General features: G+C 72.5%; 49 protein-coding genes, 1 pseudogene and 1 riboswitch (1 of these 51 cut by a window edge). Of the genes and pseudogenes, 21 read left to right on the plus strand and 29 right to left on the minus strand.

Features of this window, described 5'->3' with window-relative positions:
• Positions 1–285: 285 nt before the first annotated feature.
• Positions 286–924, plus strand: coding sequence for a class I SAM-dependent methyltransferase (locus tag DTL70_RS29630; protein WP_114025087.1), 639 nt, complete (start codon positions 286–288; stop codon positions 922–924).
• A 68-nt stretch (positions 925–992) separates the two neighbouring features.
• Here DTL70_RS29630 and DTL70_RS29635 read toward each other — a convergent pair whose 3' ends face one another.
• The 5 genes from DTL70_RS29635 to DTL70_RS29655 all read right to left on the minus strand — a co-directional run bounded on the left by DTL70_RS29635 (position 993) and on the right by DTL70_RS29655 (position 6,939).
• A complete protein-coding gene (locus DTL70_RS29635; RefSeq protein WP_114025088.1) occupies positions 993–1,655 on the minus strand; it encodes a class I SAM-dependent methyltransferase in 663 nt (220 codons plus the stop codon).
• Between the two features lie 144 nt (positions 1,656–1,799).
• Positions 1,800–3,632, minus strand: coding sequence for a glycoside hydrolase family 35 protein (locus tag DTL70_RS29640; RefSeq protein WP_114025089.1), 1,833 nt, complete (start codon positions 3,630–3,632; stop codon positions 1,800–1,802).
• Positions 3,629–4,504 carry a carbohydrate ABC transporter permease gene (locus DTL70_RS29645; protein ID WP_114025090.1) on the minus strand — a complete coding sequence of 292 codons (876 nt, stop codon included), beginning with the start codon at positions 4,502–4,504 and terminating at the stop codon, positions 3,629–3,631. The genes DTL70_RS29640 and DTL70_RS29645 overlap by 4 nt, the downstream gene beginning before the upstream one ends.
• A complete protein-coding gene (locus DTL70_RS29650; RefSeq protein ID WP_342776522.1) occupies positions 4,501–5,481 on the minus strand; it encodes a carbohydrate ABC transporter permease in 981 nt (326 codons plus the stop codon). Before DTL70_RS29650 ends, DTL70_RS29645 begins: the two co-directional genes overlap by 4 nt.
• 174 nt (positions 5,482–5,655) lie before the next feature.
• Positions 5,656–6,939: an ABC transporter substrate-binding protein gene (locus DTL70_RS29655; protein WP_114025091.1), complete on the minus strand. Its 1,284-nt coding sequence runs from the start codon at positions 6,937–6,939 to the stop codon at positions 5,656–5,658.
• Between the two features lie 231 nt (positions 6,940–7,170).
• Here DTL70_RS29655 and DTL70_RS29660 point away from each other — a divergent pair, with 231 nt between their 5' ends.
• Positions 7,171–8,235 (plus strand): LacI family DNA-binding transcriptional regulator, encoded by a 1,065-nt coding sequence (locus DTL70_RS29660; protein WP_114025269.1) that lies wholly within the window; start codon positions 7,171–7,173, stop codon positions 8,233–8,235.
• 209 nt (positions 8,236–8,444) lie between these two features.
• Positions 8,445–9,314 (plus strand): alpha/beta fold hydrolase, encoded by an 870-nt coding sequence (locus tag DTL70_RS29665; protein WP_114025092.1) that lies wholly within the window; start codon positions 8,445–8,447, stop codon positions 9,312–9,314.
• Here the strand turns inward: DTL70_RS29665 and DTL70_RS29670 are convergent.
• Genes DTL70_RS29670 through DTL70_RS29685 form a run of 4 tightly spaced genes read right to left on the minus strand, consistent with a single transcriptional unit; the run spans position 9,311 to position 14,265 of the window.
• Complete coding sequence (locus DTL70_RS29670; protein ID WP_220183674.1) at positions 9,311–10,855, minus strand: ABC transporter ATP-binding protein; 1,545 nt, start codon at positions 10,853–10,855, stop codon at positions 9,311–9,313. The two genes, DTL70_RS29665 and DTL70_RS29670, sit on opposite strands and share 4 nt — an antisense overlap.
• A 23-nt stretch (positions 10,856–10,878) precedes the next feature.
• A complete protein-coding gene (locus tag DTL70_RS29675; protein WP_114025093.1) occupies positions 10,879–11,730 on the minus strand; it encodes an ABC transporter permease in 852 nt (283 codons plus the stop codon).
• A complete protein-coding gene (locus DTL70_RS29680) occupies positions 11,727–12,674 on the minus strand; it encodes an ABC transporter permease (RefSeq protein WP_114025094.1) in 948 nt (315 codons plus the stop codon). Before DTL70_RS29680 ends, DTL70_RS29675 begins: the two co-directional genes overlap by 4 nt.
• 43 nt (positions 12,675–12,717) lie before the next feature.
• Entirely contained in the window at positions 12,718–14,265 is a 1,548-nt protein-coding gene (locus DTL70_RS29685) for an ABC transporter substrate-binding protein (protein ID WP_245980023.1), read from the minus strand.
• Between the two features lie 39 nt (positions 14,266–14,304).
• Positions 14,305–14,427, minus strand: a riboswitch (cobalamin riboswitch).
• A 285-nt stretch (positions 14,428–14,712) separates the two neighbouring features.
• Between DTL70_RS29685 and DTL70_RS29690 the strand changes: the two genes are divergently transcribed.
• Both DTL70_RS29690 and DTL70_RS29695 read left to right on the plus strand, forming a co-directional pair.
• On the plus strand, positions 14,713–15,567 hold the full coding sequence (locus DTL70_RS29690) for a lysozyme (RefSeq protein ID WP_114025095.1): 855 nt from the start codon (positions 14,713–14,715) through the stop codon (positions 15,565–15,567).
• A 509-nt stretch (positions 15,568–16,076) separates the two neighbouring features.
• Complete coding sequence (locus DTL70_RS29695) at positions 16,077–17,030, plus strand: NAD-dependent epimerase/dehydratase family protein (RefSeq protein WP_114025096.1); 954 nt, start codon at positions 16,077–16,079, stop codon at positions 17,028–17,030.
• Between the two features lie 94 nt (positions 17,031–17,124).
• Here the strand turns inward: DTL70_RS29695 and DTL70_RS29700 are convergent, their stop codons facing one another.
• Complete coding sequence (locus DTL70_RS29700) at positions 17,125–17,772, minus strand: TetR/AcrR family transcriptional regulator (protein WP_114025097.1); 648 nt, start codon at positions 17,770–17,772, stop codon at positions 17,125–17,127.
• A 379-nt stretch (positions 17,773–18,151) separates the two neighbouring features.
• Here DTL70_RS29700 and DTL70_RS29705 point away from each other — a divergent pair, with 379 nt between their 5' ends.
• Both DTL70_RS29705 and DTL70_RS29710 read left to right on the plus strand, forming a co-directional pair.
• A complete protein-coding gene (locus tag DTL70_RS29705; protein ID WP_245980110.1) occupies positions 18,152–19,351 on the plus strand; it encodes a DUF2330 domain-containing protein in 1,200 nt (399 codons plus the stop codon).
• A 285-nt stretch (positions 19,352–19,636) separates the two neighbouring features.
• Complete coding sequence (locus DTL70_RS29710) at positions 19,637–21,535, plus strand: polysaccharide lyase family 7 protein (protein WP_245980026.1); 1,899 nt, start codon at positions 19,637–19,639, stop codon at positions 21,533–21,535.
• Positions 21,536–21,670: 135 nt separating this feature from the next.
• Here the strand turns inward: DTL70_RS29710 and DTL70_RS29715 are convergent, their stop codons facing one another.
• Entirely contained in the window at positions 21,671–22,357 is a 687-nt protein-coding gene (locus DTL70_RS29715) for a TetR/AcrR family transcriptional regulator (protein WP_114025098.1), read from the minus strand.
• A gap of 99 nt (positions 22,358–22,456) precedes the next feature.
• Between DTL70_RS29715 and DTL70_RS29720 the strand changes: the two genes are divergently transcribed.
• Together DTL70_RS29720 and DTL70_RS29725 are read left to right on the plus strand one after the other, a co-directional pair.
• Positions 22,457–23,248 (plus strand): alpha/beta fold hydrolase, encoded by a 792-nt coding sequence (locus tag DTL70_RS29720; protein WP_114025099.1) that lies wholly within the window; start codon positions 22,457–22,459, stop codon positions 23,246–23,248.
• 233 nt (positions 23,249–23,481) lie between these two features.
• On the plus strand, positions 23,482–25,053 hold the full coding sequence (locus tag DTL70_RS29725) for a glycosyl hydrolase (RefSeq protein WP_245980028.1): 1,572 nt from the start codon (positions 23,482–23,484) through the stop codon (positions 25,051–25,053).
• A 202-nt stretch (positions 25,054–25,255) separates the two neighbouring features.
• On the opposite strand, the gene DTL70_RS29730 is transcribed toward DTL70_RS29725, so the two are convergent.
• Positions 25,256–26,299: an NAD(P)-dependent alcohol dehydrogenase gene (locus tag DTL70_RS29730; protein ID WP_114025101.1), complete on the minus strand. Its 1,044-nt coding sequence runs from the start codon at positions 26,297–26,299 to the stop codon at positions 25,256–25,258.
• A gap of 99 nt (positions 26,300–26,398) precedes the next feature.
• Here DTL70_RS29730 and DTL70_RS29735 point away from each other — a divergent pair, with 99 nt between their 5' ends.
• The 3 genes from DTL70_RS29735 to DTL70_RS29745 all read left to right on the plus strand — a co-directional run bounded on the left by DTL70_RS29735 (position 26,399) and on the right by DTL70_RS29745 (position 28,590).
• Complete coding sequence (locus tag DTL70_RS29735; protein ID WP_114025102.1) at positions 26,399–26,986, plus strand: TetR/AcrR family transcriptional regulator; 588 nt, start codon at positions 26,399–26,401, stop codon at positions 26,984–26,986.
• Positions 26,987–27,233: 247 nt separating this feature from the next.
• Positions 27,234–28,031, plus strand: coding sequence for a helix-turn-helix domain-containing protein (locus DTL70_RS29740; RefSeq protein ID WP_114025103.1), 798 nt, complete (start codon positions 27,234–27,236; stop codon positions 28,029–28,031).
• 169 nt (positions 28,032–28,200) lie between these two features.
• The gene (locus DTL70_RS29745) at positions 28,201–28,590 is read left to right on the plus strand and encodes a VOC family protein (RefSeq protein ID WP_114025104.1); all 390 of its coding nucleotides are present in this window, start codon (positions 28,201–28,203) and stop codon (positions 28,588–28,590) included.
• A 70-nt stretch (positions 28,591–28,660) separates the two neighbouring features.
• Here the strand turns inward: DTL70_RS29745 and DTL70_RS29750 are convergent, their stop codons facing one another.
• From DTL70_RS29750 to DTL70_RS29760, 3 genes and pseudogenes are all read right to left on the minus strand, one after another.
• Entirely contained in the window at positions 28,661–29,125 is a 465-nt protein-coding gene (locus tag DTL70_RS29750) for a DUF6314 family protein (protein ID WP_114025105.1), read from the minus strand.
• 99 nt (positions 29,126–29,224) lie between these two features.
• Positions 29,225–29,854 carry a TetR/AcrR family transcriptional regulator gene (locus DTL70_RS29755; protein ID WP_114025106.1) on the minus strand — a complete coding sequence of 210 codons (630 nt, stop codon included), beginning with the start codon at positions 29,852–29,854 and terminating at the stop codon, positions 29,225–29,227.
• 77 nt (positions 29,855–29,931) lie between these two features.
• A pseudogene (locus DTL70_RS29760) lies at positions 29,932–30,085 on the minus strand (MFS transporter); the annotation flags it as partial.
• A 66-nt stretch (positions 30,086–30,151) separates the two neighbouring features.
• Between DTL70_RS29760 and DTL70_RS29765 the strand changes: the two are divergent.
• The gene (locus tag DTL70_RS29765) at positions 30,152–31,279 is read left to right on the plus strand and encodes an ABC transporter permease (RefSeq protein ID WP_114025107.1); all 1,128 of its coding nucleotides are present in this window, start codon (positions 30,152–30,154) and stop codon (positions 31,277–31,279) included.
• Positions 31,276–31,950 (plus strand): ABC transporter ATP-binding protein, encoded by a 675-nt coding sequence (locus DTL70_RS29770; protein WP_114025108.1) that lies wholly within the window; start codon positions 31,276–31,278, stop codon positions 31,948–31,950. The genes DTL70_RS29765 and DTL70_RS29770 overlap by 4 nt, the downstream gene beginning before the upstream one ends.
• 60 nt (positions 31,951–32,010) lie before the next feature.
• Here DTL70_RS29770 and DTL70_RS29775 read toward each other — a convergent pair whose 3' ends face one another.
• Positions 32,011–32,895, minus strand: a complete 885-nt coding sequence (locus DTL70_RS29775) for a diacylglycerol kinase (RefSeq protein WP_114025109.1) — start codon at positions 32,893–32,895, stop codon at positions 32,011–32,013.
• Positions 32,892–34,520, minus strand: a complete 1,629-nt coding sequence (locus DTL70_RS29780) for an FAD-binding oxidoreductase (protein ID WP_245980031.1) — start codon at positions 34,518–34,520, stop codon at positions 32,892–32,894. Before DTL70_RS29780 ends, DTL70_RS29775 begins: the two co-directional genes overlap by 4 nt.
• A 17-nt stretch (positions 34,521–34,537) precedes the next feature.
• Here DTL70_RS29780 and DTL70_RS29785 point away from each other — a divergent pair, with 17 nt between their 5' ends.
• The 3 genes from DTL70_RS29785 to DTL70_RS29795 all read left to right on the plus strand — a co-directional run bounded on the left by DTL70_RS29785 (position 34,538) and on the right by DTL70_RS29795 (position 37,601).
• A complete protein-coding gene (locus tag DTL70_RS29785) occupies positions 34,538–35,143 on the plus strand; it encodes a TetR/AcrR family transcriptional regulator (protein WP_245980035.1) in 606 nt (201 codons plus the stop codon).
• Positions 35,140–36,693 carry a glycerol-3-phosphate dehydrogenase/oxidase gene (locus DTL70_RS29790; RefSeq protein WP_114025111.1) on the plus strand — a complete coding sequence of 518 codons (1,554 nt, stop codon included), beginning with the start codon at positions 35,140–35,142 and terminating at the stop codon, positions 36,691–36,693. The genes DTL70_RS29785 and DTL70_RS29790 overlap by 4 nt, the downstream gene beginning before the upstream one ends.
• 71 nt (positions 36,694–36,764) lie before the next feature.
• Positions 36,765–37,601: a hypothetical protein gene (locus DTL70_RS29795; RefSeq protein WP_245980039.1), complete on the plus strand. Its 837-nt coding sequence runs from the start codon at positions 36,765–36,767 to the stop codon at positions 37,599–37,601.
• 126 nt (positions 37,602–37,727) lie between these two features.
• Here DTL70_RS29795 and DTL70_RS29800 read toward each other — a convergent pair whose 3' ends face one another.
• Positions 37,728–39,779 carry a collagenase gene (locus DTL70_RS29800; RefSeq protein ID WP_114025112.1) on the minus strand — a complete coding sequence of 684 codons (2,052 nt, stop codon included), beginning with the start codon at positions 39,777–39,779 and terminating at the stop codon, positions 37,728–37,730.
• Positions 39,780–40,012: 233 nt separating this feature from the next.
• Here DTL70_RS29800 and DTL70_RS29805 point away from each other — a divergent pair, with 233 nt between their 5' ends.
• On the plus strand, positions 40,013–40,801 hold the full coding sequence (locus DTL70_RS29805; RefSeq protein WP_114025113.1) for a GntR family transcriptional regulator: 789 nt from the start codon (positions 40,013–40,015) through the stop codon (positions 40,799–40,801).
• Positions 40,802–40,964: 163 nt separating this feature from the next.
• On the opposite strand, the gene DTL70_RS29810 is transcribed toward DTL70_RS29805, so the two are convergent.
• The 5 genes from DTL70_RS29810 to DTL70_RS29830 all read right to left on the minus strand — a co-directional run bounded on the left by DTL70_RS29810 (position 40,965) and on the right by DTL70_RS29830 (position 47,564).
• A complete protein-coding gene (locus DTL70_RS29810) occupies positions 40,965–43,223 on the minus strand; it encodes a 2-dehydropantoate 2-reductase (RefSeq protein WP_114025114.1) in 2,259 nt (752 codons plus the stop codon).
• Positions 43,220–44,044 (minus strand): SDR family NAD(P)-dependent oxidoreductase, encoded by an 825-nt coding sequence (locus DTL70_RS29815; RefSeq protein WP_114025115.1) that lies wholly within the window; start codon positions 44,042–44,044, stop codon positions 43,220–43,222. The genes DTL70_RS29810 and DTL70_RS29815 overlap by 4 nt, the downstream gene beginning before the upstream one ends.
• Positions 44,044–45,372, minus strand: coding sequence for an MFS transporter (locus DTL70_RS29820; RefSeq protein WP_114025116.1), 1,329 nt, complete (start codon positions 45,370–45,372; stop codon positions 44,044–44,046). The genes DTL70_RS29815 and DTL70_RS29820 overlap by 1 nt, the downstream gene beginning before the upstream one ends.
• The gene (locus tag DTL70_RS29825) at positions 45,369–46,337 is read right to left on the minus strand and encodes a polysaccharide deacetylase family protein (protein WP_114025117.1); all 969 of its coding nucleotides are present in this window, start codon (positions 46,335–46,337) and stop codon (positions 45,369–45,371) included. Before DTL70_RS29825 ends, DTL70_RS29820 begins: the two co-directional genes overlap by 4 nt.
• 219 nt (positions 46,338–46,556) lie before the next feature.
• Entirely contained in the window at positions 46,557–47,564 is a 1,008-nt protein-coding gene (locus DTL70_RS29830) for an Lrp/AsnC family transcriptional regulator (RefSeq protein ID WP_114025118.1), read from the minus strand.
• 366 nt (positions 47,565–47,930) lie between these two features.
• On the opposite strand from DTL70_RS29830, the gene DTL70_RS29835 reads away from it, so the two are divergent.
• Positions 47,931–48,515 carry a TerD family protein gene (locus DTL70_RS29835; RefSeq protein ID WP_114025119.1) on the plus strand — a complete coding sequence of 195 codons (585 nt, stop codon included), beginning with the start codon at positions 47,931–47,933 and terminating at the stop codon, positions 48,513–48,515.
• 136 nt (positions 48,516–48,651) lie between these two features.
• Here DTL70_RS29835 and DTL70_RS29840 read toward each other — a convergent pair whose 3' ends face one another.
• The 5 genes from DTL70_RS29840 to DTL70_RS29860 all read right to left on the minus strand — a co-directional run bounded on the left by DTL70_RS29840 (position 48,652) and on the right by DTL70_RS29860 (position 53,591).
• Positions 48,652–49,926 (minus strand): acyl-CoA dehydrogenase family protein, encoded by a 1,275-nt coding sequence (locus DTL70_RS29840; RefSeq protein ID WP_147266838.1) that lies wholly within the window; start codon positions 49,924–49,926, stop codon positions 48,652–48,654.
• A 199-nt stretch (positions 49,927–50,125) separates the two neighbouring features.
• Complete coding sequence (locus DTL70_RS29845) at positions 50,126–51,043, minus strand: sulfite exporter TauE/SafE family protein (RefSeq protein ID WP_114025121.1); 918 nt, start codon at positions 51,041–51,043, stop codon at positions 50,126–50,128.
• A 165-nt stretch (positions 51,044–51,208) separates the two neighbouring features.
• Positions 51,209–51,667 carry an RrF2 family transcriptional regulator gene (locus tag DTL70_RS29850; protein ID WP_114025122.1) on the minus strand — a complete coding sequence of 153 codons (459 nt, stop codon included), beginning with the start codon at positions 51,665–51,667 and terminating at the stop codon, positions 51,209–51,211.
• Between the two features lie 32 nt (positions 51,668–51,699).
• Entirely contained in the window at positions 51,700–52,356 is a 657-nt protein-coding gene (locus DTL70_RS29855; protein ID WP_114025123.1) for a response regulator, read from the minus strand.
• Positions 52,353–53,591, minus strand: a complete 1,239-nt coding sequence (locus tag DTL70_RS29860; protein WP_114025124.1) for a sensor histidine kinase — start codon at positions 53,589–53,591, stop codon at positions 52,353–52,355. Before DTL70_RS29860 ends, DTL70_RS29855 begins: the two co-directional genes overlap by 4 nt.
• A gap of 192 nt (positions 53,592–53,783) precedes the next feature.
• Between DTL70_RS29860 and DTL70_RS29865 the strand changes: the two genes are divergently transcribed.
• Both DTL70_RS29865 and DTL70_RS29870 read left to right on the plus strand, forming a co-directional pair.
• Positions 53,784–54,587: a class I SAM-dependent methyltransferase gene (locus DTL70_RS29865; RefSeq protein ID WP_114025125.1), complete on the plus strand. Its 804-nt coding sequence runs from the start codon at positions 53,784–53,786 to the stop codon at positions 54,585–54,587.
• A gap of 67 nt (positions 54,588–54,654) precedes the next feature.
• Positions 54,655–55,272: a LysE family translocator gene (locus DTL70_RS29870; protein WP_181861135.1), complete on the plus strand. Its 618-nt coding sequence runs from the start codon at positions 54,655–54,657 to the stop codon at positions 55,270–55,272.
• Here DTL70_RS29870 and DTL70_RS29875 read toward each other — a convergent pair.
• Positions 55,245–57,148, minus strand: the 3' portion of a protein-coding gene (locus DTL70_RS29875; protein WP_245980050.1) for an FAD-binding and (Fe-S)-binding domain-containing protein. Its footprint extends 1,021 nt past the window's final position; the window shows 1,904 of its 2,925 coding nt (coding positions 1,022–2,925); its start codon lies beyond the right edge, outside the window — the gene reads right to left on this strand; its stop codon occupies positions 55,245–55,247. The genes DTL70_RS29870 and DTL70_RS29875 overlap by 28 nt on opposite strands.

Genomic DNA, 57,148 nt, shown 5'->3' on the forward strand with positions numbered 1-57,148 from the left:
GGCGCAAGGTCGGCCGTGGTCAGAAGCTGCGGTCGCGCCTGTCGAAGGGCTACTACGGCGATTCCGGGCAGATTCCCAAGCCCACGCAGGAGGAGTACCGCGAGATCGAGAGCAGCCACGGCCACCACTGACCGGGCCTGTCTCTTGTCCGTGCCCCCGCTCGTCCGTCCCACGCCCGAAGGTGCGTTTGCCGGACCGGCAACGGTGTTTGACCGGTCTGCGTCCGTCTGGCGACTCTGGGTTCAGGTGCCGCCGGTACCACGCAGTCATCCCGAAGGAGCCCCGATGTCTACACCGCAGCCTCAGGCCCCGGCGCAGTTCTGGGAAGAACGCTACCGCTCCAGCGAACGCCTCTGGAGCGGTGATCCGAACCCGCTGCTCGTCCGTGAGGTCGACGCTCTGGAACCGGGCACTGCCCTGGACCTCGGCTGTGGCGAGGGGAGTGACGTGCTGTGGCTGGCCTCGCGCGGTTGGCGGGCGACCGGCGTGGACATCTCCTCCACGGCGCTGGAGCGGGCGGCCGCGCACGCCGCGGAGGCCGGTCTCGCCGAGCGGACGGCGTTCGAGCAGCACGAACTCGGACTCAGCTTTCCCGAGGGCGGGTTCGACCTGGTCAGCGCGCAGTTCCTCCAGTCACCTGTCGCGCTCGACCAGGACGGCGTGCTCGCACGGGCCGCCGAAGCGGTGGCACCAGGAGGCACCCTGCTCATCGTCATGCACGCCGGCTGGCCGTCCTGGATGGAGGAGGACGAGTACCCGTTCGACGCGGTTTTCCCGACGCTCCAAGGCGTGCTCGACGGACTTGCTCTGCCGCCCACCTGGCGCGTGGAGACGCGGGAGACCGTGGAGCGGTCCTTGACCTCGCCCGACGGCAGGACCGGCACGCGGGGAGACCACGTGTGGCGTTGGACCCGTACCGCCTGAGCCGGCCTGCTGTACCGGGAGCGCGGTCCCGCCCCCGCGGCAGGAGACCGCGTCCGCCCTGGAGGAGGTCAGGCCGGGCCGGGGGCCACGGGCGCGTCGTAGACCAGGGTGTACCGCCAGAACAGGCGGCGGCGTATCCGGGCGCCGGGCAGCTCCCGTGCGGCGGCGGCCCGGATCTCCTCCAAGGTCTCCAGCGGTTCGCGGGTCGGCGCCGTCATGTGCGGGGGCGGCGCCGCGGCCCGGGCCGGGTGTTTGACCAGTGCCACGACGGGGTTCGCGAGCGCGGCCGGCAGAGCGGTGAGCAGGTCGATGGGCCCGGCCTCCCGGTAGCAGCCGACGACCACGAGGCGCCCGCCGGGGGACAGGCAGCCACGCAGCTCCCGCAGTGTCGGCGCCAGCGGAAGATGGTGCAGTACGGCGACGAGGGTGACGGCGTCCCAGCGCTGCCGGATGTCGCGCCCCGCGAAGTCGGCTTCGACGATGTCGACCGAGGGGTCGTCGGCGAAGCGTTCCGCCGCGATGCGGGCGGTGTCCCGGTCGGGTTCGAGGCCGGTCACGGTGGCGGCGCGCCGGCGCAGCAGCGCGGCGAGGTTCCCCGTGCCGCAGCCGACGTCGAGGATGTGCCGGGCACCGGCAGCGGCCACCTGGCGGGCGACCCACGGTCCGTAATGGTCGTTGTGGCTCCAGGGGTGCCTTCGGTGGAACCGGTCGAGACGAGACGGTGACGCCATGGCGCCACGGTAGCCGGGCGCCTGCCCGAGGGACCCGGTGCCTGGCCGAGGGGCCCGGCACCCGCCTTGACGGGCGCCCGGCGTCGGCGCGCCCGTCACGGCGCCGCGCCCGGGGGAGTGGCCGGTGCGCGCGGCGTCCGCCCGTCACTCGAACGTCTCGACGTACTGCTCTGCCGGTCCCAGCTCTGGCCGGTCGACGAGGGCGAGGTGCCCACCGAACCGTTCGAGTTCCAAGACGGTGAGGGTGTTGGCACCGGCGCGGAGGAGGGGCCCGGGCACGTAGAGCGTGCGTTGGGGCCCCACCTCCCAGTAGCGTCCGAGCAGTGTGCCGTTGACCCAGACGAACCCCTTGGCGAAGCCGGGCAGGGCGAGGAAGGTGTCGGCGGGTTCGACGAGTTCGAGGTGTGCGTGGGCGAAACCGGCCGTACCACCTGGCGCGGCGGCCGAGGCGGCGTGGGCGGTCTCCTGGGACGTCCACGCGTCCAGCGGGAGCCGGTGCATGGACCACCCGTGCACGAGTCGGCGTTCCACCCGGACTCCGCCGAGGATGCCCTTGCCCTGGCCCAGGAGCGGCCCGTAGTTGATCCGTCCCTGGTTCTCCACCAGCAGCTCCAGCCTGGTGCGCTCTCCCGTGCCTTCCACGGTGAAGGAGGCCGTCTCGCGGTCGAGTACGGCCGCGGGTACGCCGTCGAGGAAGATCTGGGCGCGGTCGTGCAGCCCCGTCACGGTCACCTCCTGCCGGCCCGGGGGCACCAGGGGATGCGCCGTGTAGAGCACCAGGCCCGCGGACTGCCCCAGTTCCTCGAAGCTGAGCGGTGACGGCGCGTGTACCGGATCGGTGGTCGCACGCAACGCCTCCAGCAGGGCGGCCTGCCGGGACACCGGCAGTGTCCGGGGCGCCAGCAGGGGCGGGTCGGCGGGCAGCGGCCGCTGTGGTGCCGCGGCACCGAGCGCGGTGGCGAGCGTCGCGCGCAGCGCGTGGAACTTGGGGGTGAGCGCGCCGTGTTCGGCAATCGGCGCGTCCGAGTCGTAACTGGTGACGGTCGGCTGGAAGGTCTCCCCGTCGTGGTTGGCGCCCGCCCACAGGCCGAAGTTGCTGCCGCCGTGTGCCATGTACAGGCTGATCGAGCCGTCGGCGTCGAGGAGTTCGCGCACGGTGCCCGCAGCGCTGTCGGCGGAGCGCACATGGTGTTTCTCGCCCCAGTGGTCGAACCAGCCGTTCCAGAACTCCGCGCAGAAGAAGGGCTCGCCCTGGCGGCGCGTGTGCAGCAGTGCGGCGGCGTCGGCGGGCCGCGAGCCGAACGTGGCTGCCGTCAGCTCGCCGGGCAGCGTGCCGCCGTCCAGCATCAGCGGTGTGGGTCCGTCGGCGGTGTAGAGGAGTTCGGTGATGCCGCGGTCGACGAGGGCGTCGCGGACCCAGCGCAGGTAGCGGTGGTCGTCGCCGTAACTTCCGTACTCGTTCTCGATCTGCACGGCGACGACGGGGCCGCCGCGGGCGGCCTGCAACGCGGCCACCTTCGGGATGAGTGCGTCGAACCAGCGGCCGACAGCGTCCAGGAACGGCGGATGGCTCGTGCGCGGCCGCATGCCGGGGGTGCCGGTGAGCCAGGCCGGCAGCCCGCCGTTGTCCCACTCGGCGCAGATGTACGGTCCCGGCCTCACGATCACGTCCAGACCGGCCCGCTGAGCCAGCTGGACGAAGCGCGGCAGGTCGCGCCACCCGTCGAAGCGGATGTCCTCGGGGTGGCGCTCGTGGAAGTTCCATGGGACGTAGGTGTCCACCGTGTTGAGCCCGAGGGCCGCCAGCCGGTCCAGGCGGTCCGCCCAGTGGTCGGGGTGGACGCGGAAGTAGTGCAGCGAGCCGGACAGCACCCGGTGGGGCCGGCCGCCGCGCAGGAACCGGCCGTCGGCGTGCGTCAGGGTGGCCGCCGCTCGCCCGGCGGACGAGGCGGCGGGTCCGGTGGTCGGTGGGGTCACTTGAGAGCTCCGGCGGTCATGCCCGCGCGCCAGAACCGCTGGAGCGCGAGGAAAGCGATCACGAGGGGGATGACGGACACCAGCGACCCGATGACCACCAGCGGTGGAGGCACCGCGACATGGCTGGCGTTCCAGCCGACCAGGCCGACGGTGACCGGCTGCAGCCTGTCGTCGCCGAGCACCATCGAGGGCAGCAGGTAGTTGTTCCAGATCTCCACGAGCTGGAACAGGAAGATCGTCACCAGCGCGGGCAGCATCATCCGCAGACCGATGCTGCGGAAGATCCGGAACTCGCCCGCGCCGTCGAGCCGTCCGGACTCCAAAACCTCGTCCGGCACCGTCTGGGCGGCGAACACGCGCGCCAGGTAGACACCGAACGGGCTGACCACGCTCGGAAGCAGTACCGCGAGCGGGTTGTCGATCAGGTGGACCCCGGAGAACATCAGGTACAGCGGCAGCGTGAAGAGCACCTTGGGCACCAGCACGGCCGCCAGGATGGTCCCGAAGAGGGCACCGCGCCCGGGGAAGTCGTACTTGGCGAGCGCGTAGCCGGTCAGTGCCGACAGCGCCGTGCCGACCAGCGCACCGACTCCGCAGTACAGCACGCTGTTGAGCATCCAGCGCCAGAAGATGCCGCCGTCCTGGCTGCTGAGCCGCGCGATGTTGTCGAACAGGCCGAAGCCGTCGAACCACAGTCCCGTACCGGAGAACTGCTCGCCGAACGGTTTGCTCGCCGACACGACGAGCCACCACAGCGGAAACAGGAAGTACAGGGCGGACAGGCCGAGCAGGCCCAAGACGGCGCCCCGGCTGAGAGGGGCGGTCTCCCGCCGTGGTCGCAGCGCGACCCGCTTCCCTGACACCGTGCTCATGCCTGGCCCTTTCGCTCGGTCAGCTTGAAGAACGCGAAGGACACCACGCCCACCGCCACCGCGAGCAGCACGGACTGGGCCGCCGCGTAGTGGTGGTTGCCCGCTGCCACGGCGCTCTGCGCGGACATGATGGGGGTGAAGGTGGAGGAGATGGACCCCCCGGAGACGGGCTGCAGCACCGTCGGCTCGTTGAACAGCTGGGCCGAGCCGATGATGGAGAACACGGTGGTGAGGACCAGCGCCCCGCGCACGGCCGGGATCTTGATGCTCCAGGCGATCCGGATGGCCGAGGCGCCGTCCATCCGTGCGGCTTCCAGCACCTCGGAGGGGATCGACTGGAGGGCGGAGTAGATGATGATGGCGTTGTAGCCGGCCCAACTCCAGGTGACGATGTTGGCCACGGACCACAGGGCCAGGTCCTCGTCGAAGAAGGGGACGGCCGCGCCGAGAGGCTCCAGCAGCCGGTTGATCGGGCTCGACTGCGAGGAGTACATGAACGACCAGACGAGCGCGGCGCTCACGCCGGGGATGGCGTACGGGAGGAAGCTGGAGAGCCGGAAGAAGCCCCTGCCCCGCGCGGACTTGGCGTCGAACAGCAGGGCCAGCAGCAGCGCGATACCCAGCATCACGGGCACCTGGACCACGCCGAACAGCGCGACCCGGACGAGCGAGGAGGTGAACGCGTCGTCCTGGAGCGCCTGGGTGTAGTTACTGAGCGGGTCGAACCTCGCGGTGGGCGCGGTGAGTCCGAGCCCGGTGCGGTGCAGGGCGAACAGGCTGCTGACGGCCGCGTAGGCGATGGGCGCCAGGTACATGCCGGCGAACAGCACGATGAACGGCGCGCAGAACAGCAGCGGTCTCAGCCGGCGCGCGCGGGGAGTCGTGCGGGTGCTCGGGCGGCGGCTGCGGCCCGGCGGCGAGGTGCCGTCGGTGCCCCGGTGGGCGCTGGCCCGTACCGGATCGGCGAGGTGGGTCACGGTCTGTCTTCCTTACCTGGAAGCTGCGAGGTGGGCGTCGGGAGCGCGGCGGGCGGGTGGGACTGGTGCCGCGGAGGGCGTCGCGTCCGGGGGAGCCGCGCGGCACACGCGCACGGGGCGGAAGCGAGGCCGGGCGCGCCGGGACGCGGGCCCGGCATGAGGCGCCGAGAGGTCCTAGTCCGAGACCGACAGGCCCTGTTTCTTCATCTCCGTGCGGGTCTTGTCCTGCGCGGTGCGCAGCGCGCCGGCGATGCTTCCCTTGCCCACCCACGCCTTGCCGAGGCCGTCGTTGAGGTCGGTCGACGTCTTGGTCATCAGCGGGCCCCACGTCCAGTCCGGGTCGACGTGCGGGGACGCGTCGGCGAACACCTCGTAGATGTTCTGACCGCCGAAGTAGGGGTCGGGCTTCAGCTGCGGCAGGTCGAGCAGGTCGGTGGCGGCCGGATACAGCGCGGCCTTGTCGACGAGGCCGCCGAACGCCTTCTTGTCGGTGCTCATCCAGTGTGCGAACTCCCAGGCGGCCTCGGGGTCGTCGCAGCCCTTGAGGACGGCGGTGGCGGACCCGCCCGAGTTGCCGACCCGCTTCTCGCCCTCCTTCCACTGCGGCATCGGCGCCACGGCCCAGTCGCCGGACGCCTTCTTCACCCCGCCCTTGATGGTCCCGGCCTGCCACACGGCGCCGACGACCGTGGCGATGTCACCGTTGCCGAGCCCGGTGTACCAGGCCTGGTCGTACATCGGCGCGCTGCTGATCAGGCCGTCGTCCGTGAGTGACTGCCAGTAGTCCGCGACCTTCTTGTTCGCCGCCGAGTCCATGGTCGTCTGCCAGGAGTCGTGCGCGGTCCCGAACCACTTGGCGCCCGCCTGCCAGGCGAGCCCCGCGTAGTCGTAGTCCATGTAGGGCGAGGAGATGTGGCGCTCCGGGTCCGAGGCGTGGATCCGCTTCGCCGCGGTCCTGTACTCCGCCCAGGTCTTCGGGGGCTTGAGGCCGAGCGAGTCGAAGACCTTCTTGTTGTAGAACAGCGCCATGGGTCCCGTGTCGACGGGGGCACCGTAGACGTTGCCCGCCAGGGTCACCGACTGCCAGGCGGCGTCCACGTAATCGCCTTTGTCCGGGGAGGCGTACTCGGCGACGTTCTCCAACGCGCCCTGCGTCGCGAAGCTGGGTATCGTCTCGTACCCGACCTGGGCCAGGCAGGGCGCGTTGCCGGCCTTCACGGCGTTGAGCATCTTCTGGTAGCCGCCCTTGGCGCCGGGCTGCACCGACTGGTAGTCGACGTCGATGTCCGGGTGGCCGGCGTTGAACGCCTTGACAGCGTCCGCGTAACCAGGAGCCCAGCCCCAGAATGTTATCGATGCCTTCCCGGAGGCCGAACCGGACCCGGCGCACCCGGAGACGGTGAGGGCCAGAGCGAGAGCTCCCGCCAGTCCGGCACATCGGGCAGTGGACCGCTTCACAGCTCCTCCTGGATGCCATGACAGGGCGGAGGAAGGGCCCCCGCAGGTCGACGATCAGCACGAGACGCCGGCTGGAGCCCTCGGGGCTGCCGACCGCTGATGGCCGAAACTATGGCAGACGATGTTAGCGATGCCAAGGGTCGTTTCCCGGGCTGCGCGGAGCGCTGTACGATTCCGGCTGACAGGCCGTGTTGGCGGTATCACCACGTGGAGTGCTTCGAAGCGGGGACCATGACGAAGCAGGACGACGGCGGGAAGCGGCCGCCGAGCATGACGGACGTGGCCCGGGCCGCGGGGGTCTCCGCGCAGACGGTGTCGCGCGTGCTCTCCGACCATCCCAACGTGCAGGCCACGACGCGCGCCAAGGTGATGGCAGCGGTCGCACAGCTCGACTACCGCCGCAACAACGCCGCTCGCATGCTCTCCTCGGGCCGCAGCCGCACGCTCGGCGTGGTCACCCTGCGGACCAGCTTCTACACGCGGGCAGCGGTCACCTCGGGCATCGAGCGCGCGGCCCAGGAAGCGGGGTACGCGGTCAGCACCGCGACCACCGCCTCGCTCGACACCTCCGCCATCGAGGCCGCCCTCTCCCGGCTCACCGACCAGGGCGTCGAGGGAATCATCCTGGCGGTGCCGCTGATCCACAGCAGCCCGCGGCTCGAACAACTCACCCGGGCCACACCCACTCTCACCATCGACGGTTCACGCACCGACGCCACCGAGGTCGTGGCCGTCGACCAATCCCTCGCGGCGCGCCTGGCCACCCGGCACCTGCTGGACCTGGGCCACGAGACGGTCTGGCACATCGCGGGTCCGGAGGAGTGGCTGGAGGCCGCCAGCCGCCGGGACGGGTGGCGTGCGACGCTCGAAGCGGCGGGACGCGCGGCGCCACCGCCGCTGGAGGGCGACTGGTCACCCGCGTCCGGGCACCGCAACGGCCTCGTACTGGGACGGATCCGCGACGTCACCGCGGTCTTCGTGGCCAGCGACGAGATGGCGTTCGGGGTCGTGCGGGCGCTGCACGAGCTGGGCAGGCGCGTCCCCGACGACGTCTCGGTGGTCGGCGTCGACGACATCGAACTGGCGGCGTACTGCTCGCCTCCGCTGACCACCGTCGCCCAGCCGTTCGCGCAGATGGGGGAGCTGGCCGTCGCGCACCTGCTGCGGTACATCACCGCGCCTGAGGCCGTGCCCGCGCCCGCGCTGGTCGAACCGCGCTTGGTCGTACGCGCGAGCACCGCGCCTGCCCGCGGCCCGGGCGTGCGCGACGCCGACAGCCCGGGGCGGCACGGTTAGACGAGGGTGGCGCCGCCGTTCTACCCGGCGCTCGTCCGCCCGGCGAGCGCGGCGACCTGCGGAGGCAGGACGACTCCGCGCACCTGGACCGTACGTGGCCGATACGGCTAGGGTCGGCCGTGAACGCAGAGCTCGGACGTGAACGATCACGCGCCGTGGGCCAATGACCTCCCGGAAGTCGAGGTTCCTCGGCCTGGGGAGGGTGGCCTGTGTCAGCGGTGCACGTGACCGTGTGGGACGACCGCGACGGGGGACAGGGTGCGGCCCACTCGAACGCGGCGCCTGCCCTCTTCGTCCACAACATCTTCGCCTGGGGCAGCGACTCCGCCTACGGGTTCGCCGGGCAGCGGCCCCTCGCCGACAGCCGGCGGCTGCTCCTGATGGACCGCCGGGGCTACGGCGACAGCCCGGACACCGCCCGCAGCGACTTCGACGTAGACGCCGAGGACGTCGTGGAGATTCTCGACGACGGCGGGAACGGCGGGACCCACCTCGTGGGGCACGGGAACGGTGCCGTCGTCGCACTCCTCGCCGCCGCACGCCGACCCGGACTCGTCCGCTCTCTCGCCCTCCTCCAGCCCTCGGCCTTCACGGCCGCCGCCGACCGTCCCGCCGTCGCCGGCCTCCTCGCGCGCGTGCGCGACGGCGCCCCCGGCGTCCCGGAGGACATCACGCCGCAGCAGTATCTGCGGGCGTCCACCGAGGGGTTGGGGATGCCCGCCCCCGACCCGACGCCGCGCCGGCTCCGTGCCGTTGCCACCGCCATGCGGGAGCGGCCCGTATGGGAGGCGGAGATCCCGCTGGCGCCGATCCGGGATGCGGCCCTGCCGGTTCTGGTGGTCTGCGGCACCTGGGAGCAGGCACCTGCGGCGTACCGCGAGCACGTGGGGCTCCCTCTGATGGCCGTGGCGGAGTCCCTCACCGACTCCCTCGGGGGCCGTCTCCTGCGGGTGCCCGGGTACTACCCCCACACCCAGGAGCCCGCCGCCGTCAACGCCGCCCTGCGGGAGTTCTGGGGTGAGGGTCGCCTGAGACCGTGCTCGTCGCAGCCACTCGTCGAGGTCCGCGACGCGTCCTAACCGGAGGTCAGCAGGCGTCCGGAGTCGACATGGAGCACGGTCTCGGCCCATTCCCGCGCGATCCCGGTGTCGTGGGTGATCAGCAGCACCGCTCCGCCGGCCCGGCTCACCTCGTCGAGCGCCGCCAGCACCAGGCGGGCCGCCTCGCTGTCCAGCGCGGAGGTCACCTCGTCGCAGACCAGCAGCCTGGGGCGGGCCAGCAGCCCGCGGATCAGCGCCGAGCGCTGGAGTTGTCCGCCGGAGAGGGCTGCGGGGCGGCGGGAGAGCAACTCGTCCTCCAGACCCAGCCCCCTGGCCAGGACGCGTGCCTCCGCTTCGGCCTCCGCGCGTGGCAGCCCGCGCAGGAAGCGCCCGGTGTCGGCCAGTTGACCCGACACCGGGCGGAACTCGTCGAAGGAGGCCCGGCTGTCCTGGTGCACATACTGCACGATCCGACGCTGCTGCGTGTCGCGCCCGGGCAGGTCCGCGGGCAGCACGCGCCCGTCCACGACGATCCGCCCCGAAGAGGCGGGTGCCAGCCCCGCCAGCGCCCGGCCGAAGGTCGTCTTGCCCGATCCGGACGGGCCGACGAGCGCGGTCCGGCTGCCAGGCGGAAACGCCATGCTGACCCCTTCGAGCACGGGGGCCGCGCGGTGCCGCCCGGCACGTACGGTCACCTCCTGTGCGGACACGCCCTCTGAGGCGCGTGCGCTGCCAGCGCGACCGCGCCGCCGGCCTGAGGGCGGAGCCGGTGCGAGAGCGTCGGCGGGGGTGACGATCCGGCCGCGCTCCAGCACGGCGGTGGTGTCGGCGAGTTCGTCCACCAGCCGCAGATCGTGGGTGAGCAGCAGCAGGGCCGTGCCGCCTTCCTTGATGCCCCGCAGCCGTTCGGTGAGGGCCGTCGCCGTGTCCTGGTCCAGGCCGCTGGTCGGCTCGTCCAGTACCAGCAGCCGCGGTCGGGTGATCAGCGCGGTGGCCAGCGCGGCACGTTGTTGCTGGCCCCCGGACAGTTGGTGCGGAAACCGGCGCAACATCCTCGCGCCCTCCGGTATCGCGGCGGCTCGCAGCGCCTCGTGCACCCCCGCCTCGCGCGCGGAACGGCGCAGCCGCCCGCGTGCGGAGCCGCTGCCGGCATAGCGGGCGAGCTCGCGGAGTGTGCTGCCGATGCGGCGCACCGGATCGAGAACGCTCGCCGGGTCCTGCGGCAGGTGTGCGACCAGGCCCGCCCTGGCGGCCCGCCGCTGGGCCGCGGAGGCGCCGACCAGTTCGGCTCCGCCCAGCAGCACCCGGCCGCCCAAGGCGATGCCGGGCCGCTCGAAGCCGAGCGCGGCCAGCCCCAGGGTGGTCTTCCCGCTGCCGGAGGGACCGGTCACGGCCAGCGCCCGGCCGGCGGCGAGAACGAAGCTCACCCCGTCCAGCAGCGTGGCACCGTCGCGCGAGCGCGCCGACAGCGAGCGCAACCTCAGCAGTTCCCCGGCGTCCGCGCCCACGCTCGTACGGGCGTCCGCGTCCACGCTCGTACGGGCGTCCGCGTCCACGCTCGTACGGGCATCTGCCCCCACGCCGGCGCCGGACCCCGAGCCGGTCACCGCGACCGCCCCTCGTGCCGCGCGAGGAAGCGGTCCGCCGTCAGGTTCGCGCCGACGCACAGCACCATCAGCAGCCCTGCCGGTATGAGGACCGCCGCGGGCTGGAGGAAGAGCGCGTCCGTGTTGCGCTCGATGACCACGGCCCAGTCCGGGGAGTCCGCGGGAAGCCCCAGGCCGAGGAAGTTGGCGGAGGCGAGCAGGTAGAGCACCAGCCCGAACCGGCTTCCTGCGTCCGTGACCAGCGGGCCTCTCACGCTCCTGGCCACATAGCCGCACTGGACGCGCCATTCGGGCACGCCCTGGAGCCGCAGCGCCTCCACGGCCGTGCGGCAGCCCGGCGCCAGCGCGGTGGCGCGCACCAGCCGCGCCACCGCGGGCACCTGCACGAGAGCGGCGGCGGCCACGAGCGTGCCGGCCCCGCGGTGCCCCGTCGCTGCCAGAGTCATCAACAGCAGCAGTGAGGGAAAGGCCAGCAGCAGGTCGAGCCCGCGCATCACGGTCTCGTCCATCCACCGCCGGCCGTGCGCGGCCAGCAGCCCCGACGGCACCCCGGCCGCGTACGCCAGTACCAGCGTGGCGGCTGTCATGCCGAGCACCGAGAGCCCGCCCCGCGACACCAGAGCGAGAACGTCCCGGCCCAGCACGTCGGTGCCCAGGAGGTGCCCGGGCCCCGGCGGTGCCGACGGCGCGCCGCCGGGCGCGGCCGAGAGGGGCAGCAAGGGACCGGCCAGGGCCACGAGGACCGGGAAGGCAGGCAGCAGGACCGCTCCCGCACTCGCCGCGCCGGCCCAGGGGCGCCGCCGGCGAGGGGCGCCGCGGCACCGACGCCGGCGCACCGAGGTGGTCATGCGCGTCCTTCCCGCACCGGGACCAGCCGGTGCACAGCGAGGTCGGCCAGCAGGTTCACCGCGACCGCTGTCAGTGCGAACACCAGCGCGTAGCACTGCACGGCGGGCAGGTCGCGGTTCTGCACCGCCTCGACGAACCCTGTGCCCAGGCCGCTGACCGCGAACAGGGACTCCACGACGACCGCGCCGCCCAGCAACCCGTCGACGCAGCGGGCCAGTTGCTGGACGGCGGGCGCGAGCGCGTTCGGCACGACGTGCCGGACCACGATCCGGTGCTCGTCAAGCCCGAGCAGGCGCAGGTGGGAGGCCATCGGGCCGTCCTTGCGCTCGGCCACTCCGATGCGCACCTGCCGTGCCAGGTCGCACAACTGCCGGGACACCAGGACGCCCACAGGCAGCACCAGCACCTGGGGCGTGCCCGGCAGCTGGGCCCCCGTGGTGCCGGCGGCCGTGGCAGGCAGCAGCCCCAGGCCCAGGGAGAGCCAGGCGACCAGGAGCAGGCCGAGGACGAACTCGGGAACGGCGTGCAGCAGCACCGTCGCCCCGTTGAGCGCCCGGTCGATCCAGGACCCCTCCCGAAGACCACTCGCCACCCCCAGCAGCAGCGCCAGCGGCACGACGACGGCGAGCGCGCAGCCGGCCAGCAGCGCGGTCGTCCCCAGGCGCGCCGTGACCTCGTGCGTGACCGGGAGGCCGGTGACCAGCGAGCGTCCGAAGTCGCCTTGGAGCACGGCGTGGAGCCAGGAGCCGAAGCGGCTCACCACCGGCTGGTCGAGGCCGAGCCGGGCGCGGACCAGCGCGGCCTGCTCCTCGGTGCCCTGCTCACCGATCAGCACGTCGGCGGTGTCCCCGGGCAGCAGCGATGTCAGCGCGAAGACCGCGACGAGCACGGCGAAGCACTGACCTGCCGCGACGGCGACACGGCTCAGCGCGTAGCGGAACACGGTACGGATCCCGTCGCGGTCGTGCGGTCCACAGCGAGCCTCTTCAGCCGATCCTGACGGTGTCGAACCGCGCCCAGTCGCAGGAGTTCGGGGGCGCCTCGCGCAGCCCCCGCACCTCTGCGGCCAGCCCGACGATCCAGTCGCTGAACCCCCACACGAGCTGGCCCGAGGCGTCCCGGGCCAGACGCTGCGCACGGGCCAGCAGCTCCAACCTGACCTTCTCGTCCCGGGTGCCTGCGGCCTGGGCGATCAGCCGGTCGAACCTGGCGGAGTGGTAGCCGGTGAGGTTGTTGGGGGCGTCCGTCAGCAGGCGGGTGCGCAGATGGGTGGGGACCGGGAGCGTCGCGGTACGGCTGTGCGCGGCGACGCCCTTCGTCTTGATCTGGCCGAAGTAGGTCGTCGCGGCGCGTACGTTCGGCTCCACCACCAGGCCGATCTCCTTGAGCTGGCCGGCGATCAGCGAGGAGGCGTTCTGCCAGCTCGCGTCGGCGGGGCCGGTCTCCAGCCGGACGCGCAGCCCCTCCGCCCCAGCGGCCTTGACGAGGGCGCGTGCCCTGTCGACGTCGCGCTCGCGGGGCGGCAGGTCCTGCGGGTAACCGCGCAGTCCCCTGCCGAAGAGATCGTTGCCCACGGTGCCGCGCCCTGACAACGCCACCTTCACCAGGGCCTCGCGGTCGAGACCGAGGGTGAAGGCCTCGACCAGGCGAGCGTCGGAGAACGGCTCGCGGCTCAACCGCAGCAGCAGGGCCTGCATGGTGCTGAGCTTCGTCTGGAGCAGCGTGACGCTGTCCTTGCCGTCGAGCCGTCCGGCCGAGGCAGCGGACAGGTCGTGCGCGTAGTGCACCTGTCCCGACAGCAGCGCGTTCACCCGTGCGCGCTCCTCGCTCACGGGCACGAACTCCAGTTCCTCGATGTGCGGCCCGCCCGACCAGTGGCCGTCCCACGCCCGGAACACGGCCGAGCCGCCCGGGGCGAACGAGCCGTACCGGAAAGGACCGGAACCCACCGGCTGCGCGAAGTTCTTCGTGCCCCGCGGGACGATTTCGGTACCGGGCGCGGCCAGCGCACTGGCGAACTCGAAGTCCGGCTCCTTCAGCACCAGTGTCAGCTCGCGGCCCTTGGCCCGGCTCGCCGCGAAGTCGACGGCCGAGAAGAGCTGCGCCGACTGGGCGCCCACCGCGGGATCGGCGATACGCCGGTAGTTCCACAGCACGTCGGCGGCGGTCACCGGTGACCCGTCGTGGAACTCGGCCCCGCGCAGCCGCACCGTCCATCGCGTGCCGGAACGGTCGCTGTCCCAGGACTCGGCCAGCCGGGCCTGGACGGACATGTCGTCCTTGTACGTCAGCACGCTGTCGTACAGCGCCTTGGCGCGGGCCTGGTCGACGAAGAGGGGCGTCTTGTGCGGGTCGAGCGTCTCCTGGGAACCGCCCGCGCTGAACGCCGCGCGAAGCCGCGAGCCGCCTGCCCCGCCCGGCGCGCCGCCGGAGCCGCCGCACGCGCCGAGTGCCGCGGTCGCCGTGAGAGCGCCCGCTCCCGCGAGTATGCGGCGCCGGGGGACGGCACCCTGCATCGATACGCTGTCGAACATGACGCGTGAGCCTCTCCTGGGGTGTCCACGCCCCGGGTCGAAGGAAGCGGCGACGCGCCAGTTGTCTGGCTCCCGGCTCTGGAGTGGCCCCAGAGCCGGTCACAGTGGCGGGACCGCGCCGGATTCGCACCGGCTTCCCTGACCGCGTCACCCAATGGTGTGTGTATGTACTACCACGGCGCCGTTCCCGGGCCACCGGCGGCCGGTTCGCCGCGGACCGGGCGGGACCGGTGAGGGATGTGCACAGGTTGGACCAACGGCATTGACAGCACGCTCTTCTCACAGGTAGCGACGCTGCCTATATTTTGACGTGCTCGCGCCAACCGTGCCGCACGGTCGGCGTTCGGCTCGTGGCGCCGTCCCGGCGGACCGTCGACCGGTCCCGCCTGTCACTCCGTCCGGGACACCGACACCAGTACACCCCCCACCGAGCACTTGGAGACAGGCATGTCCAACGACAGACTCCGCGACACCTCCGCCGCCCCCTCCTCCCGCGGCAAGCGCGCCCTCGTCGCGACCGCGCTCTCCCTCGCCCTCTCCGCGCTGTCCGTCGGCGCGGCCGGCGCCGCGCAGGCCACCGACCGGCCCGGCGAACTCCAGCCGGGCGAGGCCTACATGGGCGCGGGCATCGCCGTACACAAGGGCTGGAAGCAGGACGGCAACCCGGGCCTCGACGCCTCCGTCGAAGGCGTCGACGTCAGCGGACACCAGGGCAACGTCGACTGGCAGGCGCTCTGGGGCAGCGGCGTGCGGTTCGCCTACGTCAAGGCCACCGAGGGTACGGGCTACAAGAGCGACTTCTTCACGCAGCAGTACAACGGGTCCTACGACGTCGGCATGACCCGCGGCGCCTACCACTTCGCGCTCCCGGACAACTCCAGCGGCGCCGACCAGGCCAACTTCTTCGCCGACCACGGCGGGGGCTGGAGCAAGGACGGCAAGACCCTCCCCGGAGTCCTCGACATCGAGTACAACCCGTACGGCGCGACCTGCTACGGGCTCAGCCAAGGCGCCATGGTCAACTGGATCAAGGACTTCACCGCCACCTACAAGAGCCGGACGGGCCGGGACGCCGTCATCTACACCACCACCGACTGGTGGACCCAGTGCACCGGCAACAACGCCGGATTCGGCGAGACCAATCCGCTGTGGGTCGCGCGGTACGCCGACGGTCCTGGCGCGCTCCCCGCCGGCTGGGGCTTCCACACGTTCTGGCAGTACACCTCGACCGGTCCCACCGTGGGCGACCACGACAGCTTCAACGGTTCGGCCGAGCAGCTGACCGCACTCGCCAACGGGTAGGACCTGCCGACCGCGTCACGCCCGTGCGCAACGGGCGTGACGCGCCGCGCCCACGCTGAAACCGCCGAATCGGCGGTGCGCCCCTCGACTTCGCTCTCGGGGGGCTTCGCTCTGCCCTCCGCGCCCGCCCCCGCGTCTCCGCCACGCGCCCCGCCGCCCCGCGGGCATGTCTGCCCGGCTCGGTTTGCGGGCTTCTCGGTCACCGTCTCCCGGCGCCGATCGAAGCAGACCCCTCACGGCTGTCGCCGTCCGCCGAGGTCGGGCCACTCACCTCTGCACCCGCCTTCTCCGGCTTCTCGTGACGCGCTTTCCGAGGCGCTCCCTTGCCGTGCGCAGCATCGCTGCCGTGTGCAGTGCCGCGCCGCGCAAGCCGCGATCCCCGGGGCGCGCAGTCCCCTTCTAGAAGCTCACCCATGCGTGACAGATAATCGCGTGCGTTATAATCTCTAACAAGCCAGTGAGCCGGACAACCGAGTCCGGGGGGAGCTGGCGGGAAGGGTGTACAAAAAATGAGCGCTACCGAAAACGACCTGCATGTTGTCCTCGGCGCCGGGCCGGCCGGCACCACGCTCGCCGCGGAGCTGGCCTCGCGTGGCCACCGGGTCCACCTCGTCGACCGCTCCGGCACCGGCCCCGTCCTCGACGGCGTGACCCGTGTGCGCGGCGATGTCGGCACCGTCGAGGGAGCCAGGGCCGCCCTCAAGGGTGCCGCGGTGGTCTACCACTGCGTCAACGTCGCCTACCACCTGCAGGTCGACATGATGCCGGGCATCCAGGACGCGGTCCTCGGCGCCGTCGAAGCCGAGAGGGCCCGACTGGTCGTCCTGGACACCCTCTACCCGTACGGCGAGACCCACGGTGAGGTGATGACCGAGGACACCCCGTGGCGGGCTACCACCAAGAAGGGGAGGATGCGGGCCGAGCTGGACGAGAAGTACCTGGCCGCGCACCAGCAGGGCCGCGCCGCTGTGGTGCTGGGCCGCTCGGCCGACTTCGTCGGGCCCGGCGTGCTCAACTCGACGCTGGGCGGTGCCGTCTTCCCCGGTGCCCTGACCGGTGGCGAGGTGGCGGCTCTGGGCGACATCGACCTGCCGCACAGCTACACCGACATCCGCAACGTCGCCGCGGGGCTTGCCACTTTGGGTGAGAACCCGCACGGTGACGGCCGCGTCTGGCACCTGCCCACCGCGCCCGCTCGCACCACGCGTCAAATCTTCGAGACCATCGAGGCGAAGCTCGGACGGCCCCTGCGTCTCACTGTGCTGCGCGAGCCGAGCCCGTTCGGTCCCTTCGACCGGACGTTCATGGACTCTTACGCCGAGCTGTTCTACCAGCACACCGAGCCCCAGGTCATGGACTCCAGCGCCATGCAGAACGCCTTCGGGGTCGAGCCGCTCGCGTTGGACGCCACTGTCGAGGACACCCTCGGCTGGTACCGCGCCTTCCTCGCCGACGGGAAGTGAGGTCTCGACGACGGAAAGTGGCGCCTCGTCCAGAGAAAGTGACGTCTCGCGGGCTCCGGGCGGGCGGGAGGTGCCCCCAGAGTCCGCGAGACGGTCAGTGGTCCAGCAGGGCGTCCAACTCGGCCGCGAAGAGCGAGGCGGGGTCGAAGCCCATCCCGGCGAAGTGGCCGGCGACTTCCAGGGACAGAACGCCGTGCAGCCGGGTCCAGAGGGTCAGTGCGCGGTGGAGGACGGCGGACGGTGCGGGGTTGTCGGCGGCCCACTCCCGGTGGCTGTCGAGGTGGGTGCCGAACGGCGTCACGGGGGCCTCGGGGGTGAGGGCCGCGAAGGCGTCGATCAGGACCGTCATGATCTGGGACGCGACGGTGGTGACGTCGTCGGGGGCGCGGTAGCCGGGGACGGGTGTGCCGAAGACGAGAAGGTACCGGTGCGGGTCCTCCAGAGCCCAGCGGCGCCATGCGTGCGCCAGCGCGGCCACGTCGGCGCCGGCCTCGGAGGCCGCGCGGATGGTGTCGGCGAGGCTTTGGTACGCGTCCCTGACGAGTTCGGTGATCAGTTCGTCGCGGCCGGCGTAGTACCGGTAGAGCGCCGGTCCGCTCATGCCCAGCTGCTTGGCGATCGCGTTGAGGGAGAGGGCGGAGGCTCCGGCCGTGGCGATCTGCTCCCACGCGCGCTCTTTGATCTCTCCGCGAACCTGTGCGCGGTACCGCTCGCGGGGGCTCTTCGTTCCCGTTTCCGACATCGCGTGCACCTCTCCGCGCTTTCTTCCGCGCTCCTGCGGTCTCAGCAGCGACAATCAGTTACAAGTTATCACGAAGGCTATGGCCCCTTCGGGGGTCCGGGTGCGCGTCATGGCGTCGCCCTTACCCGTGACCTGTCCGGATGTGTCCCCCTCGGGCGGCCACGCCACGGGGCCGGAGAAGGTGGTGCGGAACCGCCAGGTGAGCCTCGACGTCATGGCAGGGACATGGTCGGTCAGCGGTGTGCGGCGCTGACCGGCGGCGGGCCGGACGCACGCACGTGAGGGAGTCGCCACGGTGGGCGCGGTCAAGGTCGGCGGGAGCGGTGGCGGACGTACCGCGCGGGGCGGGGCGTACGCGGTGGGGCGGGGGAGGGGCGCGTTGCGGGCACTGGCCCTCGTGCTGGCACTGCTGGGAGCCCAGACCGTGGCCCTCGCATGGCCCGCGTACGCCTGCGGCTGCGGTGCGATGGTGCCGGCGAACCAGTCCCGTATCGGCGTGAACCAGGAGACGTCGGCGGTGCGCTGGGACGGGCGCACCGAGCAGATCGTCATGCGCCTGACCGTCCACGGTGACGCCGAAGAGGCTGCCTGGATCATGCCGGTACCCCACCGCGCCTCGGTGGAGCTGGGGGAGAGCCGGCTGTTCGACGAACTCGCCGCGCTCACCGCGCCACGGCCCGAGGAGCGGCCCTACTTCTGGCCCCGCTCAGGGGACTGGCCCTTCGAGGACACCGACGGAGCTGCGGCGCCTCCCGGTGCGGCGGCCCAGGGCCCCGGCGTCGACGTGGTGGGACGCGAGCGGCTGGGGCCCTTCGACGTGGCCCGGCTCGCGGCCGATGACCCCGGCGCGCTGCGCGACTGGCTGCGCGGCAACGGCTTCCGCCTCCCGCCCCGGGTGGCCGACGAACTGGCGCCTTACGTCGAGCGGAACTGGGAGTACGTCGCCGTACGACTGGCACCGAGCAAGCAGCAGGATGCCCCCGGCGCTGCGGGCAGTGGCGGGACCGCCGACGGTGGGGGTGCTGCCGGTGAGGAGGGTGCTGCCGGCGACGGTGGCGCGCAGGACACGGGGGGCGACGTTCTCTCGGGCGCCCTGCAGCCCCTGCACCTCACCTTCTCCTCCGACCGGCTCGTCTACCCGATGCGTCTTTCACGAGCCGCCCGGGAGCCGCAGAGCCTGGGCCTGTACGTCCTGGCTCCGCACCGGATGGAACCCCGCGACTCGATCGGCGGACGTACCCCCGAGGTCACCTTCGCGGACCGGCTGGAGGCGGCCGACCAGCCCGAACTGGTGCGGGAACTGGCGGACGGCGACGTGCACCTCACCGCGCTCCGGCAGAACTTCCCCGAACCGGAGAAGATCACCGGGGACCACGTGCTGCGTCGCGCCGCCTCCGACAGGCCCTTCCACCGCACCTATGACCAGGACGTCCTGCTGCGCTGGGGCGGCGTCCCCGCCTGGATGGTGACGGTGGGCGGCGCACTGCTGCTCGTCCTGGTGCTCGTCACAGCCCTGCTCGTGCGCCGCGGACGCCGACGGAACGCGCCTCCCCGGTATCCGGTGGTGCCCGGGGCGTAACGGCTGCCGTCCGACGCCGTGCACCGGCTCCGTGGCCACGAGGAGTTGTTCATCGTGGCCCGGACGCGTGCTGAACAATTCCGGGGCTGCTGTAGTCGCCGCACCGACCGACGGCCGGTGCCCGGACGCCCCACCGCTTCCGCTGCACGGTCGAGGCCGGACGCCGAGCCGCCCGGCAGCACGCCGGAGGGGCCGGACCACGGAGCGAAACCGTAAGAGGAGGATCCACCTGTGAGGCACATCGTTCTGTCTCGGTTCTTACTCGGGAGACGGAGGCGGAGGCCGTTGGCGTTCGCCGTCCTCGCCCCGGTGATGGCGGTGCTGGCGTTGCTGCTCGTGCCGGCCACGGCGCACGCCGCCGACGTCCCGATCACCCCCGCGGCCGGTGCCGTCACGGCGGGCACCCACGACGGGAACGAGCCCGGGAACGTCGTGGACGACGACTACACCACCCGTTGGTCGGGTGAAGGCGACGGTGCCTGGCTGCAACTGGACCTCGGCTCGACGAAGACCGTCACCCACATCAAGCTCGCGGTGTACAAGGGCACCACCCGGCAGAACCTCTTCCAGCTCCAGTACTGGAACGGATCGAGCTGGGTCACCGTTCACGACGGCAGGACCAGCGGTACGACCGCCGGCCTGGAGTCGTTCGCGTTCGACCCCGTTCGCACCTCGAAGGTCCGCTATGTCGGCCACGGCTACAGCGGTGAGGGCGAGGGAGACTGGAACAGCCTCACCGAGGTCGAGGTCTGGGGCGCCCCCGGCGATGACGACGGCGGCGACGACGGCGGCGGGGCCAAGCTCCCGTCCGACGTCCTCGATCTGAGCGACTGGAAGGTGACGCTCCCCATCGGTGACGAGGAGGAACCCACCGAAATCTTCCAGCCCGAGCTCGACGGCTACTCCCACGACCCCTTCTTCCTCGTGCCCGAGCCCGGGGACGCCGTGCGGTTCCGCGCACCCGTCAACGGCGTCACCACGGGCGGCTCCAGCAACCCGCGCTCCGAACTGCGGGAGATGGAGAGCGGGGGCGGGGACGAGACCGAGTGGCCCTCGACCTCCGGTACGCACACCATGACCGTGCGGGAGGCCTTCACCCACCTGCCCGAGGACAAGCCCGAGGTCGTCGGCGCCCAGATCCACGGCGGTGACGACGACGTCACCGCGCTGCGCCTGGAGGGTGAGAAGCTCTGGATCACCAAGGGGGACACGACCAACCACCACCTGATCACCGACCACTACGAACTCGGCACGGTCTTCGAGATCAAGTACCTGGTGAGCGACGGAGAGATCAAGGTCTACTTCAACGGTGAGCTGGAGACCACGCTCGACCACTCCGACTCGACCAACTACTTCAAGACCGGCGCCTACACCCAGGCCAACTGCGGCAACTCCTCTCCGTGCAGCGACGAGAACTACGGCGAGGTCAAGATCTACGGGCTCGACGTCACACACGGCGACGACCAGGGATCGGACTCGACTCAGGCCGCCGACCGCCACGACTGGGGCACGCCGCTGCCGGTCTCGGACGAGTTCGACTACATCGGTGCGGTCGACCCCGACAAGTGGGCGACGCCCTCCGGGGACGTCGGCGGTACGGAAGGGTGCTGGGAGGGGCACAGCGGAAACGGCCGCCGGTGCGCGAAGAACAGCACTGTGGCGGACGGCATGCTCACCATGCGAGGTGAGGAGAACGGCGACACGGGGTGGCTCCGCCAGAAGCGCGACGCCCAGTACGGCCGGTGGGAGATCCGGTCCCGCTCGAAGAACATCGGCTCCAGCGGCGACCTCTACCACGCACTGCACCTGATCTGGCCCACCGAGGGCAACCGCCTCGAGAACGGAGAGTACGACTGGGTCGAGTACTCGGACCCGGACGCACAGTGCCTCACGGCGTTCCTGCACTATCCGCAGAGCCCTTCCGACAAGAAGGAACACCGCGAGGCCTGCCCGGTGGACATGAACGAGTGGCACAACTTCGCGTTCGAGTGGACTCCGGAAGCGCTGGTCGGCTACGTCGACGGGAAGGAGTGGTTCCGCCTCGCGGACGGCGCGGATTCCGACCGGGGAGACATCCAGTCGATGCCCTCGGGACACCTCAACATCCAACTCGACAACTTCACGGGCGACAGCGGCCTGAGGCCCGCGGTCTTCGAGGTGGACTGGGTCCGGGTCTACGAGTGACGGACGCACCGGGTGCCCGAGGAACGCGGTGCACCCGGTGCCCCGCCCCGCAGCGGCCGGCGAACATCGCCCACGCACCGCCGGGTGGCTCTCCGTTACGGCCGGACCCGGCCGGTGGGTATGGAGAGGCGTACGTCAGGCCGGTGAGGGCGGCGGTGTCGGCTCCGACGGGCGTGGCGGCACCGGCCACGCCGCCATCGCCGAGTCGGCCACGCGCTCCAGCGTTTCCCGCCCCGCTCCGTCCCACGCTTGCTGGTTCATCCCCTGAATGACCGCCGCGTAGAAGGCCGCGAGACCCTCGGCGTCGGTGTCGGCGGGGAGCCGACCCGCGTCGATGTCGGCGCGGATACAGGCGGCGATCGACACCTTGGTCTCCTCGCGCATGGCGCGCAGCATGGCCTTCACATCCTGCGAGTCGGGGGTGCAGTTGGTCGCCCCGGTGATGATGAAGCAGCCCGGCGGATGGGTCGGGTCGGTGTAGTCCGCGGCAAGGCCCCGGAGCATCCGGGCGAGGGCCGTGCGGGCGTCGGGGCCCTGCGGCGGGCCTGCCGCGTAGGCGCGTACGTACAACCGGACGGCCTCGTCGAACAGCTGCCGCTTGCCGCCGAAGGCGGCGTACAGGCTCGGCGGGTTGATGCCCATCGCCTTGGTGAGCGACGCGATCGAGGTGGTGTCGTAGCCGTGCGTCCAGAACTCCTCCAGCGCGGTGGCCAGGGCTCTGTCGCGGTCGAAGGCGCGCCGGGCCCGTCCGGTCGCGGGCTGCGCGGGTTTCTTACCGGTGCTCGCGTTGCTGCTCGCGTCGGTGTTCGCTTCGGTGCTCACAGAGGAAGCCTACCGCCTCTATAGCGGTCGCTAAAGCTGTCTGCTACCGTCTCGGACGTCACAGCTTTAGCGATCGATACAGCCACAAGGGAGTCGTCCGTGACCGAGACCGCCACCTCCACGCCCCCCGTCTTCGTCCGCACCACGCGCGGCTCAGGTCCTGGCCTCCTGCTCGCCCACGGCGCGGGCGGCGGCATCGAAGCCAACTACGGGCCGATCATGGGCGGGCTGGCCGCGGAGCACACCGTCGTCGGAGTCGACTACCCGGGGGCAGGTGAGACCCCGAAGTCCCACGCCCCCCTGGACACGGACGAGTTGGTGGACGGCTTGGTCGCGGCGGCCGATGCCGAAGGGCTCGGCAGATTCGCGGTCAGCGGATACTCGCTCGGCGGGCCTGTCGCCATCCGCCTCGCCGCACGCCATCCCGAGCGGGTCAGCGCACTGGTGCTCAGCGCGACGTTCGCCCATGCCGACACCCGCACGGACCTGGCCGCCTCCCTCTGGCATCGGCTCCACGAGTCCGGTCGGCGCGACCTGCTGGCCGACTACCTCAACCTGATGACTCTCGGCGAGAGCGCACTGAACGCCCTCACCCCTGCCCAGGCCCGGGCGGCCGCGGAACAACTCGCGCCCACCATCCCGTCCGGCACCGGAGACCACGTCGACCTGGTCCGCCGGATCGACGTACGCGCGGACCTCGCCGCGACAGCGGCACCGACGCTCGTGATCGTCACCGCGGCCGACCCGCTCATCTCCCCGGCCCTCCAACGGGAACTCGCCGCCGCCCTCCCCACCGCCGAGACCGCTGAAATCCCCACCGGACACCTGCCGTTCGCCGAACGCCCCCAGGAGTGGCTGAACCTCATCAGAGACTTCCTCGCACGGAACTGAGAAGCCTCGATGGAGCCGGCCAGTCGGCCAGCCGGCCGCCGGCAATTGGTCGCCTCGCCGCGTCACCGGACCTGAGCCGGTGCAGCTGTGAGCCGACGGCGTCCCGGGTGAACCGTCCGCCGCGCGCATCCGTCGTGCGTGAGCAGACAAAACTGACCCGAGAGGCGTGTTCTGTGCGCGAGAGACCACTTTCATCACTTCGATCATTCCGGCCACTTCTGTTCGCTCTTCTCTTGGTTGTCGCCGCCGTCTCGGCCGTGGCCTCGGGAGGGTTCACGGGAGGGAGTTCCGACAACGCGAAGGACCACGTCACCGAGGCCGCGGCCGCCGGCGACGGCGAGCACACGGTCACCCTGCGAAACCAGACGGGGAGTCGCGTGTGGGTCGGCGCCACGGTCAACGCGGACGGATCGACTCCGCTCACCGACCTGCCCGTCCTGGACCCGGGGAAGTCGGCCACCATCACCGTTCCCGAGCGCTCGGACGCGGGCCACTGGCGTGGCAAGTTCTTCGCCCGTCAGGGGTGCGGCGGGGAGTCGGGCAGCACGTTCCACTGCGCTGTAGGTGACTGCGGGCCGTACGCCGACCGCTGCACCACGGGTGAACAGCCCGTCAGCCTGGCGGAGTTCAACTTCGACCCCGCCGACGCGGCGGCGCCCTGGTACAACGTCAGCTACGTCAACGCCGTCTCGGCAGCCGTCACGATCACTCCCGACGGAGCGACCCCGCCCGAGAACGGCGGGCAGTGTGCCTCGGTGGGCTGCCCCGTCGATCTGCTGTCCCACTGCCCGCCCGAGAACCTGACCAAGGACAAGGCGGGCAAGCCGCTGGTGTGCGTCAACCCGAACCGGGACGCGAAGACGGCCTACAGCGAAGCGCTCACCAAGCAGTGCCCGACGGCGTACGCGTGGTCCAAGCACGACGCCGAGCAGGGCAACCAGGTCGTGCGCCAGTGCAGCGAGTGCAAGGGCATGACCGTCACCTTCCACGGCACCGGCGGCTCCGACAAGCCGGGCACCGAGCCCGGGAACAACCCCGGGCACGGCGACGAGCCCGGTTCCGGCGACCATCCCGCGGCGGGACACGCCAGGGGCGTGGCGCTCAACCCCGTCGACGGTGCCGCCCAGGCGCTGGACGACTCGGGCGCGTCCTGGTTCCACAACTGGACCTCTTCGAGTGCCGGAGTCGCCAAGCCGAAGGGCGTCGAGTACGTCCCGACGATCTGGGGCGCGGGCTCGGTCACCGACGCCGAGTTGGACAAGGCGAAGAAGGAGGGCAAGAACCTTCTGACCTTCAACGAGCCCGACCTGCCCCAGCAGGCCGACATGACACCCGAGCAGGCCCTCGACCTGTGGCCCCGCCTGGAGAAGACCGGCCTGAACCTGGGCGCCCCTGCGGTCGCAGTCGACGCCGACAAGCCCGGCAGCTGGCTGGACCGCTTCATGAAGGGCGCCCAGGAGCGCGGCCTGCGCGTGGACTTCATCCCGGTGCACTGGTACGGCTCCGACTTCGGCCCTGACGCCTCCAAGCAGCTGGCCGGCTACTTGAAGCGCGTCCACGAGCGGTACAACAAGCCCGTCTGGCTGACCGAGTACGCACTCATCGACTTCACCAAGGACACCCCCCGCTACCCGAGCCAGGAAGAGCAGAACGCCTTCATCACCTCCTCGACGAAGATGCTGGAGGGGCTGGACTTCGTGCAGCGCTACGCGTGGTTCGCCCTCTCGACCCAGACCAGCCCGACCGGTCTCTACGACGGCGCCAACGCGAAGGGAGGCGCGAAGATCTACCGCGACGCCGGCTGAGCGACCGCGCCGGCGGGGCGCGCTCGCGCGCTGATCCGGCGTGCTGACGCGGTGAACAACGGCACGCGGGACCGGGTCCCGCGTGCCGCCTCCGGCCTCCCGTCTCCGGCCTCCCGCTTCTCGGTAGATCCGTAACGAGACGGGCGCACTGCACGGAGGGCCCCGTGCGCATGTCGGAAGGGTGTGTGCCGCGTACGGACGTTCACTCCAGGTCGGACATGTCGAGTACGAAGCGGTAGCGGACATCGTTGTGGCGGAGGCGGTCGAGGGCTTCGTTCACCCGTGCCGACGGGAGCAGTTCGATGTCGGCGGTGATGCCGTTGGCGGCGCAGAAGTCCAGCATGGCCGCGGTCGCGGGGCGGCCCCCCGAGCCTGCTGAGGTGAGTTTCTTGCGCCCGATGAGCAGGTCGAGGGTCTCCACCGTGACGGGTCCGAGATGCCCGAGGTGGCTGAGCGTGCCGTCCAGGGCGACCAGGCGCAGATACGGGCTCAGGTCGTGTGGCGCGGAGATGGTGTCGATGACGACGTCGAACCCGTCCCTGGCCCCGGCCATGTCCTGCGGGTCGGTGGACACCAGCAGTCCGTGGGCGCCGAGGCGACGCGCGTCGTCGGCCTTGTCGGGCGAGCGGCTGATGACCGACGTCGTGGCGCCGAGTGCCAGGGCCATCTTGACCGCGAGATGCCCCAGGCCGCCCAGACCCGCCACGCCGACGCGGCTTCCGGGGCCCACGCCCAGGGCGTGCAGGGGTTCCCAGACGGTGACTCCGGCGCACAGCAGCGGAGCGGCCGCGGCGGGGTCGAGGCCCGCGGGGAGGGGGTGCGCGAAGCTGTCGCGTACGACGTACTCCCGGGAGTACCCGCCCAGAGTGGTGGACCCGTCGTGCCGGTCGGTTCCACCGTAGGTGAGGGTCGGGAAGGCGTGGCAGAAGTTCTCCTGACCGGCCCGGCACATGGGGCACTCGCCGCACGCGTCGACGATGTTGCCGACCGCGACCCGGTCGCCGCTGGACAAGCGGGTGACCGCCGGGCCGGTCTCGGTCACCACGCCGGTGAACTCGTGCCCGGGCACCAGCGGACGCCCGGCCGCGTCGTCGTGGTCACGCAGAGCGTGCAGGTCGGTGTGGCAGACGCCGCAGTAGTCGATCCGCACGGCGACGTCGTCGGGGCGCAGTGCGCGACGCTCCAGTGAGGCGCGCCGCAGTGTCGCCGGGCTGCCCGCCGCCCGCCATCCGCTCGTTGTCCGCACAGTGCCTCCCATGTAAACAGACTGTTCGGTCTGTTTGTGATCCTAGGCGCACTCTCCGCGCCAGGCAAACCAACTGTTCTGTCTGGTAGCGTCCCCGGCATGGCGGATCAGCCCCTGACCTCGCGCGGAGCCGCGACCTACCAGCGCATCCTCGACGTGGCGACCCAGGAGTTCGCCCAGCACGGGATCGCCGGAGCGCGCATCGAGCGGATCGTCGCCGCGGCGCGCACCAACAAGGCCCAGCTGTATGCCTACTTCGGCAACAAGGAGGGACTTTTCGACGCGATCTTCTTCGGCTCGCTGGAGCGGATCACGAACGTCGTGCCGATCGACGCCGACGACCTCGCGGACTGGGCCGTCCGCCTCTACGACGAGTACCTCCGCCGCCCCGACCTGATCCGGCTGGCCACCTGGGCGCGCCTGGAACGCAGGCCGGCCGGCCACCTCGTCGAGGACCACGACCGCCTCGACGACCACAAACTGGGGGCCATCGCCGAAGCCCAGGCGGCCGGCCGAGTGTGCCAGGGGGACCCGTTCGACGTGATGGCCCTCGTCATCGCCATGTCCATGGCCTGGTCGCCGGTCAGCAACGTCTACGCGGCAACGGCCCAGGAGCCCTCGGACGTTCACGACCAACGCCGCGACCTGCTCCGCGCAAGCGTCCGCCGCGCTGTCGCCGCCGCGTGACGAAAGCGCCGGACGCTCGTCCCGCACTCCGGGCTCGCCGCCCGGGCCCCTTCGGCGGGCCATCGCGTCTTCCGCCGAGGGGCACGGTGTCCCGTCGGCGGCCCGGCTCGCCGCGCTGGCCGGGCACCGGACGCGGCGGCGGCCTTCGGTCGAGCTTCTGCCGTGGCCTTCGGCCGAACTCCCGCGGCGGCATAAGCGCGCCCCCCTCCACGATCCGCCGCGTGTCGCCCGGCGGGAGGGAGACCTCGTGACAAAGCCGGATTCTCCTCTGCGGCCGTTCGTGACGACGCTTGTTCCGTACGATCTCGGGCCCGGCCCCGTCGGCGTGCATCGCGGGCTGCCCTCCGCCACCCTGTCGATCACCCTTCCCGAGGCCGATCCTGTCGAGATCGGATGGCTCGCACACCCCGCCTCGCGCCGTCACCATCGTGCCGCCGTGGCCGGGCTGCACCTCGATCCGGCGCGGATACGGCAGAGCGGCTGCACCCGCGGTGTGTACCTGGCGCTCAGCCCGCTGGGTGCCGCCGCACTGCTGGGTGTTCCGGCGTCCGCTCTGGCGGGGAATGTCGCCGATCTCGCCGACGTCGCGCCCGCGCTGGCGGACCTGCCGGAGCGGCTGGCGGCCTGCCCGACCTGGCCGCGGCGTCGCGCGCTGGTCGAACGCTCTCTGCTCGCGGGCCTGGCCCGGCACGGGGAACCCGGGAACGCGCCGGAACTGCGGGCCATGCTCGCGGCTTTGTCCCGCACTCCTCGGGTGCACGAGGCCGCCCAGCTGCTCGGATGTTCCAGGCGGCACCTGAGCGGCAGGGTGCGTACGCAACTCGGCGTGACAGCGAAGGAGTACCAGCGACTGGTCCGCTTCGCGTCGGCCCGGAGTCGGCTCGCGGCCGCCGGCACCGCCCGGTCCGCTCTGGCGGACGTGGCCGCCGCGTCGGGGTTCGCCGATCAGGCGCACCTGTCCCGGGAGTGGCGTGCCATGGCCGGGTGTACGCCCACCGGATGGCTGCGCTCTGAAGGCTCGGAGGTCCGAGGCTCGGAGGCCTGAGCCCGGCGGCCCGATCCCCGGAGACTCCCGGGGCGTCGTCCGGCGGTGAGATCGCGGCCGGCTGATCCCTGGGCCGCGACGGATCGGGCCGGGCCGCGACGGGCCGGTTCGGGCCCGGCCGTTCCCGAATGTTCAAGACTCCGCCGCCGCAAGGCCGCACGATCACAGCATGACGAAGCTGAAGATCCTGCCTCGCCTGATCGTGTCGGAACCCGACCGCGCGGCGGCGTACTACCGAGACTCCCTCGGCGCCGAAGAGGTGTTCCGCGCCCTGGGGGACGACGGTCGGCCCACCGTCGTCGAGCACCTCCTGGGTGCCACGTCCTTCCGGGTCTCACCCGCTGTCCCGGCGTGGGGGTGGCTGTCCCCGCACGACCTGGGAGGCTCTCCGGTCCTGTTGGAGATCGAAGTCGACGATCCGGACGAGACCGGTGCGCGGATGACGGCCCACGGGGCCGAGACGGTCGTGCCGATCGAGAACCGGGACTACGGCAAGCGCTCGGGCCGCATCCGTGACCCCTTCGGGCACCTGTGGATCGTCACGGGCGAGCCGCGTTGAGTCGGACGCCACCGGCCTGGCGGCCCCCAGGCTCCTGCGGTGGGCCGGCAGCCCGAGCTCCGGCGCCGGATCAGCTTTCGGGCGGGCCGGGAGCGGGGGATCGCCGGTAGACGGAGGCGAGCAACTGGTCCTTGGCCGGGCCGTGGACCGCCCAGCGCAGCCGCCACTCGTCGGGGGAGACCACCGTGTAGTCCCCCTCGTACAGGTCGGCGCCGCACTGGTGGGACACGGTGCACCGTCCGCTGCTCAGATCGAGGTCGTGGAAGTGCCGGCCGTCCGCGAAGGTCACCTCGGCGCCGCCGTGTGCGCAGGGCACCAGCCGCAGCGTCCGCCCGGCCTCGCGCCGGGCCCCGCCCCACTCCAGGGTTCCCTCCTCCACGTGCAGCCACGCGGAGTCCGTACCGGGCCGGAACCTCGCACGACCGGTGAACCAGCCGCTGTGTCCGGTCCGCCCATCGCGCAACTCGCGGTGCACGGTCCACTCCCCGGCCAGGTAGGAGAGGACTTCGGCGGCGGGGTGCGGTGCTTCGTCCATGCCGGCAGTCTCGCAGGCCGGGTGCGGGAGCCGGCTGCCGCGGGTGGCGGCCGGGCGCCGGAAGGCGGGGTGAGCGCCGCCCGTGCACCGGCGCGGCGCTCAGCTGTCGTGGGCGGGCCCTGCGGCTCCGGGGGATCGCCCGTGGGCCGTGACGCCTCCCAACGCGGCGACGGCCAGGCTCACCGCGCGGTCGCGCACGGCTTCGTAGTCGTCGCCCGTCTCCAGGGCGGTGGTGGCGGCGTTGACGAATCCCTGCAACAACCGGGCCGATCTGAGCGGGGCGTCGTCGCCCAGGTCCCGCAGGGCCTCGACGAGCGGATCGAGCAGGGCGCGGTGCGCCGCGTCCGCTCCCGCGCGCAGGGCCGCGCCGTCCTGCGTGTCCGCGCCGGCGCGGGCGATGCGGTGTTCGCCGTCGCGGACCATTTCCAGCTGGGCCGTGACGAAGGCGGCGACCCGCTCCCCAGGCGAGTCGCCGGCGTCGGCGAGGGCGGCGTGGATGCGGCCTGTCCAGCGCGGCGCCGCCGCCCGCACCAGTTCCGTCAGCAGCTGGTGGCGGTCGGTGAAGTACTTGTAGACGCTGTTGCGGGCCATTCCCGTGCGGCGGGCGACCGCCGCGAACGTGACCCGGGACGCGTCCCCCTCGGCGAGCAGCTCGTGTGCCGCCTCGAGCAGAGCGGCACGCTGCTGGGCGCGGTGGTCGGCGACGGACGCGGCCTGGATCCTGGGCACGGAGCCAGTTTAGAAGCCGGCCCCTGCCGTCGGGCCGCCGGTGGGCCCGCGGCTGGGAGGTGTGCGGACAGCCCGGGTCAGCCGATCCGGCGATCACGGCCCGCGAAGAGGCCGGCCGCGAGCTGGGGCAGCATCAGCACGGCCATGAGGACGAGGGGTGTCCGCCAGCCGCCAGTGTGCTCGTAGAGCACACCGACGAGGAGGGGCCCGGGGCGAGAGCAGGTACCCGGCTTGGGGACGGTGCGTCGCCATCTTCTATCTTAGGGACGCACTGTCCCTAAGATCGGAAGGAACGCCGTGTTCCTCGCCCTGCTGGAACTCAGAGCGGCTCGGGGCCGCTTCCTGCTGATGGGCAGCGTCGTCGTCCTCGTCGCGGCGCTCGTCGGCATCGTCTCCGGGTTCACCACAGGCCTCGGTGACGACACCGTCTCCGCGCTGCGCCGAATGCCCGCCACACACGTCGCTTTCGCCCCCGGCTCCGACTCCGACCAGTTCGCCCGCAGCCTGGTCGACGAGCGGGCTGCCGCCGACTGGGACAAGGAGAAAGGCGTCGACGCCACCCCCCTCGGTGTCGCGCTCACCCGTGGCGCCACCAACCGCGACGTCGAGGTGGACCTCGCCGCCTTCGGCGTCGAACCCGGCGCCTTCACCGACCCGGGCGCCGACCGCGGCAAGGCCCTGGACGCGGACGAGCCGCACGGCATCGTGATCTCCCGGCAGCTCGCCGACGACGGTGTCCGCGTCGGCGACACCCTCACCGTCGACAGGCTCGGCATCCGGCTGCGCGTGGTCGGCACCACCAGCCGCTCCTCCTACGGCCACGTCCCCGCCGCCTACGTCACCGCGGACACCTGGCGGCAGATCCGCTTCACCACGCCGGGAACCGACGTGCGCCCCGAAGAACTCCCGGCCCAGTACAGCGCGGTGGCCTTGCAACTCCCCGCCGGGTTCGCCGACCAGAAGCTCCCCGGCGCGGACCGCCGCCACCACACCGCGACCGTTCCGCTGCAGGACGCCTTCGCCGCAGCCCCCGGGTACGAGGGCGAGCGCCTGACCATGACCTCCATCCAGGCCTTCCTCTTCCTCATCGCCCCGCTGGTCGTCGGCGCCTTCTTCGCCGTCTGGACCGTGCAGCGCACCCCCGAACTGGCGCTGCTGCGTGCCATGGGCGCCTCCCGCCGCCGACTGCTCGGTCACACGCTCGCCCAGGCCGCCGTGGTCGTCGCCCTCGGCACCGCGGTCGGTGCCGTGCTCGCCTTCGCCGTCGGTCTGCTCGTCGGCGAGCGCGTGCCGTTCAGCCTCCCCGCGAGCAGCCTCGCCGCCACCATGGGCGCCGTGGTCCTGGTGGGCCTCGCGGGATCCGCCCTCACCCTGCGGCGCGTCACCACCGTCGACCCGATGACCATGCTGGGAGCCGCACGATGAGTCTCCGCCTCGACGACATCACCGTCACTCTCGGGCACGGCGAGTCCCGCACCCGCGCCCTGCGCGGTCTGAGCACTGTCTTCAGGGCGGGTGCGCTCACCGCCCTCGTCGGCCCCTCGGGGTCCGGCAAGTCGACCCTTCTGGCCGTCGCCGGTGCCCTGCTCCGCCCGGACGAGGGGCATGTGCTGCTGAACGGCACCGACCTGGCAGCGCTCAGCGACCGCGAACGTGCCCGAGCCCGCCGCACCCGTATCGGCTACGTCTTCCAGAGCGGCAACCTCCTCGCCGGCCTCACCGCGGAGGAACAGCTGCTCGCCGCGGCCACCCTCGCAGGACGCAGGCCCCGCGCGCTGCGCGGCCGGGCCCGTGAACTGCTCGCCGAGGTCGGCCTCGCGCACCGGTCGGGTCACCGTCCCGACCAGCTCTCCGGTGGCGAACGGCAACGCGTGGCCCTGGCGCGAGCCCTCCTGAGCGGGCCCGAACTCCTCCTCGTCGACGAACCGACAGCGGCCGTCGACCGCGCCCGCGCGGACGATCTGACCGGCCTCATCGCGCGCACCACCCACGGGCACGGCTGCGTCACGGTGGTCGCCACGCACGATCCGGTCGTCACCCGGGCCGCCGACGAGGTCGTCGACATGCAGCAGCACGTCCCGGCGGACGCCGGCTGATACGGGCGCGGCCGGCACCCGGAAACCGGGGACCGGAGTGGGAGCGCCGGTCCGGCGCTCCTACTCCGGCACCAGCACCGACACCGCGCCCGGCACGCAGTCGACCGTCAGCGGCAGGTCTGAGATGAACTCCCCGTCCGCGTAGGCGAACACGTCGGGCGCTGCCAGCTCCACGTGGCGGGCGCGGTAGGTGCGCACCTTCGGATGGGAGACGTGGGAGCCGCTGTAGAACCGGGGCAGCGTGGTCATCAGCCGTACGGCGGGTGCGCTCTCCACGACGGTGACGGCCAGTTCCCCGTCGTCCGGCACCGCGTCGGGGCACACCTTCATGCCGCTGCCGTAGTAACAGGTGTTGCCGACGGCGACGAGTGTGGCGTCGAGAGCCAGTTCACGGTCGTCGAGCCGCAGCCGGAAGGGGAGTGGGCGCAGCCTGGCGAGTTCGACGAAGGTGGCGACGGTGTAGCGGGCGCCGCCGCGCGGCCGGCGCAGCGCGTTGGCCCGCCGGGTGACCAGCGCGTCGAAGCCCGAGGCCAGGACGGTGCCGAACCAGCGGTCACCGCATCGCGCGAGGTCCACGGCGCGCCGGGTGCCCTCGGTGATCAGGCGTGCGGCGGCGGCAGGGTCCCGGCGCGGTATGCCCAGGGCGCGGGCGAAGTCGTTGCCCGTGCCCGCCGGGACCACCGCCAGCGGCACCCCGGAGCCGGCGACGGCCTGGAGTCCCAGGTGGACCAGGCCGTCACCGCCGACGACGGTGAGGACATCGGTGCCGGCGGCGAGGTGGTCGCGGGTGCGCTCCAGGGCGTCGGCTGGATCGCTGCCCGAGACGAGGGTCGCGTCCCATCCGGCCCGTGCCAGGTGGCGCAGGGCCACCTCCGCGTTCTTGGCCGAGCTTCCGGTCAGTGAGGCCGGGTTGACGAGTACGGCCGTCCTCGGTCGGGGGGTCATGAGACCGCGGGGGGCTGGGTGGCGGCCTCGGGGATGAGCTTGCCCGGGTTCATGATGCCCGCGGGGTCCAGTGTCCGCTTGACGGCGGCGAGCACCTCCACCCCGAGGGGTCCGACCTCCGCCTCCATCCAGGGGCGGTGGTCCTGGCCGACCGCGTGGTGGTGCGTGATCGAGCCCCCGGCCGCGGCGATCGCGTCACCCGCCGCCTGCTTGGCCGCCCGCCAACGCGACCGCGGCTCCTCACCGGCGTCCGCGGCGACGGTGAAGTACAGCGAGCCGCCCGACGGGTAGGCGTGGGAGAGGTGGCAGAAGACCACCGGCGTCGACGTGGCTGTCCTCAGGTGTGCGGTCAGTGTGGCGGTCACGGTCTCGCGCAGCGCGGCCAGGCCGGCCCAGGAGGTGGCCGTCTCCAGCGTCTCGGTGAGGACACCGGTGTCCAGGAGGGCGTCGCGCATGTACGGGCCGGAGAAGCGCGAGCGCCGCCAGGCGGCCGCCACCTCGTCGTCCAGCAGGCTTCCTTCGTGCGCGGTCAGCACCTGGCGCACGGCCTCGCCGCGGCGCGCGACCTCGTCGGGGTCGCCTTCGTGGCTGACGACGGACAGGCAGCCCTCGGGCGCGGCCGAACCGGCGATGACGGCGTTGACGAACGTCTCCGTCTCGTCCGAGACGCGTATCGCGGTCGGCAGCAGCCCGCGCTGCGCGAGCGCGCGCACCGCGGCGGTGCCCGCCGCGAAGGAGGGGAAGGACCAGGCCTCGTCCCGGCGTTCGGCGGGCGCGCGGCGTACGCGGACCGTCACCTCCGTGAGGACGCCGAGCGTGCCCTCCGAGCCGAGGAAGAGCTGCCGCAGGTCAGGACCCGCGGCCGTGGCCGGGGCGCGGCCGAGGTCGAGGGTGCCGCGCGGGGTGGCCACCTTGAGCGCGGTGACCATGGCGTCGAAGCGGCCGTAACCGGCCGAGGACTGGCCCGCGGAGCGGGTGGCCGCGTACCCGCCGATGGTGGCGAACTCGAAGCTCTGCGGGAAGTGGCCCAGCGTGTAGCCCTCGGCTCCCAGGAGTTCCTCGGCCTCGGGGGTGCGCAGGCCCGCCTGGAGGGTGGCGGTGCCGGACTCCTCGTCCAGCTCCACCAGGGCGTCGAGTCGCCGCAGATCGAGGCTGATCAGCGCCGGATGGCCCTCGCGTGCGGGCTCCACGCCGCCGACGACGCTGGTGCCACCGCCGAACGGTACGACCGCCACAGCGTGTTCCGCGCAGATCTCCACGAGGGCCTGCACCTGCTCGTGACTGCCCGGCGTCACCACCGCGTCCGGGGCGTGGTGGGCGTCTCCTTCGCGGCGGCGCAGCAGGTCGGGGGTGCTCTTGCCGCCCAGGTGCAGGATCCGGGCCGCGTCGTCGGTGCGCAGGTGCTCCTCGCCGACGACCGCGGTGAGCGCGGCACGGGCGGGCTCGGGCAGGGCGCCGGGTGGCAGCCGCAGCGCCGAGCGCTCCACGCGCGGCGGCGCGGCGGCGCTGACTCCGAGCGTGTCGACGAGGAGCTGCCGCTGGGAGTCCTCCAGTTGACGGGCGTGCGCCGGGTCGCCCCAGGCGTTCCAGGCCATGTCCCCGACGCGGCGAGTGGGTCGCTTCATGGCGTACAGTCTTACACGTGACGTCAATTCGTAAAAGCTCTGGACGGAAGAACGAGGACGACATTCTGGACGCCGCACGCGCGTGCGTCGAGGCCTTCGGAGCGCGGCGCACCACACTCACCGACGTGGCCCGCCGCGCCGGAGTCAGCAGGCCGACCGTCTACCGCCACTGGCCCGACATCTCCTCGCTCGTCGGCGACCTGATGACACGGGAGCTGAAGACCCTCTTCGCCGAGGCGGTCGCCGAGGCGACCGAGGCCGACGCACTCGGCCGCATCGTGCACGGCGCCACCGGCACGGTGCGCGCGGTGTGGCACCACTCGCTGTTCAGCCGCTTCCTCGACAGCGAGGCCGAACTGCTGGCCACCTACGTCTTCCACCGACTGGGCTCCAGCCAGCACGCCGCCCTCGAACTGCTGCACGCCCAGATCGCCGAGGGGCAGCGCGACGGCTCCGTGCGCGCAGGCGAGCCCGCCGAACTGTCCCGCGTCGTCCTGCTGACCGTCCAGTCCATCGGAGCCTCCCGGCGGCTCGTGGAGGACACCCTCACCGAGGACGCCCTTCTCGACTCCCTCGGCCGGCTCCTCACCGGCTACCTGCGTGACTGGAGCGCCGCCGCATGACACGACCGACCGAACGCACCACCTCCCTCAACGCCGCGCGCCGCGCCCGCTCCCTCGACTGGCTGGCCACCGGACCCACCGTCGACCTGCTCGTCGTCGGCGCGGGTGTCACCGGCGCCGGCATCGCACTCGACGCCGCCGCACGCGGACTCAGCGTCGTCCTCGTCGACCGCCACGACCTGGCCTTCGGCACCAGCCGCTGGAGCTCGAAGCTGGCACACGGCGGACTGCGCTACCTGGCCAGTGGAGACGTGGGCATCGCCTACGAGTCGGCACGCGAACGCGGCATCCTGATGAGCAGGACCGCCCCCCACCTCGTCCGCGCCCTGCCCATGGTGCTCCCGGTGCACACGCACACCTCCCGCGCCCGCGCCCTGTGGACCCGCGCGGGCTTCCTCGCCGGGGACGCCCTGCGCGTCGGCGCCAGGGTCGGCGCCCGCACCCTGCCGCCGTCGCGGCGCATACCCGCGCCGCTCACCCTCGCACTGGCCCCGGCCGTGCGCGCCGACGGCCTGCGCGGCGGCCAGCTGTCCTTCGACGGGCAGCTCACCGACGACGCGCGCCTCGTCGTCGCCCTCGCCCGCACCGCCGCGGGCTACGGGGCGCACGTCCTCACCCGGTGCGGCGCCCAGGACCTGACCGGAGACGGCGCCGAACTGCGCGACGAACTCACCGGCGACCGCGTGCAGGTGCGGGCCAGGAGCGTCGTCAACGCGGCCGGCGTCTGGGCCGGAACGCTGGTGCCCGACGTCACTCTGCGGCCCAGCCGAGGCACGCACGTCGTCCTGCCCGCGGCACGCCTGGGCAACCCCCGCGCCGCGCTGACGGTCCCGGTGCCGGGGGAGTCCAGCAGGTTCGTCTTCGCCCTGCCGCAGGGGGACGGCCGCGTCTACGCCGGTCTCACCGACGAGCCCGTCGCAACCGTTCCCGACATACCGGAAGCGCCGGAAGAGGACATCGACTTCCTCCTGCGCACGCTCTCCGGCGCGCTGGCCGCCCCATTGGAGAGGGCGGACGTCATCGGCGCCTTCGCCGGACTCCGCCCCCTGCTGGAGAGCACCGGGACGTCGCGCAGCGCCGACCTCTCCCGCCGCCACGCCGTCCTCACCTCGCCGGACGGCGTCCTCACCGCGGTGGGGGGAAAACTCACCGCGTACCGGGCGATGGCCGAAGACGCGGTCGACGCCGCCGTCGCGCGCGCCGGGCTCGACGCAGGACCCTGCCGCACCCAGGCCCTCGCCCTCGTCGGCGCGGGCACCACTCCCACCTCCGGCCGCGAGGTCCCGGCCCGGCTGCGTGCCCGCTACGGCGGCGAGAGCGCGGCCGTCGTCGCCCAGGCGGACGGCGACCCCGACCTGTTGGAACCCGTGGCCGCCGGGGTCACCGCGGCCGAACTCCGCTTCGCCGTCCGGCACGAGGGCGCCCTCGACGAGTCCGACCTCCTCGACCGCCGCACCCGTATCGGCCTGGTCGCGGCCGACCGCGACCGCGCGCTGGCGGCGGCCCGCGAGGCACTGGCCTCGGCAGAAGCGGCCACGCGCACCGGCTGACGGACCGCCCGGCCGGCCCGGGGCGGCAGTCCGCTTGTCGACGAGCGGCCGCGGGCCGGACACTGATCCCCATGGCCGGCGCGACGAGGGAACCACTGCCCGATGGCGGGCTCGTCCTCACCATGCCCGAGGACGGATCTCTCCGGCCCCCGCTGCGCTTCGAGCGGGGTCCTGACCGCCGCTGGACCCTGCGACAGGGCGAACGGCCGCTGATCCGTGCCCGGTCCGAGGGCGACGGCTGCTGTCGCGATCTGCACCTGCGCCGACTGCCGGGGTACCGTTCGCCGCTTCCGCACCTGTCCGCCGCGAGGATGCGGACCTCACCCGACTGGCCACACCTGTACGCGCGGTGGCTGGCGGAGACGGGGCACGGCCCACTGCACCGCGGGCGCTGGCTGCTGAACCGGCGCGCCACCTTCGCCCCGGGCATCTGGGACCGCGACCTCGTGCAGGACTGGCCCGAGGCCACCCTCGAACTGCTCTGCGGCGGCGGCTGGCATGGTGTACTGCCGCTGCGGCCGCTCCCGGCACCGCACGCCGCACGTGTGAAGGCGTACCGCAAGCACGCCCGCGAGGGCACCCTCGCCCCCGTCCTGCTGTGGTGGGTGTCCTTCCTGGACGGCTGGCTGCTCCTCGACGGCCACGACCGGGCCGCGGCCGCCCTGGCGGAGGGGGCGCCGCCGGAGTGTGTGGAGGTGGTCCGGGTAGCCGACGACGCCCACTGGCGGGCGACCGCGGAGGAGATCACCGAGGCGTACGAGGAGCGGGTGGCGCGACTGGCCGCGGGCCCGGCCGGACCGCATACCGCACGCCACCGGCAGGTGCTGGACCGGGGTTACGCCGAGGTGCTCTCCGGCCTGCCGTACGACGCGGACACCACCCCGGTCTTCGACCCCGCCCACGAGTGACGCGCTCGGAAGGGCGCAGGGCCGGGCGGGGCCGGTACCGCGGCACGGAATCTCCGTTCCGTGCCGCGGCCTGCCACATATGCTCGCCCGCGCGCGATCGGGCGTACGGGGCCGTTCGGGAGCGGGTCAGCCGTGGGTGCGGGCCGCGCAGGCGCCGCCCGCGCAGGCGTCGAGCCAGGCGTTCCAGTCGGCGTCGTAGCGGGTGCCGATGGTGTCCTCGAGATGGGTGCGGGCCGCGCTCCAGTCGCCCGCGCGGTAGGCGGCGAGCACCGTGGCCACGTCGTCGGGGTGCCTCTCCAGCATGTAGCGCGTGGCCAGGTAGCCCCAGCGGTAGACGCGGTTGGTGTCGCCGTTCTCGTAGGTGGTGTCGAACAGGTCGCTCAGCGCGTAGGTCTTCTTGCCCGCCTCGGCGATCGCCTCGTCGTAGCGCAGATCGCGGTAGGAGTAGGAGACGTACTCCGCGAAGCCTTCGATCCACCAGACCGTCGGGGTGGAGACCCCGGCCTCGAAGTCGCCGTACATGTCGAAGCGGCCGTCGAGGTAGTGCGTGTACTCGTGGTTCAGATTCCAGATCTGGAAGTCTGGACGCGTCCAGTCGGCCTCGTAGGCGATGAAGCGGGGGAGGTTGCCGTCGGCCGAGGGGTCGCCCTCCAGGTACATGCCGCCGTTGCCGGTGTCGATGCCGTAGAGGACGCCCGCGTAGGTCTGGTAGTCGGTGCTGGAGTCGAAGACGACGACCTCGATCCGCGCGTTCTTGTCGTCCTTCACCGGGCCGTCGTCCCCGGCGACCTCGTGGAAGTACGCGTCCTGCCCGACCAGGCTCTCGCAGGCGGCGGAGAAGTCGCCGGCGTCCATGTCCTGCGCGGCCATGGAGATGCTCTCGCTGCACGACTCCTCGTCCACCAGCACGGCCTGGGTCAGCCGCTGCCGTAGGTCGCACACACCGTAGTAGGCGCAGTTGTCCTTGTCGTAGGCGTCGGCCATCTCCGCCACGCCGACCCACAGCGGTGCCGTGTTTCCGGTCATCTCCGTCGCGTCCAGCAGGTCTTTGAGCTGCGGGCGTACCTGTTCGCGCAGCGGCGTGTGCTGCACGAAGCGGCCCAGCTCGCGTCCCGCGTTGGACGTGAGGTAGGCCCGTTCGCCGCCGAGCAGCCCGAGATGGTCGCGCGCGAAGGTGTGCAGTGCGTCGAGCACGCTCGGGTCCCGCCGCACGGCCTGCACGAACTCGGGGAGCTGATGACCGCGCCACAGCACGGTGTAGACGTTGTTGACGGCGCTGAGCATCCACCACTTGTCGTCGTACGAGCTGTCGTAGCCCTCCAGCATGCGCGTGACGACGTCGAGGTAGCGGGCGTTCTCCTCGGCGCTGTCGACGAGGGTGACCGCCTCGGCGAGGGTCTCGCCGTTGGCGTCGGTCACGTCGTGCGAGTGCGGGGAGGCGAAGAACGCGTCCAGACCGCCCTGGATCGCGGTCCTCAGCGCCTGCCTGTACTCGCCCACGTCCGGTTCGTGGTACCAGTGCACGTAGTAGCCGGCGCGCAGGAAGAGCACGATCTGCGGCATGCCGGTGCCGCCGTCGCCGGGGTATCCGGCCGAGCCGTCTCGCAGCGCGTCGGCGAGGGTGACCATCTGTTCCTCGCGGAAGGCGCCGCGCGCGTCGCTTCCGGTGAGGGAGAAGAGCGTGTTGACGCACGCGGTCGTGGCGGAGGTGACCTGCCTGACGAGCGCGTCGCCGGTCTGCGCGAAGTCGCCTGGCGAGCAGGCGTCCCGCACGCCGGGCGCCGCACCGGTACCAGGACCCTTCTTGTGCTGCTTCCCGGCACGCAGCATCGAGGGCCGCTGGTGGGAGGACTCGGGCGGGGCGTCGTAGTCGCGCCGGAGTGCGTCCTGCGAGGCGGGCAGGGGAGGCCTGTCCCGCACCGCGAGCCGCCGGTCCGCCACGTGCCCGGGCTCGCCCTCCGAGGGGGGCGTGGCGGTGGAGTCGGCGGGGCGCGGCCCTGCGGGACGGGGTCCCTCTGCGGTCGTCGCACCGGTCGTTGCATCGGTCACGGTGCCGGTCGCCGCCTGGGCTCCGCCGAACTGGCCCGCGCCCGCGCCCAGCGAGACCGCCAGGACGCCGGCGCATACGGCACGGGTGAGACGTGGGCGTAACGAGCTTCTTCGGTCGTTCCTGCTCATTCTGGCAACTCCTGTGAGGGGTGGTGGGGTTGTCGTCGTCGCGTACGAGAGCGCGCTTGTTGTGTACACGCCCATCGAGGCATCAGTACAATTTCACACATCACATGGCGCCGGAAGACCCGCGGAGGGCCCGGCTTCCCCGCGCACGGGGGAGTGGCGGCGAGGACGCCGACGTACGATCGGCACGATCACTCCGCCCGTCCGCCCCTGCCCGGCGAGGAGCAGTTGCGCCCATGACCGCACAACGCCCGCTGAAGCTGCCCGCCGTGCCGGACAGGCTCAGCATCCGCGACCACGTCGCGCACGCCCTGCGCGCCGCCCTCATCGCGGGCGAACTGCGCCCAGGCTCCGTCTACTCGGCCCCGCAGCTCGCCGCGCAGTTCGGCGTCTCCGCCACACCCGTACGCGAGGCGATGCTCGACCTCACCCGCGAAGGCATGGTCGAGCCCGTGCGCAACAAGGGCTTCCGGGTGACCGACCTGTCCGAGCGGGACCTGGCGGAGTACGTGGCGATCCGGGAGATGATCGAGGTGCCCACGGTCGGACAGGTGGCCCGTGTGGGGGACGCGGCCCGCCTGGAGGAACTCCGCCCCGTCGCGCGCGAGATAGTCCAGGCGGCCCGGGCCGGGGACTTGGTCGGCTTCCTCGGCGCCGACAGACGCTTCCACCTGGCGCTCGTCGGCCTCGCCGGGAACCGCCGGCTGGTGGAGGTCGTCGGCGAACTGCGAGGGCACTCCCGGCTCTACGGCCTCGCCGGGCTCGCGAAGACCGGCCAGCTCATGGAGTCGGCCGAGGAGCACGAGCGCCTCCTCGACCTGGTGCTGGCCCACGACGTGCCGGGCGCGGAGAGCCTGATGCGCGCACACCTGGGGCGCCTGCGCTCCCAGTGGGAGAGCGCGGCCGACAGCGGCGGCGACGGGACCGAGGACGCCGCGAACGCCGGGGCCTCCGGGGACCCTGTGGACACCGCGAACACCGCGAACACCGGGGACACCGTGGGCTCCAGGGGCGGAGGAAACTGAGCGGGCCTCGTCCTCCGCGAGGCCCTGGACTTCATCGAGCGCCCTCTGGACGACCCGTTCTTCTGCGCGGTCAGCTCCCAACCCCCGCACAGCCCACAGGGGATCCCGCGCGACCCTGCCGGGGCGGGCCCTCCCGGGCCCGCCCTGCCGGAACCGTGTCCCGTCACCCCCGTGCCAGGGACGTCAGCACGAGCGCGGTCAGCGCCGCGCGTTCGACCATGCCTTGCACCGAGGTGTTCTCCGAGCGGGCGTGCGCCCCTGATCCGGTCGCGCCGATACCGTCGAGCACGGGGACGCCCGCGGCGACGACGAAGTTCCCGTCGCTGGCGCCGCCGACCGAGGTCTCCCGCAGGTCGAGGCCGAGGAGCGCCGCACAGCCCTTGGCCAGGTCCGCCAGTTCGGCGACCTGTGCGGTCCGCTCGAAGACCGGGCGGTTCCAGCCTCCCGTGACCTCGATCCGGGTCCGCGTGTCGAGGGGCCGCAGCGCGGCCAGCGCGGCGTCGATCCGGTCCTGCTCGGCGGCGGAAGCCACCCGGACGTCGAGGTGTGCCACCGCGTGCCCGGCGGTCACGTTGCTGCGGGTGCCGCCCTCGACCACTCCCACGTTGAGGGAGGTACCGGCGGCGGGGTCCCGCAGCGCGGCCAGCGCGCGTATCTGGTGCGCCAGCTCCTCCACGGCACTCGCTCCCGCCGCCGGGTCGAGTCCGGCGTGCGCCTCCACCCCCGACACCGTGACGGTGAACAGACCGACGCCCTTGCGCGCGGTCTTGATCGCGCCGTCGGCCGCCGCTTCGAAGACGAGCGCCAGGCGGCTGCGCCGCGCCTCCTCGACGAGGGCCTCGTGCGAGGCCAGACTGCCGGTCTCCTCGTCGCCGTTCAGCATCAGCGTGCAGGCCGGGCGGGGAAGACCGAGCGCGTCGAGGGCGCGCAGCGCCCATACCGCCTGGACGAGTCCGGCCTTCATGTCGAAGACTCCGGGACCGGTCAGGCGGTCACCGTCGCGCCGGAACGGCCAGGTGTCGAGCGTGCCGGTGGGCCACACCGTGTCGTAGTGGCCCAGGAGCAGGACCGGCCGTGCGCTGTCCGCCGCGCCCTCCGTCGGCGGACAGCGGCGGACGAGCACGTCTCCGGCCTTCTCGCGCGCCAGCACCTCCTCGCTCGCGGGCTCGCCCAGGGACCGGTCGAGCCACTCCCGCACCCAGACCAGGCAGGAGCCGAGCGCGTCCAGGTCGTCGCTGGCGCTGCCCTGGGAGGTGTAGGCGGCCAGGTCGGCCACCATGTCCTCGCGGCGGTGTTCCAGCCAGTCCCGTACCGCCGCCGCCCGGTCGGGCTCCATGCCGGTGGCCGCCGCGGGGGTGGTGGCCGGCGCCGCGCCGTGTGGGCCGGCCGGGGTGGCGGCCAGGCGGTCCAGTTGCTCCAGCCGGTCCTCCGCCATCCGCTCCGGGGCGCCCTCCAGCGTGCGCAGGCCGTCCAGCACGGCGCGCAGCACCGCGGTGGGCAGCCCCTCGCGGTCGGCGTGGGCGAAGACGCACCCGTAGTGGGAGGTCACCTCGACGGGGCGGTGGCGTACCGCCAGGTCACGCCAGATACCGCTGCGGTCCTTGGTCTGGGTGCGCAGCCAGGCGATGAGGCGGTCGGTGGCGGCGGTGCGGGCGTTGGGGTCCGCCGTGCGCCGGAAGGCCTCGGGCTCGAACGCGTCGAAGGGCTCCAGCGCGACGCCGAGCCGGTCGGCGACGTCGTAGACCTCGGCGGTGAGGGCGTACATCGCGGGCCTGTGCCGGTCGATGAGGTCGGCCATCGGGGCGTCGGCGAGTGCGGTGGCGGCGAGCATCGCGCCGAAGCCCGCCTTCGCCCACAGGTACCCCTCGACGTTGTCGCTCGCCCTGGCGGGTCCCCAGCTGTGCAGATCGGCGACGATGTCCCGCACGCGCCGGCTGACGGGCGCGCCGTCCGGTTCGCCCACCACCAGCGCGCCCGCGCCGCCGTCCAGCACCACGCCCGGCTCGATCACGTCGGCGAAGATGTTGACGAACGCCGCGACGGTCCGCTCGGCGCCGGCGTACCGGGCGATCACGGCCTCGTTGAAACCGTTCTGCAGGGAGACGACACAGCCGTCCGCCGCCAGCCGGGGGGCGATCCACTCCATCGCGTCCTGCGTGGCCTGGGCCTTGACCGCCAGCAGAACGCGGCCCAGCGGCCCGTCGTGCTCCTCGGGCGTCAGGGCCGTCACCGGCACGCTCGTGCGCTCCTGACCGCGTGCGACGGTCAGCCCGTGGGAGCGGATCGCCGCCACCTGGGCGCGGTCGGTGTCGATGACCGTGATCGGGTGTCCGGCGCGCGCCAGGGCGAAGGCCAGGGTGCCGCCGATCGCTCCCGCGCCGACGACCGTGTACCCGGCCGGGGTCTGCTGCTGACTGCTCATCGGCTCTGTCCTTCGGTGCTTCGGGGTGCGGGGCGGCTCGGGGGTGGGGACGGGTTCGCGGGCGCGCCGGGGGGCCAGATCCGGGGCAGTTGGAGGGCCCCGCTGCTGGAGCCGCCGTCGACGCGCAGGATTTCGCCGGTGATCCAGGAGGCGTCGGGCCCGGCGATCCAGCGGACGGCTCGGGCGATGTCCCCGGGAGTGCCCGGGCGTCCCAGCGGGTTGCCGCCGATGGCGGCGGCGTACTCCTCGGAGACGGGGTTGCAGTCGCTGTCGACCGGGACGAATCCGGGGCTTACGGCGTTGACGCGGATGCCGTGCGCCCCCAGTTCGAGGGCGGCGGCGCGGGTGGCCATCTCCAGCGCGGCCTTCGACGCGGCGTACGGCCCGCCCCCGGGGCGGCTGCGCAGCGCGGATCCCGAGGAGATGTTGACGACCGACCCGCCCTCGGCCGCCTCCATGGCCAGCCGCGCGTAGGCGGCGGTAGCCAGCACGGGGGCCCGCAGATTGACGGCGAACAGCTGATCCCAGGCGTCGGCGCGGAGGTGGGCCATGTCGAGCGAGGGATAGCGGCCCGCGGCGTTGACGAGGACGTCGACGGGACCGCGCTCCGCCCAGGCGCGCTCCACCACGGCGGCGGGCTGCTCGGCTTCCGCGAGATCGGCGGCGTGGACGGCGGCGCGGTCACCGAGGCGCGCGGCCGTCCTCTCCAGCGCTGCCCGGTCCCGGTCGGTCAGGGTGAGGAGGGCGCCGTGCGCGGCGAACTCCTCGGCGATCGCCGCGCCGATGCCCCCCGCCGCACCCGTGATCAGTACGTGGGCCATCAGCGGAACCCCTTGTCCTTGGTCTCGGGCATCGTGAGGTAGACGACCAGGGAGATCAGCGAGGCGGCCGAGACGTAGACCCACAGCAGATCGCTGAAGCCGCTCTCGTGCAGCCAGGTCGTCACGTACGGTGCCGTCCCGCCGAACAGCGCGACAGCCAGCGCGTACGGCAGCGCGATGCCGGTGGCCCGGACCTCCGCGGGGAACTGTTCAGCCATGATCACCGCACAGTTGGCCGAGTACCCGAGGATCAGCAGCATCCCGACGAGCTGTACGAGGAAGAGGCTCAGGAAGTTGTCGCGGAGCAGGTGGAGCAGCGGCCAGGCCAGGACGACGAAGCCGCCCGCGAACGCGACGAGCGTCGGCTTGCGGCCCACGCGGTCGGACAGCAGCCCCGCGAACGGCAGGGCGACCACGAAGACGATCAGACACAGGGTCTGGGACAGCAGCGCCGTGCTCAGCGGGATACCGGTGGTCAGGTTGGCGTAGGTGGGCAGGTAGTTGACCCAGATGTAGTAGGTCAGGGTGCCGGCGACGGTGATTCCCGCGACGCGCAGCGCGGCGGCGGGATGGTCGACGAACATCGCCTTGATGGGGTTGCGGCGCGTGCGTCCCGCACCCCGTGCCTCGGTGAAGGACTCGGTGTCCTCGACCGAGACCCGCAGCCACAGGCCGATCAGCCCCAGCAGCCCCCCGGCGACGAACGCGAGGCGCCACCCCCAGGAGTGCAGCGCGCCGTCGCTGAGGAGCGAGGTGGCCACCGTGCCGAGCAGCGAGGCGATCAGGACGCCGCCCGCGACCGACACCTGCTGCCACGATCCGGCGAAGGCGCGGCGTCCTCGGGCGGCCGACTCGACGAGGAACGCCGAGGAGGAGCCGAACTCCCCTCCGGCGGAGAAACCCTGCGCGAGCCGGGCCAGCAGCAGGATCACCGGAGAGAGGAACCCGATGGTCTCGTAGGAGGGGGTGAGCGCGATGACGAAGGCGGCCGAGGCCATCAGACCGACCGTGAGCGTCAGGCCCTTCTTGCGGCCGTGCCGGTCGGCGTAGGAGCCGAGTACGGCCGCGCCGATGGGGCGCATGACGAAACCGACGGCGAAGACGGCGAGGGTGGACAGCAGGGCGACGGCCTCGTTGCCCCGGGGAAAGAACTCATCCGCGATGATCTTGACGAAGATCGAGTACAGGGCCCAGTCGACCCACTCGACGGTGTTGCCGATGGTCCCGGCGACGATGGCCTTGCGCTGAGCGGGGCTCAGCCGGTGGTGCGCGGTGGTGGCGGCGCCCGGTGCGGGCGCCGCCGCGGGCGGCGGGCCGGTGTGGCTCACGGGGTGGCCTCCGGGTGGTCGGGGCGGGTGTCGTGCGCGTCGGCGGAGTCCGGCGGCGTGCGCAGCACGGCGCGGGAGGCCTCGGCGACCTGGGCGTGTGTCGCGTACCAGACCCCGGTGTGTGCCGCGATGTGGTCCAGCAGCTCCCGCAGCGCGACGAGCCGCGAGCGGTGTCCGATCACGTGGGGGTGCAGGGTGAGCTGGAAGACGCCGCCCGCACGGTAGGCGGCGTCGAACTCGTCGACCCAGATCTCGCGTACGTCGCGCGGGCGGCTGTGCGGGCGCACGGACCCGTAGCGGTCCATGGTGAAGTACGGGGCGTCGTCGCGGATCCAGTCGACCGGGATCTCGACGAGCCCCGTGGGCCGGCCGTGGGCGAGGACCTCGTACGGCTCGTCGTCCGCCATCAGGGAGGAGTCGTAGGAGAAGCCGAGCTCCAGCATGATCTCCAGCGTCGACTCCGAGAAATCCCAGGACGGGGTGCGTATCCCGGTGGGCCGCTGCCCGGTGAGCTGCGTGAGCGTCTCCAGGGCGCGGGCGGTCAGGTCCCTCTCGTCGTCGCGGCCCAGCAGCGTGTTGCGCTCGTGTATCCAGCCGTGGACGGCGAGTTCGTGACCGCCGCGCGTGTAGGCCCGTGCCTCGTCGGGGTGGAGGTGCGCGGAGACGGCGGGCATGAAGAAGGTGGCGGGCACCTGGTGGCGGGCGAGAAGTTCCAGAATGCGCGGGGCACCGGCCCGCGCCCCGTACTCGCCCTGCGCCAGCCGCCCCGGGCTAGTCTCCCCGTCGCGCAGCGGAATCGTCTCGTGGTCGGAGTCGAAGGACAGGGCGACGGCCACGCGGGCGCCGCCGGGCCAGCGTGCCGGAACCAGGCGGCGCCCGGCACGGACGGCTTCGACGTGGCCGCGCCAGGTCTCCTCCGGCCAGCGCCAGCTCGGCGTCGGCTCACCGGTGTCGGATGTGGGCATGACGGATCTCCACAGCGGTTCGGGGACGGGTTTCGGGGACGGGTTCCGCGGAAGGGGGGCTCGGGGACGGGTCGCGGCTCGGCGGAGGCCGCCCGCGCGACCGTGCGCAGGGGAGGGCGAAGGGGCGTACGGGCAAGGCCGACGCCGACGCCGACGCCGATACCGGGGAAGGGGAAGGGGACGGGTTCGGGGGCAGGCGCCGGGGTGTGCGGTGGCGGCTCAGGCCGCCTGGGTCATCCGGTGCCAGGAGTACTTCAAGGTGGCGAGGTGGAGGGTGATGTCGGAGGCGTGGAGCCCGGGAAGGGCCCCGATGACCTCGCTGGTGTAACGGAACAGGTCGGCGCGGCGGGGCAGCACCATGTGACCCACGAGGTTGAACCGGCCTGTGGCCGCGCTCAGGAACTTGGTGCCGGGATGCGCCGCGAGCCTGCGGCCGGCCGCGTCCAGCCGGTCGGGCTCGATGGAAAGCCACACCATGAACTCCGCCTCGTAACCCAGCAGGGAGGGCTCCACCAGCGTGCGGAACTGGAGCACGCCCCGGCCGATGAGCCGGTCCAGGGCCCGCGCGACGCTGGACTGACTGCGTCCGAGCCGCCGCGCCAGGGTGCTGACCTGCGTGCGGCCGTCCTCCGTCAGCGCCGAGGCGATCTCCTTCTCGAGGCCGGAGAGCGCTTGTGGCGCCCGGTCCCTCTCGTCGCGGTCGCACGGCGGGGCGGTGGTGCCCTGGCGCAGAGCCGCGGCGGCGTCCGCCGGCAGCAGCCCGGTGTCCCACCTCGACGCTGAGGTGAACGTCCGGATGACGGCGACGGCCTCCGTGCCGGTGATCAGGTCGGCGCCTGGCAGGTCGGTGAAGAGCATGCGGATCATCTCGTCGTTGTCGCGCGCGACGAAGTCGACGATCAGATCCGCCGTGCCCGTGACCACCGCCAGGAAGCGGACATCGGAGCTGGCGGCGAGCTGCTCCGCCAGGTCGAGTCCGCGTCCCGGTCTGGCCTGCACCCGCACCAGCATCGAGGAGCCCTGGCGGGTGCGGTCCAGCTCCACCGTGCCGACGACCCGGAGGAGCCCCCGGGCGCACAACGACTGGTAACGGCGCTGTGCGGTGGATTCGCTGGCTCCCACCCACTGGGCGACCGCGCTCCACGGGGCGCGGCCGTTGAGCTGGAGCGCCGCGATGACGCGACGGTCCAGCTCATCGATCGCTTCCGCGTGGGCTCGGTAGGTCATGTGGCGGACGCTAGAGGCCGCCGTCTCCCGCCGTCAACGATGAAATCCCGCATACCCGCTGGTCATAGCTGTGATACTCGGCAACACCCTCGTTACGCGCGGCGAAAACCGGCAGTTCCCGGGCCTCGGCGGCCCGGCCGGGGCGGCGACGGATCACGTCAGGCGACGCGGGAAATTCCCCACCTCCGCGGCCGTCCGCTGCCAGGCCCGGCCGTCCCTGGCCGTACGGTGTCGCCGAAGTGCCCGCCTGTGCCCGTCGATCAGGACCCCTCGCGAGGACCGTGTACGCGGACCCCTCACGAGAAGTCCGCGGGAGGCCAGGCACACTTTGTGGGGTAGTTCCGCTGACACGAGGATGAATCACGCATGATTACGCTTACCAAGGAAGACGGCCCGGCAGATCTGGACGGTGTGTCCCATCTGAGCATCGGTGTCTCCTGGGACCCGACGGCCGGCAGCAGCGGTGGGGTGATGGGCAGGTTCCGCCGGAAGGCCGGAACCGACCTCGACCTGATCGCCGTCGCGATGCAGGACGGGGATCCCGTCCGGCTGGCGGGCCTCGACTCGCTGGACCCCATGGGCAACGGATCCTTGGTGCACAGCGGCGACAACCAGACCGGGCACGGCGACGGTGACGACGAGACCGTCACCGTCGAGTTTTCCGGCGTCCCGGGCAACATCACCTCGATCGTGTTCGTCGCCGCCGCCTACAAGAAGGGCAGCTCCTTCCAGAAGGCACGCAACATCAGCTTCAAGGTCTACGACGCGACCGGTGGCTCCGTACAGCAGGTCGCCGACATCTGGCCCAGCCTGCTCACCCAGGACAACGGCTGCGCCGTGGCCAAGGCCGTGCGGGTCGGCGGCGCGTGGAAGCTCGAAGTGATCAACGTGACGGGGAAGATCAAGCAGGGTGACGAGCACGCCCTGATGCGCTTCGCGGTCAGCAAGTAGTCGCTGTGCGGGCGCCCGGCGTGCGGGCGCCCGCACCGAGCCGCGGCCACGTCCCCTCGGCGGGCTCCCTCGGCGGGTCCCCGACCCCGGGCGCGCCCGCGTCACGTCCTCCGGACCGGCCCGGCCCGTCCCCGTGTCAGGTGCCCGACGAGTGCGAGGGGGCGGGCGCGTACAGGAAGTGTTCGCCGATGGCGCGCAGTTCCCGGGCGAGCGCACGGTGTGCAGTCAGCGACCTGGCGTTGCGCCAGAAACGGTCAAGGTGCGCGGCGTCGGCGAGCTCCAGCACGCGGGCGGTGATGCGCAGCGCGGCCTCGCTCGCGCTGGCCTCGGCCGTGGCGACGGAGGCGGCGATCCGTGAACCGTGCACGGAGTCGAGCCGCTCTCCTCGGCCGATGCCTTCCGCCAGGGCGTGTGTGGCGTGCTCGACGACCGCCGTGGACACGTGGGCCGCGGCCGCGAGTTCTCCATAGGCCTGGAGGAGGTCGGGGTCCGCGGCTTCCGCCGTGAGGGTGGGATCGTCCCGCCAGGGTGCGGGAGAGCGGGTGTGGAACGTGGCCAGGATGGCGTCGCGTGCCTCATCCAGCGCGCCTTCGGCGATGCCGAGTACGACGTGCGCGGTCATCATCCTCAGCGCGAGCGGGGCGAGCGCCGCGAGCGGAGCAACCAGGTCCTCGTCCCCCGCGACGGTGCCGAGCGTGTCGTCCTCGCCGGCGTGCGCCTGAGTGAGGTGGAGGGTGCCGGCCCCGGTGAGGCGCTGGCCGAACAGGTCGTCCAGGGGCTCGGTGGTGACGCCCGTACTGCTCGGATCGATCAGCACCACCACGTGCGACTCCCGCGTGCCGGCGCGCCGGGCGGAGAGCAGGACGCGGTCGGCCACCCGCGCGCCCGGCACCGGCACACTGCGGCCGCTGAGGTGGTGGCCGTGGTCGTCTGCCGTGATGGTCAGGGCGTCTTCGGAGGACCGGTCGCCGCGCGCTTCCGGCTCGATCCGCCCGGCCAGCAGCAGCCCCGTGCCGGCCGCGTGGGTCTCCCACCAGGCGCTGGGATCGGCAGGTGCCAGCAGACGCCCGCTCCAGGCCAGCACGTAGTGCCGGCCCAGCAGTTCGGCGAGGGAGCTGTCCGCGGCGGCCATCCGGCGGACGATGCGGCAGGCGTCCGGCCACGCCAGACCGCTGCCGCCGGGTGCGGGTGGGACGAGCGCGTCGAGCAGGCCGGACTCGCGGATGTGCGCCACCTCGTCGAGGGGCGGTGCGCCGGCACGGTCGCGTTCGGCGGCGTCGACGGCGAGATGGTCCGCGAGTTCGCCGGCCACCTGCTCCCACAGGTGCGGGGGAGCCGCGCGGTGTTTGGCGCGGTCCACTTCCCGCTCGCGTTTCCGCTCGTCTTCGCGCTCCTCTTCGTGCAGGATCACGGCGCGCACCGGTACGGCCGCGAACGGAGGGCCGCCGCACGGGGCGACGGTCCGGCCCCGCTCGGCTTTGGACCGTCCACGGAGCGGGGGGATGCCTCGGCAGCCGATGTCACGTGCGCCTCCGGAGAAGGGGAGAGGGAGAGCTTCCGCAGCTTCCGGCCTGGCCCGGACCGGTGGCCGGGGTCAGGCGCAGCGGTGTTCAGACGGACGCCGACGGTGCCGTCTCATCCTCCGCGGTCGCCGCTCGCGGAGCGGGCGCGCGGCGGTGCTCCCTCACGGAGTGGGCCAACGCCGCCGCCCAGACCGCGTAGAGGATGCCGTACACGGTCCACTGGGCGGCGTCGCCCGCCGAGATCCAGTCGCCGCGCAGCAGAGTGCGGACGTTGGTGAGGACGATGAGACCGCCCACCGCCGAGCCGAGGATCCGCGGCGGCACATGGCGCACCAGCCAGGCGGCGAGGGGCGCGGCGACGAGTCCGCCCACGAGCAGCGCGACCGCCCATCCGGCGTTGACACCTTCGGAGCCGAGCCCGTAGAGGAACCCGAGGCTGGCGGCGACGGCGACCAGGAACTCGCTGGTGTCGATCGAGCCGATGACCTTGCGCGGCTCCATGCGGCCGCTGGCGAGGATCGCGGGGGTGCCGACCGGCCCCCAGCCGCCTCCGCCGGTGGCGTCCATGAATCCGGCCACCAGTCCCAGCGGGCCCAGGAACCGCTTGCGCAGCGGCTTCCCCAGATTCCCCGTCGGCAGCCCCTGGACGGTGAAACGGATCAGCACGTACAGCCCGAGGGACAGCAGCAGGAGCGACATCAGCGGTTCCGCCGCCTCGGTGGACAGCTTGGACAGGAAGGTGGCCCCGGCGAAGGCGCCGACGGCCCCGGGCACCCCGATTCTGGCGACCACCCGCCAGTCGACGTTGCCGAACCTCCAGTGGGCGGCGCCGGAGGCCAGGGTGGTGCCGATCTCGGCCAGGTGGACCGTGGCCGAGGCCGCGGCGGGGTTCGTGCCGGCGGCCAGCAGCAGAGTGGTGGAGGTGACGCCGTAGGCCATGCCCAGGCTGCCGTCCACCAGTTGGGCGCCGAGCCCGGCCAAGGCCAGCAGTATCAGCGTGCGCACAGTAGCCACCTCGCAGTTGAGATCCCTAGTTTTCCTACCTGATTGGTAGGGATAATGGCCGCAGCGGAGAAGCCCCACAAGAGGTCGTCCATCATGTGATCCGCTCACGTCTCGGTGGCCGGACAGCGCCTCGCAGCGGCGCCCGGCGGAATCCGAGCGAGAGGACTACGGGTTGGCCCAGGCCGAGGGGGAGTCGGTCAGCAGCGAGACCTCACCGGGAAGCCGGCCGGAGACCAGGTCGGCCAGCGAGACACCTTCGAGGATCTGGCGCACGTTGACGCGCAGCGCGATCCACAGCGGCAGCAGCGACTCGGCCGGCCCGCTGTAGGACAACTCCGGCGGACGCACACCCCGCACCGAGACCAGGGGACCGTCCACGACCCGGATGATGTCGGCGATGCTGATGTCCTCCGTCGGCTTCGCCAGCCGATAGCCGCCGTTGACGCCCCGCTGGCTGGCGACGAGCCCGCCGCGGCGCATGTCGTTGAGGATGCCCTCGAGGAACTTGTGGGGGATCTCCTGCGCCTCCGCGACGCATTCGGCCTTCACCGTTCCGCCCGGCTCGGCCGCCGCGAGCTGCAGCGCGGCGCGTACCGCATAGTCCGCCTTGGCCGAGATCCGCATGGTGACATTATGCCCCGGCGCGCGGGGCGCCCTCACGGCAGCAGGCGGTGGCGGGCCGCGGCTGCCACCGCCCCCGCCCGGGTGCGCACGTCCAGCTTCGCGTAGATGCGTCCGAGGTGCGTCTTGACCGTGGCCTCGCTCAGGAACAGGGCCCGGGCTATCTCCCGGTTGCCGAGACCCTGCACGAGCCGGCCGAGGATGTCGCTCTCCCGCGGGGTGAGAGTGGGGCCCGGGCTGCGCAGGCGGGAGACCACGCGGTCGGCCACCGACCCCGACAGCACCGTACGCCCGGCCGCCGCGTCCCTGATCGCGGCGAACAGCCGCTCGGGGCGCTCGGCCTTGAGCAGGTACCCGGTGGCGCCCGCGGCGACGGCGCGGGCGATGTCGGCGTCCGTGTCGAACATCGTGAGGACCAGCACCCGCGGGGCGGGACCGCCCACCGGCGCGTCCTCGGCGGACGTGAGCCGGCGGGTGGCCGTCACACCGTCCATCCCCGCACCCAGTTGCAGGTCCATGAGCACCACGTGAGGCGACAGCCCCGCCGCCATGGCGAGCGCCTCCTCGCCGCTGCCCGCCTCCCCGACGACCTCGATGCCGTCGGTGCTGGACAGCAGGGCGCGCAGCCCGGCACGGACGACGGCGTGGTCGTCGCACAGCAGCACCCGGACCGTGCCGGGTGCGCTGGTCACGGCGTCTCCCTTCCGGCGTCGCCGGTGGCGAGCGGCACGGCCATCGTCACCACGGTCCCCTCGCCGGGCGCCGACTCGACGGTGAGCGACCCGCCGGCCTCCCTGGCCCGCATGCGCATGACGGGCAGGCCGTGCCCTCGCTCGGCGGCCCGGGACCGGCGCGGCGGCTTCCGGGCGTCGAAGCCGCACCCGTTGTCGGCGATGTCCACGGTGATCCGGTCCTCCAGACAGGTCAGGGTGACGACGGCCTTGGACGCCCCGGCGTGCTCCCGCGCGTTGGCCAGCGCCTGCTGGGTCACGCGCAGCAGCGCCGCCTCGACCGCCCCGGGCAGCGCACCTGGGCCGCCGGGCGCGGCGTCCAGGCGGAACTCGACGGCCCGACCGGGTGCGCCGTCCCGTTCCGCGAGAGTGCGCAACGCGGTGACGAGGGAGTTCTCGGCGAGGTCGAGCGGGGCCAGGTCGCGGACGAACCTGCGGACCTCGGCCAGCGCGCGGTCCGCGGTCGCGGCGGCGTCCCACACATGTGTGTGCGCGGTGTCCGGCTCCGTGTGCCAGTGGCGCTGCGCGGCCTGCAGCAGCATCCGCTGACTCGACAGGCTCTGCGCGAGGATGTCGTGGATCTCCGCCGACAGCCGCTGGCGCTCCGCCAGGATGCCCGCGTGCCGTTCGGAGGCGGCCAGTTCTCCGCGGGCGCGCACCAGGTCGCCGATCAGCAGCCGCTGCCGGGTGGTCAGACGCCGGCCGTGCACGAGGACGGCCGTGGCGACCGTACCGAGAGCGACCGGGGCGATCACCAGGTTCGGGTTGAAACCGCCGGAGGCGATCCGCACCTCGGAGACGACCACGAGAAGGACCAGCACGGCGGCGAGCGGGACCGCGAGCCGCACGGGCAGCCGGTGCAGCCCGGTGAACAGCAGCGGCATGGTGCACCAGGTGGCGCTCGGTTCGAGGGCGAGCAGGACCATCCAGAGCGCGAGCACCGCGCCGAGCCAGACCAGATGCCGGACGGTGGGGCGCTCACCGTGGCGCGGGGCAGGCGCCGTCAGCCGCCCGAAGAGGTAGAGAGCTCCGAAGGCGAGGAACAGCGCGAGCACCCACGCGGAGCGCGCGCCCTCGGCCCGGCCGTGGGTGAGCAGGCGGACGAGCGCACCGCCGAGCAACAGCAGAAAGGCGGCGTCGAGGGCGGCGGTCAGCCAGCGCGCGTCGGCGTCCGGCTCCGTGTCGTCTCGCTCCACCGCGTCCTCATCGCCTCCCGGGGGCCTCGCACCACCACGTATACAAGCGCTCCTCATGACACACATCATCCGATCGGCTGACCTCGGCATGGCCCGGCGGGGCCGTCACGGGCAGCCGCACCTCCGACGCCCCGAGGTGGTGACGCCGGTGAGACTGCTGGAAAACGGCCCCTACCGAGAACGAGCGCAGCCATGCCCAAGAGCCTGACAGCCGACCGCTCCTCCCTCACCCACCGCCTGTCCTACGCACTGCGCCACCCCGCCCGTGTGCCACGGCACCTGCGCCGCACCGCCCGCGACACGTGGCTGCGCTACCGCTCGCCGGATCACGTCGCCTACTACCGCGCGGTCATGCGCTCGGACACGCGCCGCGATCCCGACGCGGCCGTGGGCGGCCGCAGCCGGGAGCGCTGGCTGGCGCTGGGAGCCATGCAGTTCGACTACCTGCTGGGACACGGGCTGCGCCCGGAGCACCGGATGCTGGAGATCGGTTGCGGCAACCTGCGAGCGGGCTGGCGCTTCATCGAGTACCTGCGTCCCGGCCACTACCACGGCATCGACATCTCTCCCGACATCCTGTTCGCGGCGCAGGACACGCTCCGCGACCAAAGGCTCCAGGACCGGCTGCCGACGCTGACACCGGTGCGCGACCTCTCGCTGGGCTTCCTGCCGGAGGGCCGGTTCGACGTGGTGCACGCGCACAGCGTGTTCTCCCACTCGCCGCTGCCGGTGATCGAGGAGTGCTTCGCCCACATCGGCCGCGTCCTCGCCCCGGGCGGCTGGTTCGACTTCACCTTCGACCGTACGGAGGGTACGGAACACCACGTGCTGCGGGAGGACTTCTACTACCGCACCGAAACGCTGCTCTCCCTCGCCGCCGACCACGGCCTGACCGCCCGCTTCATGGACGACTGGGAGGACCTCCCGCACGGCCAGTCCAAAATCCGCGTCACGCACCGGGCGGAGGGTCAGTGCGCGTCGGGGCGCCGACCGTGAGTGACGGTCGTCGGTCCCCGTCGTGTCTGTCCGAGGCGGCGGTCGGGAAGACTGCCGACATGATCGCGTGGCAGCTCTTCCTTCCGGCGGCCTTTTTGCTGGCGATGATCCCGGGGCCAATCAGCTCCTCGGCCTGCGCAACGCCGCCCTGGCCGGCGCGCGCTACGCCCTGGCGGGGGTCGCCGGACGGTTCGCCGCCTTCGCTCTCCTGGTCACCATGGTGGTCTCAGGTCTCGGCACGGCTCTGGCGCGCTCAGCCCTCGCGTTCGAGATCGTGCGGTGGCTCGGTGTCGCCTATCTGCTGTGGCTGGGTGTCACGGCTCTGTGGAACGCGGGTGCGGGCGCGGGTGGCCGCGGCACGGCCGCGGCGGGACCGCCCGTACGCTGTGCCGTCGCCGTGCGGCAGGAGTTCGTCACCGCCCTGTCGAACCCGAAGGCTCTGCTGCTGTTCGCCTCGTTTCTGCCGCAGTTCCTTCCCGCGGATGCCGCGGCCTTCTCCCTCGTCCCGCTCGCCGCCGCCTACATCGCTGTCGAGGGAGTCGCCGCCGTGCTGTACATCGGGGTGGGGCGGGCGCTGCGTCAGGACGGCAGCCGCCTGCGCGTGCCGCGCCGCCGACTGGACCAGGCGACCGGCGCCGGGTTCCTCGGCTTCGGCGGCTACCTCCTCTTCGCGCACCGCCCCTGATCCTGTGCAGCCGAGAGGGATTGCCCCGCCGTGTCGGGGCGGCGCGCGAGCAGCTGTGCCAGGTGTTCGCCCGGGCGGTCGGCCAGGTTGCTCAGCTGGGTGCGGCAGCTGAAGCCGTCCGCCAGGATGCCGGTGTCCGGTGCGGCCTCGCGGACGGCGGGCAGGAGGCGGTGTTCCGCGACGGCGACGGAGACGTCGTGGTGGCCGCGTTCGACGCCGAAGTTGCCGGCCAATCCGCAGCAGCCGCCGACGCGGGTGACCTCGGCGCCTGCCCGGGTCAGGAGAGCGAGGTCGGTGTCCCAGCCCATGACGGCGTGGTGATGGCAGTGCGGCTGGGCCACGTAGCTGTTTCCCGACAGGTCGGGCGGGCTCCACCCCGGGGTGTCCGAGAGCAGTTCGGCGAGGGTGCGGGTGGCGTCGGCGACCTCGGCCGCTGCCGTGGCGTCGTCGCCGTCCAGCAGCTCGGCGGCGTCGGAGCGCAGCACTCCCGTGCAGGAGGGTTCGAGCCCGACCACCAGGGCGCCGGCGCGGACGTGCGGGAGGAGCGCGCGTACGGTCGCCCGTACCCGCTTGGCCGCGCCGTCCAGTTGGCCGGTGGAGATCCAGGTCAGGCCGCAGCACACCGGCCGCGCCGTGACGGCGACCCGGTAGCCGGCGTCTTCGAGCACCGCGACCGCCGCCTGACCCACCTCGGGCGAGAAGGCGTCGGTGAAGGTGTCGGTGAACAGGACGACGTCGCCGTGGCGTGGTGGCCGCCCGGCGGGATGCCGGGCGAACCAGCGCCGGAAGGTGACGGGCGCGAACGAGGGCAGGGGCCTGCGGGCGTCGACGCCGGCGCTCCAGCTCAAAAGCGGACGGAGGGCGGTGGAGCGCAGCACACGGTTCGCGATCCGGGTGAGCACGGGGAACCTGGTGACCAGGCGGCTCCAGGTCGGCAGCCGGCCCAGGGAGTAGTGGCTGCGGGGGCGCAGCCGCCGGCGGTAGCGCTGGTGCAGGGCCTCTGCCTTGTAGGCGGCCATGTCGGTGCCGGTCGGGCAGTCCGAGGAGCAGCCCTTGCAGGACAGGCACAGATCGAGTGCGTCGTGCAGCGCCCGCGACCGCCAGCCGTCGGGACCGAGCCGCCCGGAGACGACGTCCTGGAGAACGCGGGCGCGCCCGCGGGTGGAGTCCTTCTCCTCACGAGTGGCCAGGTAGCTGGGGCACATCACGCCGCCCGCCGCCGTGGTGTCGGCGCGGCACTTGCCGACTCCGGTGCAGCGGTGCACGGCCATGGACAGGTCGCCGCGGTCGTGCCGGTGGGCCAGGGCGAGGGTGGGCAGCTCGGTGCGGCGCAGCGGGCGTGCGCCGGCGGCGCGCACGGACGCGTCCACGGGGTCTGGCCGCACGATGACACCGGGATTGAGCAGGTCGTCGGGGTCGAAGACCCCTTTGACGCGGGAGAAGAGGCCGATGACCTCGGGCGAGTACATCAGCGGCAGCAGCTCGCCTCGGGCCCGTCCGTCGCCGTGTTCGCCGGAGAGGGAGCCGCCGTGCCGGGCGACCGTCTCGCCGGCCGCCAAGAGGAAGTCGCGCAGGGCTCCGGTTCCGCCTGGCGAGCCGAGCGGGAAGTCGATGCGGACGTGGACGCAGCCGTCGCCGAAGTGGCCGTAGGGCACGCCCGTGAGCCGGTGCTCGGTGAGCAGCGCCTCGAACGCGCGCAGGTAGCTGCCGAGGCGTTCCGGCGGTACGGCCGCGTCCTCCCAGCCGGCGTGAGCGGGGGCGCCGTCAGGGGTGCGGGCGACCAGTCCTGCGCCGTCCCCGCGTATCCGCCACAGCGCCGCGGCGTGCCCGAGGTCGGTGATCACGCGGGAGTCCAGCGCTCCGGCGTCCTTGACCA

It is taken from the genome of Streptomyces diacarni, from assembly GCF_003323715.1.
Classification (GTDB): domain Bacteria; phylum Actinomycetota; class Actinomycetes; order Streptomycetales; family Streptomycetaceae; genus Streptomyces; species Streptomyces diacarni.

Excerpts from the sequence above, each read along its gene's own strand:
- DTL70_RS29630 (WP_114025087.1), top strand. The coding sequence starts at position 286 with ATGTCTACACCGCAGCCTCAGGCCCCGGCGCAGTTCTGGGAAGAACGC.
- DTL70_RS29635 (WP_114025088.1), bottom strand. The coding sequence starts at position 1,655 with ATGGCGTCACCGTCTCGTCTCGACCGGTTCCACCGAAGGCACCCCTGG.
- DTL70_RS29645 (WP_114025090.1), bottom strand. The coding sequence starts at position 4,504 with ATGAGCACGGTGTCAGGGAAGCGGGTCGCGCTGCGACCACGGCGGGAG.
- DTL70_RS29660 (WP_114025269.1), top strand. The coding sequence starts at position 7,171 with ATGACGAAGCAGGACGACGGCGGGAAGCGGCCGCCGAGCATGACGGAC.
- DTL70_RS29675 (WP_114025093.1), bottom strand. The coding sequence starts at position 11,730 with ATGACCACCTCGGTGCGCCGGCGTCGGTGCCGCGGCGCCCCTCGCCGG.
- DTL70_RS29685 (WP_245980023.1), bottom strand. The coding sequence starts at position 14,265 with ATGTTCGACAGCGTATCGATGCAGGGTGCCGTCCCCCGGCGCCGCATA.
- DTL70_RS29690 (WP_114025095.1), top strand. The coding sequence starts at position 14,713 with ATGTCCAACGACAGACTCCGCGACACCTCCGCCGCCCCCTCCTCCCGC.
- DTL70_RS29695 (WP_114025096.1), top strand. The coding sequence starts at position 16,077 with ATGAGCGCTACCGAAAACGACCTGCATGTTGTCCTCGGCGCCGGGCCG.
- DTL70_RS29700 (WP_114025097.1), bottom strand. The coding sequence starts at position 17,772 with ATGTCGGAAACGGGAACGAAGAGCCCCCGCGAGCGGTACCGCGCACAG.
- DTL70_RS29735 (WP_114025102.1), top strand. The coding sequence starts at position 26,399 with ATGGCGGATCAGCCCCTGACCTCGCGCGGAGCCGCGACCTACCAGCGC.
- DTL70_RS29745 (WP_114025104.1), top strand. The coding sequence starts at position 28,201 with ATGACGAAGCTGAAGATCCTGCCTCGCCTGATCGTGTCGGAACCCGAC.
- DTL70_RS29750 (WP_114025105.1), bottom strand. The coding sequence starts at position 29,125 with ATGGACGAAGCACCGCACCCCGCCGCCGAAGTCCTCTCCTACCTGGCC.
- DTL70_RS29770 (WP_114025108.1), top strand. The coding sequence starts at position 31,276 with ATGAGTCTCCGCCTCGACGACATCACCGTCACTCTCGGGCACGGCGAG.
- DTL70_RS29775 (WP_114025109.1), bottom strand. The coding sequence starts at position 32,895 with ATGACCCCCCGACCGAGGACGGCCGTACTCGTCAACCCGGCCTCACTG.
- DTL70_RS29780 (WP_245980031.1), bottom strand. The coding sequence starts at position 34,520 with ATGAAGCGACCCACTCGCCGCGTCGGGGACATGGCCTGGAACGCCTGG.
- DTL70_RS29790 (WP_114025111.1), top strand. The coding sequence starts at position 35,140 with ATGACACGACCGACCGAACGCACCACCTCCCTCAACGCCGCGCGCCGC.
- DTL70_RS29795 (WP_245980039.1), top strand. The coding sequence starts at position 36,765 with ATGGCCGGCGCGACGAGGGAACCACTGCCCGATGGCGGGCTCGTCCTC.
- DTL70_RS29800 (WP_114025112.1), bottom strand. The coding sequence starts at position 39,779 with ATGAGCAGGAACGACCGAAGAAGCTCGTTACGCCCACGTCTCACCCGT.
- DTL70_RS29805 (WP_114025113.1), top strand. The coding sequence starts at position 40,013 with ATGACCGCACAACGCCCGCTGAAGCTGCCCGCCGTGCCGGACAGGCTC.
- DTL70_RS29810 (WP_114025114.1), bottom strand. The coding sequence starts at position 43,223 with ATGAGCAGTCAGCAGCAGACCCCGGCCGGGTACACGGTCGTCGGCGCG.
- DTL70_RS29815 (WP_114025115.1), bottom strand. The coding sequence starts at position 44,044 with ATGGCCCACGTACTGATCACGGGTGCGGCGGGGGGCATCGGCGCGGCG.
- DTL70_RS29825 (WP_114025117.1), bottom strand. The coding sequence starts at position 46,337 with ATGCCCACATCCGACACCGGTGAGCCGACGCCGAGCTGGCGCTGGCCG.
- DTL70_RS29830 (WP_114025118.1), bottom strand. The coding sequence starts at position 47,564 with ATGACCTACCGAGCCCACGCGGAAGCGATCGATGAGCTGGACCGTCGC.
- DTL70_RS29835 (WP_114025119.1), top strand. The coding sequence starts at position 47,931 with ATGATTACGCTTACCAAGGAAGACGGCCCGGCAGATCTGGACGGTGTG.
- DTL70_RS29850 (WP_114025122.1), bottom strand. The coding sequence starts at position 51,667 with ATGCGGATCTCGGCCAAGGCGGACTATGCGGTACGCGCCGCGCTGCAG.
- DTL70_RS29865 (WP_114025125.1), top strand. The coding sequence starts at position 53,784 with ATGCCCAAGAGCCTGACAGCCGACCGCTCCTCCCTCACCCACCGCCTG.